This window comes from Gordonia sp. 852002-50816_SCH5313054-c, from assembly GCF_001665925.1.
Classification (GTDB): domain Bacteria; phylum Actinomycetota; class Actinomycetes; order Mycobacteriales; family Mycobacteriaceae; genus Gordonia; species Gordonia jacobaea.
The window spans coordinates 1-57671 of the sequence record NZ_LZTE01000089.1; the positions used below are offsets into that span (position 1 = coordinate 1).

Genomic DNA, 57671 nt, shown 5'->3' on the forward strand with positions numbered 1-57671 from the left:
TTTTTTTTCCACGCCCACCAGGCCCCCCCCGATACTGATCGGTCTCGTGGGCTCGGAGATGTGTATAAGAGACAGCCCCCGGCCCCCTACCCCATCGGGTCGGCGACGAGTGGCTCGTCGACGAGTTCGAACGGGGCGCGGGTGGCGCCCCAGCGGTGCGGGACCCACAGGCCGTCGGTGTACTCCAATTCGACGGAGCCGGTGTTGGGCAAATGTGTTGCGGCCGCGAACCTTCCGTCGATACCCGCGAGGTGCGCGGCGACGAGCCTGATCGCCGCGCCGTGGCTGACAAGGTAGACGTCGCGGGCGTCGGGTCCGCTGAGATAGCGCTGCGCGAGATCGGTGACGGCCGGCAGATACCGCTCGAACACCATCGTGAGCGATTCGCCGCCGGGGATCGGGGCGTCGGGGTCGCCGGAGTACCAGCGGTCGATGATTTCGCGGAAGACACCGTGAGCCTCGTCGTCGGTGCGGTCTTCGAGCTCGCCGGCCTGCACCTCGTGCACCCCCGGCACGATATCGGCATCGGCGCCCCAGACCGACGCGATGACCTCCGCGGTCTGCTGGGCGCGGGTCGCCTGCGAACTCAGGAGCACCGGGGCGTCGGCGTCATCGGTGCGCGTGATCGGATTCTCCAAGCCGTACCGAACCGCTTGTCGCACACCGAAATCGGTGAGCGAGGCGCCCGGTAGTGCGGTGTCGAGTCGACGCATCACATTCGACGTCGTCTCGCCGTGGCGGACCAGATACAGACGGGCCATCAGTCATCACCATCCTTGACGTCGTCGCCATCTCCCAGTCCTCGACGCATCGCCGAGACCCACTCCTTGCCCGGCCGATGGTCCGGTGGCGGCGAGCCGATCACCCCGCGCGCCGTCCACGACCCCAGATACACAATGTGTTCGGCTTCGCGGTAGAGCGCTTGGAGCGCTTCGGCAACCGCGTCGTCGTCGATATGCCCGACGGCGTCGAGGAAGAATCGGTACTGCCCGGGATTGGATTCGCCGGTTTCCGGGTCGCGCCGCGGTCGAGATTCGATTCTGGTGAGATCGATTCCGCGCGAAGCGAATTGATTCATCGCCGACATGAGGCTACCGGGCTCGTTCGGCAGTTCGAGGATCACGGCGGTGCGGTCGGCGCCGGTCGGCGGCGGAGGCGACACCGGTCTGCCGACGAGAAGGAATCGCGTCGTGGCGTCGACAGCATCCGAAACTTCGTCGGCGATCACGGTCAGCTCCGACAGTTCCGCTGCCAGACGCGTGGTCACCGCGGCGTCGGCCTTACCGGCCGCGACATCTTGTGCCGCACCGGCATTCGACGACGCCACGACGAATTCAGCTCCCGGATACAGCTTTTCGACGGAGGATCGAACCTGTGCCGATGCAACGGGGTATGCGGCGATCCGCCTCACCTGCGACGCATCGATGGCCGTTGGGGCGGCGATGGCGAATGCGACGTCGAGCACGGTTTCGGCGACGACCTGCACGCGCTTGGAGCCGTCGGGGACGAGCGCGTCCATCGTCGCCGGTACCGATCCCTCGAGTGAACTCTCGATGGGCACGCACGCGAAGTCGGCGTCGCCGGAGCGGACCAACGCGATCGCAGCGGCCGGACTGGCCGCCGCAACCTTGGTCACCTCGTCGTGATCGTCGCGGCGCGGGACCCCTGCGGCACCCGTTTCGGTCGCGAGGATCTTGTCCAACGCCATCTCGGTGAAGGTCCCTGCCGGACCGAAGTACGCGAACACTGACACGACCCGAGCTTAGTCGACACAAGGTGAACATCTCCCTGACCTGCGCAGACAATCCGTCGGCCACGAAGAAACGGTCGTCCGACGCCGAGCGCAGAGAAGCCCGTCGGCCGCGCGCTCGTCAGATTCCGCGCGATCACAACCATTGACGGATCACCCGAAACGACTTTAGGTTAGGGTTACCTACTATGAGCTGGACAGCACATCAGCCGACCGGGAGTGAGCACCGCATGACACGAGCCGTCACCGACAGACCGACGGACGCCGAGGTCATCGCCACCGCATGTCGAAGGGCGGGAAGCGCGATGCTGGCCGTCGAATCGCCCGTCGAGCCTTCGCAGAGTGCACTGCACAGCCACGAAGCCGACCTCGCCACCCCGACCCAGGTCGACCTGGTCCACCTCTTCGACACACAGGCATTCGTCCTGGTCCCCACTGCGGGACCGGCGATGCGTGCGGCCGCCGAGAGTCCCGACGGCCTACCCGCGATGGTCGAGGTCACCGACTGCGCACCCATCGACCTGCGCGAACGGGTTCGCTCCCTGATCTGGCTCAATGGACGGCTGCATCACATCCCGGCCAATCTCGAACGCGACCTCGCCGTCGAGATCGCCACGGAACACCCCGACGAAGGACTCCTCGACATCGGCCACGGACGGTCGATGATGCGGCTGCAGATCGAGACCGCCGTCGTCGCGAGCGGTGCCGGCGCCGCGTCGGTTCCCGCGCACGAACTCGCTCGCGCAGAGCCGGACCCGTTCTGGGAGTACGAGAACGACTGGATCAGCCACCTCGACGCCGCGCACGCCGACATCGTCGGACAACTCGCACGTCGACTTCCGCGCCACCTCCGACAGGGCCGGGTGCGCCCACTCGGACTCGACCGCTTCGGACTGCGCTTCCGCGTCGAGGGTTCGGCAGGCGACTCCGACGTCCGACTTCCCTTCCCCCATCCGGTGAACGACGTCACCGAGCTATCGCGGGCGCTACGCAACCTGGCTGGCTGTCCGTTTATGAACAGCCTGCCGGATTAATCGAAGACCACCCCCGCCCAGTCGAATCGGAAGACCCCTCGTCTGACATCGACTGGACTGCCAGGGCGCGCGGTCGGGAGGGCTGCCCGACCGCGCGCCCGACTCTTCCCCTGGTTCCGGACCGGCCGCGCGACTCTTCCCCGGGTTCCAGCGCGTCGGCGCGACTCTTCCCCGGGTCCCGTTCCCTTCCTCGAGAAACAACGCGAGCAAAGGCACACAAGTCGAGGAAAGAATCCTTCCCCTAGTTTCTGCACGACGGCCCACACCCACCGCGGTGCTCAGCCCGACCGCGCTGGCCTCTGCTCCCGCGCCGCCTCGCCCCAGCCGGCGCCGTAGGCTGTCGGCCATGGTCGACGTGACGCGTGGGATCGCAGCGATCGTCCGACCGGCCCCGCAGCGAGTCGTTGACGTGGTCGACGACCCCCGCGAGCGACGGGCGCTGATCGTCGAACTCGTCATCGTCGGTGTGTTGACCTTCGGTTTCTCTGCGATCTCGGCCATCCTCTCGCTGATCGAGCTGCAGCTGACCAGCGGAGTCGGCAACGCTACGGTCGCGCTCAATCCGAGCCGCTCGTCCGTCGGACTGATCGATTTCCTGCGACAACTCATGAGCGTGCTCCGACTGTTCGCGATCGCCGGCCTGGGCGTCTATCTCCTGTGGCGATCCGGCCTGCGCCTGCGCGGCGTGGGACTCGCCCGCCTGAGCGGCCGCGACGTTCCACCGGGACTTGTCCTCGCTGCCGCGATCGGACTGCCCGGGTTGGCACTCGTCGCCGCAGCGCGAGCTCTCGGCATGAACGCTCATCTCGTCCCCAGCGAAGTCGACGGTCCGTGGTGGCGCTGGCCGGTGCTGATTGCCATCGCAATCGGCAACGCGGCCGCGGAGGAGATCATCGTCGTCGCCTACTTCATCACCCGCCTACGACAGCTCGGAGCGTCGGAGAACATGTCGTTGGCCGCGAGCGCTCTCCTGCGTGGGGGTTATCACCTGTACCAGGGTGTGGGCGCGGGCGTCGGGAACGTCGTGATGGGTCTCGTCTTCGGGCGCTACTACCAGCTCACCAACCGGGTGTGGCCGCTGGTCATAGCGCACGCGGTCATCGACGTCGTCGCGTTCATCGGCTACGCACTGCTCCACGATCACCTCGGTTGGGTCGGGTGAGCACTCGACGCCATCGGCCCGTGCGCTGCGTGAATGACGCTTGAGGCCTGAGCGCCCGCGTACATTTGATCTGATGAATGAGCCAGATCCGCGCTACATGCGGCGCCGCGGTGGTCCGTCGCCGCACGAGCAGCAGCCGCGGAATCCGGCGCCCACGCCACCTGGAAGAGACCGCGCTCCCGCAGGTCAGCGCCGAAATCCAGCACCTCAGCCACCCGCTGACCGCCGACCGCGCAATCCCGTGCCGCATCCGGTTCGTCAGGCCGACCCGCAGCACCACGCCCCTCGACGCGCCGCACCACCGAACGCCGCACCCCCGAACGCCGCGCCCAAAAACGCCTACGACCCCACCCGACAGGTGCCGGGTGCAGGCGGAAACGATCGAGGTCGTCGTGTCGCGGAGTACCAACCTCCGCTGGCATGGTCGGCAGCACCCGACCATGCCCAACCCCCGCAGCCGGGTCCTCGACGCCCCGCGCCTCCCGCACCCTCACGACAGCCCGCTCCACGCGGCGCTGACCACGCCAAACCCGCCGACGCAACACCCTCGCACGCGGCAGCGGGTGCAGCCGCGGGTGCCGGGGCCGCTCGCGCGTACGCGCCGACGCAGAAGCCCGAGCCGGTGTCTCCCGACGACCGCCGGTCGCGCGGCGGGTCGTCTGCTCCCCCTCGACGCCCGGATCGGGGTCAGACCGCACCCCCTGCGTCGCCACCTCGACGTGGAAAGCCACGCTTTCGTCGACCACAGCTCGGCCGACCCAGACGCATCGGCAGGATCATCCTGATCATCCTGCTCGTGATCGTCCTCGGGTCGCTGGGACTGTTCTTCTACTACGACAGCAAACTGCACCGCGTCGACGCTCTGCCCGGTTACGCCGGGCGTCCCTCCGACACCCCCGGCACCACCTGGCTGATCGTCGGCAGCGACTCCCGCGAGGGCTTGACCCAACAGCAGAAGGACGATCTCGCGACCGGAGACAGCGACGGGTCGCGGACCGACACCATCATGCTCGCGTACAAGCCCCCCAGCGGTAAGGCCACGCTGATCAGCATCCCGCGCGACCTCTACGTCGCGATCCCCGGTCAGGGCAGCTACAAGATCAACGCGGCGTACAACTTCGGCGGTCCGCAACTGCTGGCCAAAACCATCGAGCAACTCACCGGCATCCGCATCGACCACTACGCCGAGATCGGCTTCGGCGGTTTCGACACCCTCGTCGACGCTGTCGGCGGTGTGAACATCTGCATCGACCAATCGCTCCGCGACCCCAAGGCAGGACTCAACCTGACGAAGGGTTGTCACGATCTCAACGGTCAACAGGCACTCGGCCTGGTCCGCACCCGAGCATTCCCCAACGCCGACCTCGAGCGCGTGGTCAATCAACGAAAGTTCTTGTCGGCCCTGATGTCGAAGGCCACCAGCCCCGGCGTGCTTCTCAACCCGTTCCGTCTGTTCCCGTTCATCAGCGGTGCGGTCGACGGCTTGACCGTCGACAACAGCACACATCTGTGGAACCTCGGCATGCTCGGGTGGTGGCTGAGCGACGACCCGATCACCACGACCACACCGACCGGTGGGTCTGAGCTGACCGACGACGGCGACTCACTTGCCGTGGGAGACAACACCAAACAGTTCTTCGACGCAATCCGGTCTGGCAAGCAGATACCGAAGGATCTGCTGTCCGATCAGGGCGGCGCAATCGGGTGAATGACGACTACCGCGATTTCAGACTTGCGATTCCGCACCGCCACCCGCCCCGTTGTAACGTCATGGCCGAACTTCGACATTGCGAGGATGTACCGTGACGGCCGACAACCACCGAGCACCACACGTTCCGCCGTGGCTGGCGGGCCCGCCTGCCCCAGCCGGCGGCGATTCGCTGCGCGCACCCGCCGCTCCTCGGGAAACCACCGCCGCTCCGGAGGTTCGTGGATCTTCTGAGGCCACTGGGTCGTCTGAGGTCGCTGGGCCCTCTGGGGTCGCTGCATCGCCTGAAGGCCATGCTTCTGCTGAAAGCGGCACTGCCCGGCCGGATGTCGCCCCGCAAGAGCACCCACAGTCTCAAGGTGCCCACTCCGAAGCTGCACAATCTGCAGCGCCACAGTCGGAAGCTGGACCGCCGGCGCCACTGCCGAGCTGGGTTCCTGCCGCCGAGAATGAGTGGGCCGGCGACCCCGTAGCGGCACCGCAACACCCCGACGCGCCCCACTTCGCGCCGCCGCCTCGCGGCACCGTGCCACCGCACGCCGCACCAAACCACGGAGTGCCGCCTCAATCACTGCCACCGCACGCCGGACCCCCTTTCGGGGCACCCCAGCAAGGCCCACCGCAACAAGTCCCACCCCAGCAAGTCCCGCCGCAAGGTGGCGCACCCCAACAGTTCAGTGCGCCCACAGGATTCAGTGCGCCCAAAGGATTCGGTGCCCCCGCAGGATTCGGGGCGCCGCCACAGTTCGGTGCACCCGTTGCGCCGCAGGAGTACAACGCACCCGGCCTCGACTCCGGAATGCTCCTCCGAAAGGCGCGTCGACCACCACGGTCGGGCTGGCGTCGCACGGTGCACCGCATCTCCGGAGGCACCATCAGCCCCAGTGAGTCGCGAGCGACCGTGTACCACGACGAACTGGTCAGGCAGCTCAATGCGCCGGTCCACGGCGACTTCCGCATCGCGGTGCTGTCACTGAAGGGTGGCGTCGGAAAGACAACCACCACAGTGGGTCTCGGCTCGACCTTCGCCAGTCTGCGCGGCGATCGCGTGATCGCCGTCGACGCCAACCCCGACCTCGGGACGTTGTCGCAGCGGGTTCCCCAGCAGACCTCGTCGACGGTGCAGGACGTCCTCCTCGACGATCAGATCCACCGCTACTCAGATGTCCGACGACACACCTCACAGTCTGTCAGTCGACTCGAAGTCCTTGCCTCCGAACGTGATCCGGCTACGGCAGAGACTTTCGACGAGCAGGACTACCGCACGGTGATCCAGGTTCTCGAGCGCTTCTACAACATCATCCTCACCGACTGCGGTACGGGACTGTCGCATTCGGCGATGGACGGTGTCCTCGATCTCGCGCACTCGTTGATCATCGTGTCGACGGCCGCCCTCGACGGCGCACGCAGTGCCAGCGCGACCCTCGACTGGCTCGAAGCGCATGGCTACGGCCACCTGGTGTCACGGGCTGTTGTCGTCCTGAGCGGACCCCGACGTGGCAGCGCCAGCATCGATCTCACCCAACTGGCGCAACACTTCCTGGCACGGACCCGTGCCGTACAGGTGATCCCGTTCGACGAACACCTCTCCGAGGGAGCAGAAGTCGACCTCGATCTCCTCGCCAAGTCGACGCGGCGCGCGTTCGTCGAATTGGCCGCAACTGTCGCTGAGGATTTCGCCCTTGTCGGCGATCACCGCCGTCGTGACAACGTCGATCCGCGGTCGGCACAAACCTGGCAGCCGTGACGAAATCCGTACGCGCGCTATGACTCGACCGTCGTGTGCGCGCGAAGATATTGTGCGAGCTGTGTGCGCCCGCGGTTGAGTCTCGATTTCACCGTCTGCACGCCGACGCCCTGATGCTCGGCGATGTCGGCGTAGCTGAAGTCGCCGAACTCACGCAGCACAACCGCTTCGCGGATGTCGTCCGAGAGTTGTTGCAGTGCTTCGCGTAATTGATCGCGCAGCGCTATCTGCTCATCGAATCGGGGTGCCGAATCGTCGGCGTCGAGGGTCACCGGCGCCTCGGGGTCGCTGAAGTCGGTGAGGGTGGTGTTCGCCTTGCGCTTGCGGATCAGTGCGAGCGCATTGTTGGCGGCGATCCGGTGCATCCAGGTGGAGAATCTCGCCTCGCCGCGGAACTTGTCGAGGTTGCGCCACGCGGCGAGCAACGTTGCCTGGAGCGCGTCCTCGGCGTCGTGCTGATTGCCGCAGATCTGTAGGCAGACGGCCCAGATCTGGTTGCGATGGCCATTGACCAGATCCGCGAAGGCGCGTTGGTCGCCGTCGCGTGCCTGCATCACGAGTACCGCTTCGTCCACAGATGCTCCCGATCAATCAAACGCCTCCGCACCGGTGACAGATATGCCACCGGTGCGAAGACGTGTGCGGTCTTCGAAATTCAGCTCATCGAGCATTGTGCTCATGCGGCGCTCACAGGTGGTAGTCGCCCCCGTCGTGATGTCCACTACCACCGTCGTGATCGCCGTAATCGCCCTCGGCGAGGTCGACGTCGTGCCCGGTTGAATCGTCGTGCTGCAACGTCGGATCGTCGTCGCCATGCAGGACCGCGGGGTCTGCCGACACAGCACCACCGTCGTCGTGGCCGCCCTGATGTTGGTCGTCACCGTCTTGACCGTTTTCGTGATACACGCCGTCTTCGACGACGACGTCGTCGTCAGCGGGCACGTTGGGCTCGTCGTCCATGTCGGGGACGGTGCTGTCGTCTGCGGGAGCATCCGACTCGAATGCAGCGGACAGCGCGTGCTCGAACACCCCGGGCGGAGGGGCCTGCACGTCGTCGGGCGAGATGCCCAGCGCAGTCAGGATGGAGTCGTCATCAGCGCTCATCCGTATCTCCTTCGTTCGTAGCAGGCGGCTGTCGGTTCCACTGCGCGCCGGCTTTCTCGGTTAGATGCTGCCAGGTGTGTGTCAGCCTTGGTACGCCGACATCGATGACACCGCCGATGCGATCACCACGACGTAGAGCACGATCGTGAGTACGAACCCCACCCCGAACATGATCAGGGCGTACTTTCCGAGCTTCTTTGCCTGGTCGGACGCGTGCTGCGCACCGACGCGGTCGCCCGAGATCCACAGCGTCGAGACCCTGCCCGCGTGCCCGAAGGCCGCGAAGGCCAGCGGCCAGAAGAAGATCAGCGCCGCGGCGGCCCAACCCATGTTCGACGACGGGCACGCCGTCGAAGGGCTCTCCTGCACCGGCGGACGCTGCACACCGGAGGCATTCATGTCACGACCCGACGGCCTCATCACGGTGGTGCGGTCATCGAGTCCGACCTGGGCAGCGGCACGGTAAGCGGGCATCGGCTGGTTCTGGTTGGGGTACATCGGATCTCCTCGGCTCGTTCGGTGCGCTTCTCGCACCGTCAGAGATTGGATGCGCCGAGACCCTCCGAATGTGCCGCGCGGCGTCGAAGAATCTCTGTGACATGGGTCACTCTGGTGTTCATCGTTTCAACTGGAGCTTGGACGCCGTGTACGCGATCAGGAGTACGCCGAGTAGCGTGAGCGCACTTGCGGTCAGAAGCGCGTTGCCGAATGCGGGCTCCCAGAGGTGCGCCCCGCGCGTCTGTGGGGCCAGCGGCGCGATCGATGGCAGGTCCACCGCCATCGCCGACGCGGCGTACCCCCAGTACGACGGGAAGAGCCACGCGAGCTGCGACAGTCCCGGTGCGCTGAGTCGAAAGAGCCCGCCGCAGAACACCAATTGTGAGATGACGAGGATGACCAGGGGCGGCATTGTTTGTTCGTTGGACTTCACGGTGGCCGAGATAGCAAGTCCGACAACCGTACTCACGCATGCGATGGCCGCGACCGCACCGAGCAACTCGACAGGCGCCGCCCCCACGACACCTCCGGACGGCAGTCCCTTGCCCAGATAGCAGATCACCACCATCGTCGTCGACTGCGCGATCGCCACGCCGAAGTAGACCCCGACCTTGGCGGTCAGGTACGAGCCGGGGCGAAGTCCTACTGCGCGTTCGCGTTCGAAGATGTCGCGTTCACCGACGAGGTCGCGGACCGTCAGCGCCGTGCCCATGAAACAGGCTCCGATCACCATGATGACGAGAACCTGAAGCGATTCTCCCGCGGTGTTCTGAGCCGTGTTGACGCCGAAACCGGCACTGCCGGGGATCACCAACGTCAGCAGCCCCAAGACGAGCGGCATCACCACGAGAAAGGCAAGGTATCCGGGATCGGCGAGAATCAGTCGCAGCTGGCGGCGGGCAATGGTGCTCGCCTGGCGCTGAGCACTGGTCTGGGGAGACGTCCGCACAACCCGTGTGCTCGGCGTCGATTGGTGCCGATGCGAGGCGTGCCCGTTGGTTCGCGCGAGATGCCTGCGATAGGCATCGTCGGGATGGCTTGCCACGTAGGAGAATATCTCGGCCCAATCGCTGTTTCCCATCGCGGGAGCCACCTCGTCGGGGCGGCCGCGGAAGGCCGTCTTGCCGCCGGGTGCGAGCAACAGCACCTGATCGCACATGGCGAGGTGCGTCAGCGAATGCGTGACAACGATGACCGTGCGCCCCGCGTCGGCGAGTCGACGCAGCGTCGTCATGACCTGCCTGTCGAGTGCCGGATCGAGGCCGGACGTCGGCTCATCGAGGATGAGAAGTGAAGGGCCGGTGAGCAATTCCATCGCCACCGAGGCTCGTTTGCGTTGACCGCCGGATAGCGCGTCGACTCGGGTGTCGAGGTGCTCGGACAGTTGGAGCTCATCGAGCACCCCCGCGATCACGCGGTCGCGCTCGGATTCGGGCAGGTCCTCCGGGAGCCGAAGCTCGGCTGCGAACCGAAGTGCCTGCCGCAGAGTCAGTTTGCGGTGCAGCACGTCGTGCTGGGGCACCATGCCGATGCGCGTGCGCAGCGACTCGTACTCCGCGTGGACGTCGTGACCGTCGAACAACACCCGCCCCGACGTGGGAGCGGTCAGGCCGGCGACAATCTTCGACAGGGTCGACTTGCCTGCACCGGATGGGCCGACGAGTGCTGTCAGCGTTCCCGGCCCGGCGACCAGATCGACGTCGTGGAGGAGTTCTTTGGTGCGGTCGACGACGAGCCCGATGCCCTCGACCTGCAACCCTCCCCAGGCAGTGTTGGACCCGACTGCACTGATCCCCGCTGCGAGGAGATCGCCGCCTCGAACGATGAGGTCGGTGTTGCCGACGGTGACCAGGTCGCCGTCGGTGACCGCGGCTCGCCCAAATATCCTGTGTCCGTTGACGAAAGTGCCGTTGACACTGCCGAGATCCTCGAGATGCCGTTCGCCGGGTCCGACGACCAGGCGAGCATGTCGTCGAGACACGAGCACGTCGTCGACGGCGAGATCGTTGGTCGGGCCACGTCCGATGAGCGTCACCGACGGGTTGTCGGAGGGTGAACCGTGCTCGACCTCTTCGGTCGCGAGCGCGACGACGAGAATCGGCGCCGATGCCGGCGGTCCGAGGTGCACCGACGTCGTCGAGGTGATCGGAAAGTCGACGACCAATGCACCCGACACGACCAGCGTCGCCCCGTCGACACTCACGAGATGCCATGTGTCATCACGCCATTCGATCGCGAGGTGGTGTTCGCGTACATCCCGGTGATCGACGACGATGTCGTTGTCGAGCGCCGCTCCCACTGTCAACCGCGTCGTGTCACCGAGCGCGTACACACACGATTCGACACTCACGCTTCCGGGCATGGGAACAGTGGTTGTCATGGAAGGTCCGCCTTCTCGATGGGTGAACGACGCTCAGGCGCCGCGACCGACACCGGGCGGCAGCCCCGCGATCTGCGATGGGGCTGCCGCCCGGTGCGGCCCGAATGTGTGGTGTCCGGCGACTGGACGACAGGTCGAACTCCGCCTCGACCAGACGACCTGCCGATCAGACGGAAACGTCTCCGTGGTGATCGTCGTGCGCACCGTGGTCGTCGTAGGTATCCGAATCGGTGCCGTACGTCTCGTGCGAGTCGTCGTGTGCCGACGGATCGGACGCGCCGTCGGGGCCACCGTAGACGTAGCTCACGGTGTCGGCGTTGCCGTCACCATCGGCGTCGGTGAGCACGGTGTCGGCAACGCCGTCGTTGTCGACGTCGAGAACGGTGGTGTCGAACTTGCCGTCGTGATCACTGTCGATGAGCTTCACGTCGGCGGTGCCATCCCCGTCGACGTCAATGGTCGCGCTGTCGACTTTGCCCTGCTCGTCGAACGTATCGACCTCGCGGACCTGGCCGTGCTCGTCGGTGATCGTGCGAAGGTCCGCGACCCCGTCGCCATCGGTATCCGATTCGAAGACGGTTGTGCCGTTCTCGCCCGCATACGCAACCGTGTCCATCTTGCCGTCGCCATCGGTATCTCCCTCGAGGAGAGTGACGTTGCCCTCGCTGTCGAGGTAGGCGTTCACCTGATTGCCGTCGTCGTCGCTGAGGTGCACGACGTCGACGTTGCCGTCGCCATCGACGTCAACAGTCGAATCAGCGTGCAGCCCGGTCTGCGACTCCACCGCGGACTTCTCGGACTCCTGCGGCGCAGCATCCTTCGTCGGCGCCTCGGCTTCGGTCGGCGCGGCAGCGTCGGTCGGTGCGGCATCCTCGGCCGGTGCCTCAGCTTCGGTCGGTGCAGCAGCGTCAGTCGGGGCTGCAGCGTCAGTCGGGGCAGCGGACTCTGTCGGTGCAGCAGCATCATCGGCCGGTGCCTCCGCATCCTCAGCCGGTGCAGCAGGCTCGCTCGGTGCAGCAGCGTCCTCAGCCGGTGCAGCATCCTCGGCCGGTGCAGCATCCTCAGCCGGTGCAGCATCCTCAGCCGGTGCAGCGTCCTCGGCCGGTGCAGCAGCATCCTCGGCCGGTGCAGCAGCGTCATCAGTCGGTGCAGCGTCATCAGCCGGCGCGGCATCCTCGGCCGGCGCGGCGTCCTCGGCCGGCGCCTCCGCGTCCTCGGCCGGTGCCGGGTCCGAGGGCGATGAGTTCTCGGACTGGGCGTCGGCAGGGCTTGCCTGGGCGTCCGGGGCGGACTTCTCGTCGTAGGGCTCGTCCGGACTGATACTCGGCTTTGCGTCCTGCTCGGACGTCGAGGCAGTGGCCTCAGTGGGCTCAGTGCTGGAATCCTCAGTGCTCGAATCCTCGGCGCTCGGGGCCTCGGTGCTCGAATCCTCGGCAGTCGGGGCCTCCGTGCTCGGAGGCTCGGTGCTCGAATCCTCGCTCGGAGCCTCAGTGCTCGAATTGTCAGCGTTCGAGTACTCCCCGTTGGCGGATAGCGTTCCCGCGGGCTCGCCGTTCCGCGTGTAGCTGATGTCGCCGTTGTCCTCGAAGGTTGCGACGATCTTGTTTCCGGCGTCGTCTTGCATCTCGACCTTCTCGGGAGTCCCGTCCTTGTCGGCGTCTTCGACGGAGACGACGGTCAAGTTGCCTTCGACCTCGATGTTGTCGGCGATGTTGCCGGGATCTCGGGTCTCGCTCATGTCCGACTTCTTTCTCTCGAGCCCGTCATCTCGAGCGGGCTTACTGATGCGTGCAGGGTTTGGACGCTTTCAGGGATTGGATGCGACCGGATGCGTGGAATGTTCCGCGGATCAGGAAATCAATCCGGCGCGACTCAGATACGTCTTGCCGTCGGCGACCGATTCGAGTCCGAACGTGGTCACCTGGAGGTTGGTCGACGTGTTCGCGTAGGTCGCGATGTACGACTTGGTGCCGCCGTCCGGCTTGATCTCCGCTGCCGACACGCGAGCGGAATCCTCGACCAGCGTGCCCTTCCCGTCGCTCTGGGTTCCGTTGCGGAGCGAGGTGATCGAGCTCTGCGCTCCCGTGGAGTCAGACGAAAAGCTGACGAACCCGTCGATTCCCCCGTAGGACTTCTTCTCGAAGAACGACCCCAACGGTCCGTCCTCCTTGATGTTGCACATCATGGAGAGCGCGCCATTGGTGGTGAAGTCGCTCTTGCGGCAATCTTCGACGCCGTCCTGCAACGCCGAGGGCAGGAGGCTGTAGAGCTGCTTCTCATCTGTGACGATCGCACTACCATTCGCCGCCGTCTGCGTGGCGGCCGTCGAGCTTTGCGCCGCTTGGTTCGGATTGTCATCTCCGCCACCACGATTCGCGAGCGCAATACCACCGACCACGATGCCGGCCACCGCGACGACCGCGACACCGACGAGCGCGACCCGACCCCACTTTCGTCCGCCCGACGACGGCGGTGTCGGCGACGGCGTCGCCGCAGCGCGCTGCCCGGCGGGCGCCTGCGATGCACCGGCGGGATATCGGCCGTCTGCAGCCTGCTGCGCGGTCGGCGCCATCAGGTCGGCTGCGGCCGGGGCGGCCGGACGCTCACGGGTGTCGGCAGCACGATCGCCGACCGCTGTCACCAAAGCGCCCTGTGCAACAACGGTTTTCGGGTCGTCGAGCGTGGCGACGGGACCGATTTCACCGAGCCGCTGCTGGATGAGCGGAATCCTCGACGACCCGCCCGTCAGGTACAGGGCTGTCAACTGTTCCGGATGCGTGATCCCGGCGTCGAGCAGCGTTGCCCTGGTCAGACGCAACGCCTGCTCGGCTGCCGGCGCGATCAGTTCGTCGAATTCGTCGCGGGTGATCTGTAGGGTTTGCCGACCCTGCGGTGTGTTGTTGATCGTGATGGTCGCCGAGGGCGCTTCGGACAGCAGCTCTTTGGCGCTGCGGATGGACTCCTGCAGGCTCTGCATGACGTCGACCGGCGCACGTCGACGCAGCCACTCGACCAGTTCAGGGTCGCGGTCGGCGAGCCGTTGCTCCACCCATCGCTGGATCAGCGCATCGATGTTCTTGCCACCAAGGCCGTTGTCACCGCGCGCAGCGATCACCTGGAACGCGTTCGGCCCGGTCACTGTGAGTACCGCGATGTCGAGGGTGCCGCCGCCGAAGTCGAAGACGGCGATCCGCGCTCCGGGCTGCATGGCGTGTGATCGGCTGTAATGCGCTGCGGCAGCGCGTGGTTCGGAGATGGTCGTGATGCGCGAGCCGTCGATGCCCGCACGCATCGCCGCCTCGGCGAGTACGCCGACCTGCTGTGGCGCCCACGCCTCGGGATGGGTCAGGACGACCTGCGCCGGCAATTGCCCCGCGTGCGCTGCTTTGCCGCGGGAGATGATCGCCGACATCACCGCGGCCACCGGCAGCGCCGACGGCATCGTGTAGCCGGCGATCACCGTCGTGGGGGCACCCGTGATCAGTCGCTTGGGAGAGGCGACGAAACCGACCGGATTCTGCTGCGCGAGGTTGCGCGCGGGCTCACCGACGGAAATCCGTTCGGGGGACGCGACATACACGCTCGACGGCATCAGATTGCTCGTATGCGAGAGCGACAGCGTCTCGATACTTCCGCTTGTCGCACCCGAATGCGCGGCAGCGGAATTCGACGTACCGAAGTCGATGGCGAGAATCCAGGTCGGTGACATATGCGTGTGGGTGTCCTGTGTGTTGCTCGGTGAGCGGTTGCTCATCTGGTGGCGGTCGGTGTGGTCAACGGGGTGTAGCTGCGGATCAGGGTGACGATGGCGGCATCCTCTGCCGCTGAGCTCGTGGCGAGTGAACGCTGGTGCGCGATCGCCAGACGACGCTGTGCCTCTGCGGCGACGGCATGCGACGGTGCGGATGGGGGTAGCCCGACGCGCCCGGCCGCTGAAGTTGCACGGAGGATGGTGTGCAGTTCCTCGGTGACCGCCGCGTTGGGGTCGGTACGGAGCATGCGCTGGTAGTCCTCGAGGACGGTGACCAGATGCAACTCCGGCTTGTTGCGAAGTTCCATCGTGAGCGTCCGAATGTGATCGCGCGCCGGATGGGTGAAAGCCAACTGATCGAGTCGGGCAAGAATACGGTGTGCCCGATGCAGAACGGCATACCGGGCTATCGACGTGGTCAATTCGCCACGCAACTGACCGATACCCGACAGCGACATCAGCCAGGCATTGAGCTCCGACGCTCCGCGCGCGGCGATCTGGCGACCGTTGAGCACGCCGTATTCCCCGAGTAGGCCGAGCAAGCGCGCGCGTACCTGCGGCGACAGTTCACTGCGGACGTCGTCGTTGTCGAATGTGCGCACCACGTCGAGCCTGGACAACGGCGCGAGCCGCGCCAACGCCGCCGCTAGATCCTCGGTCAGCATGCCGGTGTGGCTGGTTTGGGCCATGAGTCCGGAAATCGCCACGACGTCGCTGACCGTCTCCGACAACTGCTTGGCCAGAACGCGCGCGTGGTCGGCGGCGTACGGAATCGGGTCGCGTCGTCCGAGTGCGCCCTCGCCGAACGAATCGGCTCGCGACAACACTCCGAGCATGTTGAGCGGAGTGAATGGGAGCTGGGAGAGGAACTCGATCTCGTCGGTGCGCGGCGCGGCGTCGAACAGAAAGACCGCGGCGTCGGCGTCGATGGACGCCGTGCGCGTCTGCTCGAACCCGTCGATCACGGCGCGCCTCGTCGCCGAGTCGTTTTCGGTTGTCAGCGTCGACAATCCGGGCGTGTCGATCAGCGTGAGCTGGCGCAACGACGCCGACGGCATCCACCGCTCGACAAACTGGATCTCCGACGACGGCAGCGGTAGGTCGACCGGCTGATGAGCCGCGACGGCGACGCGATGGCGTCGGCCGTCGATTCCGACGATCTCGGCACGCGACGGGCTGCCATCGGAGTAGACGGTGACGACGTTGGTGGCCTCGAGCGCAGCGGTTTCGGCGACCGGCGCCCCGATCAGCGCGTTGACCAGCGTCGACTTACCGGCCTTCAGCCGTCCGACGATGACCACGCGGGGCGGCGACCACAGGATGGTGCCGATCGAGTTGGCGTGCTCGACGAGGTCGCCACCGAGACCGGCGAGTTGTCGCAGACCGCGATCGAGAGCGGCGTGCACCGGATCGTTGCCGGAGGACGTGGTCATCGTTTCACCTGAGCCAGGTACTTCTCGGCCGAGGCGATCCGCTTGTCGACAACCTCGAGGTTCGACGTCAGACGAGTGACGGTCTTGTCGCGCGACGCGGAGTCGGACTGCGCCGCCTTCTGAACCTCGTTGATCGTGTTCTGCAGGGTCTCGATGTTCTCACGCAGATAGTTTCGATAGCGGATGACGATCTCGGGCCGCGCCTGCGCGACGGCACTCTCGAGGAGGCGACCGGTTGCTGCCTTCGTCGCTCCGATGGTCTCCCGCAGCCAGGTCAGCAGGTTCGCTTTGCCTGCTCGGATCGCGCGGAAACCCAGATTCACGCCGACCCACACCGTGCCGACCACGACGCCGACACCCATCAGAGCGCTCAGTCCGAGTATTCCGCCGAGCGTCGATGATCCGACGACACCCATCGTCAGCAGCGTCGGATCGAGCAGACCGTGCCGCTTGCTCGCGACCTGATGTGTCTCGATTCGCTTGTCCTGCATGGATTCGACGATCTGCGAGCGCAACTCTTCCCACACGGTGGGGTCGTCGGTGAATCGTGGCGCGACCACGGTGTCGTGAAGTCGCTGCAGGAACTCGGCGAGAGTCTGCGCCATCGCCAACTGGAGGTCGGCGTGCATGTCGGCGGTGAACTTCTGTTCGCTGCGGCGCAGCACCTGCATGCCGTGCTTGTTGACGTACAGCGTCCACTTGTCGCGCACGTCGTCGAGGCGTCGTTCGAGACCATCGACCGCCTGCTGCCGCAGCAACGTGAGGTCACGGGCGAGGTACTGCTCCCACTCGCGTGCCTGCTCCTGCAATTCGGTGAGCCTGTCCCGCTCAGCAGTGAGGTCGGGCAGCGCCTTCGCGCCGGCCTGCACGGCGTCGAGTTCACGAGAGATCTTGGAGCGCAACACCTTCAGACCTTCGAGGCAGGTGCGCACCGCGTCGGCCTCCGGGAGCTCGGCCGCGGCGTCGAGTCGTCGGGTGAGTTCGGAACGCAACGTCGCGATGCCGCTCTCGTGCTCCAGCCGCTCCTGCTCTGCGGGGTCGGCGAGTTCGGTCGAGAGCGACGCGAGAAGGCTCGACACCCCGAAAACCGGGAATGGACGTCCGATCTCGCGGGTCAGCAGGCGCTCGTTCTCACCGACGATCTCTCGCCAGCGTCGAAGATTCTTGTCGGTTTTCGTCACCACCACGATGACCGAATCGACTGTCGACGACGCCTCGCGGACGAACTCCATCTCCGGGGCAGTCAACGGCGACGACGCGTCGCACACCAGAACCAGCACACACGCCTGCTGGGCCGACTGCGTAGCCAGTTTGGCCAACCCGACGTCGAGCCCGCCAACCCCCGGGGTGTCGACCATCGTCATGTCGGAGACGCGTGCAGTCCGCACCGCGACCGCGGCCGACGTCGGAAGCTCCTCGGCCTGTGGATCGCGGACATGTGCACCGTCGGTGGTCACCCACTGCGCGAGTTCGTCGACGGGCGTGGTCCGCGACGTCCCGGACGGAAAGAACAGCTCGGCCGTCTCGTCGACGTCGAGGGCGGAGTCGACGGTGACCGACACCGCGGTCGACGAGGTCACCTCGACACCGACGGGGCACAGATCCCGTTGCCCGACGAGGGCGTTGACCAGCGAACTCTTGCCCCGCTGCACCTCTCCGACGACCACAACCGTGCGGGCTTGCCGGTCGCGGGCGAGTTTGGCGGCGGCAACGTCGGCAAGGGTGTCCATCTTGTAGGCGCGGAGCACCGTCGAAGCGGCATCGACAATGGCCGACGCGTCGCCGGCAGCGGATTTCCGCTCCGTCGCACCCTGCGCCTGTGCAGCCATTCTCTCGCCCCGTACCCGATCGTTTATGCCTCGACGTCGCTGATGCCCGGACGTCATTCATGCCCCGACGGATTCGCCGCGGCGCCGCGTTGCCGGTACACCGCTTCCGACCGAAACCCCATCCGCGGCCCGACAGGGCGTGAGTCTAACGTCCTGCCGTTGGCACTGTGCCATCTAGATGACGTGAATGACACGGGCAGCGGTCATCGGGGCGTCGTGTACTAGCCTGCTGAGCGAAGTGAACAATTCGGTCAGTGGCCGGAACCGACCGATTGCGCAGCACCGGAGGGGGTGAACAACGTGATGGCTGGCATGCGCCCTGGAACGCGTGCGGCGATGACCAGCGCACTTGCTGCGCTGATCTTGCTCAGCGCCTGTTCTGTCGACGGGCATGCCGTGAACGACTCCGACCCTGCCGCGAGCGCAGCAATCGACGTCAAGTCGCTCGACACCGGTAAGTACCCCACCGAGCCACGCAAGCCGTTCGGCAAGCCGACCGTCGAGAATGTCCTCCAATACGAGGGGCAGCGGATGGCGCAGTTCATCGTCGCGCCCTTCGAAATCGACCGGGATCTCACTCAGATGGGCTTGCCGACACAGATGCTCTTCAGTCGGTCGAGCAACGTCAAGGCTGTTGTCGGCGAGGACGTCGGCGGAGTTCCCGCCAACGAGAACGTCTTCTACGGCTATGTCGCCTCGGCGTCGACTCCTGACAGCATGTTGCGCACCGGGACCAAGCGCTCACTGAACAATATGGTGGCGCGATACCTGACCGCGGCCGACGCCACCGCGGCCGCGAACCAGATGGCAGATGTGTACGGCAAGCGACCGAAGACCACGCCGGTTCGCCCGGCCGGATTGTCGGGAAGCCGTGTCCTGACATCCCCCGGCGGCGAGCCGGGCAACACCTCGATGGCGTCGTTCACCGCCCACAACACCTACGTGCTCGTCACCTCATACACGGTCGACGACGCTCAGAAGGACATGCTCGAGCCCGCGATCAGCAAAGCGGTCAATCTGCAGAGTGCACTGATCGATCAGTTCCCGGCGGCGCCGACCAAGGAGGAAGCGGCCGCACACACGCGGCCTTCCCAGAAGCTCCTCATGGACCAGAGCCGCGTTCTGATCTATGCGCTGCCCTACAGCGACAAGGAACTCGAAGAAGGCGATATCGCCGACACGAATATGGGCAACGTGCGAGCCGTTTACGGCCCTCGGGCGATGTCGTTCAGAAGTGACGATCCGCCCGGCACCTTCGCGCTCTTGAACGAAACCGGCTCGACGGCCAACGCGGTCGAGCGGTCGACCGTGTACCGGGCCAAGACCGCCGATGGCGCCAAGAAGATCATGGACACCCTCGCCACAGGCAACAAAACCCGCGGGCGCAAGTCGCAGCCGGCACCACCCAACCTCCCCGGCGCGCGATGCGCTCAAGAGATCGCGCGCAATCTCACCCAATACTGGTGCGAGGTTCGGGTAGGCCGCTACGTCGGCGAGGTCTTCGGCGAAGACCTCAAGGACGTACAGCAGCAGGCCTCCGCTCAGTACGTGATTCTCACCAAGGCCGATCAGAATGCGAACTAACAACATGAAGAGAGCACCGATGCGTCGTAAACACGTTGTCGCGCAGACAGTTTCACTGTTCGCCGTTGCCGCCGCACTCGCGGGGTGCACCGTCGACGGCAACGCTGTCAACGACTCCGACCCGGCAGCGAACGCGGTCGTCGACGTCAAGTCCCTCGACACCGGCAAGTACCCGACCGAACCTCGGAAACCATTCGGTGAGGCAACCGGAGACGAGGTCGTCACCTACGACGCGCAGCGGATGGCGCAGTACATCGTCGCGCCGTTCGAGATCGACGCCGACCTGACCAACATGGGTTTGCCGATGCAGGTTCTCTACAGCACGACCAATGTCCGAGCGGTCGTCGGCGACGACGTCGCAAATGTGAAGGCCAACGACGCGATCCTCTACGGCTACGTCGTTTCGGCCTCTACGCCTGACGAGACGATTCGGGCGGGCACCAAGCGGGAACTGAACAACTTCGTGACCCGCTACATCACCCCTGCCGACGCCACCGCCGCGGCGAATCAGATGGCCGACGCCTATCTCAAGCGCCCCAAGGCCACCACGGTTCGCGTCGACGGGATGTCGGGGAGCCGGGTGATCTCGGTCCCCGGGAACACCAACGGAACCACCGCCCTCGTCTCCATCACCGCGCACAACACCTACGTGCTCTTCACCTACTACCAGACGACAGACGCGCAGAAGGACCAGCTACAGCCTGCCATCAAGAAGGCCGTCGACCTGCAGACCGCACTGATCGATCAGTTCCCGGCCACGCCGACCAAGGCCGAACGGGAGGCACGCAATCAGCCCAAGAAGCAGCTGATCATGGACCAGAACCACATCCTGATCTATGCGTTGCCCTACACCGACCAGGAGATCAAGGACGCGAAGGTCAAGACGCCCAATCCGGGTAACGTCCGAGCCGTATACGGGCCGCGATCGATGTCGTTCTTCTCGTCGGATCCGCCGGCAGACTTCCGCCTGCTGAACGAGGTCGGATCGACCGCCAACGCGATGGACAGGGCAACCGTCTACCGGGCGAAGACCCCCGAGGGCGCGAAGAAGATCATGGACACCTTCGAGAATTCCAACCGTGCGCGCGGAATGAAGCCCGTGCCCGCACCCCCCAATCTTCCTGCGGCGCGCTGCCTCTCCGAGGTCACCCAGAATGTCACGGGCTATTGGTGCGAGGTCAGCTATGGCCGGTACGTGGCCGAGCTGGTCGGCACCGACCCCAAGGACGTGTACCAGCAGACCTCTGCCCAGTACGTCATCTTCACCAAAGCCGACCAGAAGGCAAACTGAGCGGTCAGCGAATCGTCACCTGGCGGGTACGCAGCCCATCTCGTGAGCTGCGCTCGTCGATGGTCAGATCGCTTGTGGCGGTGAGCGCTTCGGCGAGCCAGGCGTCGAATTGATCGAGGCCGGGATACCACTCTTCGTGGTGCATCTCGTTGTCGAGATCGAAGACGGGCACCAAGAGACCATGCGTGCGGAACGAACCGGCGAACCGCGAGCCCTCACCGAGCGTGAGGTGCCCGGCCGCGTGTAACCGCGCCAGCGCGTTCATCAGTACGTCCTCGGCTTCTGGTCGTACCCACCGAAGGTGTGCGCGATCGCCTGCGTCGACCCACCACGGAGCGCCGACGCCGCTCTTGGGGTGCAGCCTCGCTGTCGGCAGCACGGTGTCGCTCGCGCGCTCGACCATCGGAGCGATCTCGGCGGGCACCTCGGCACCGTCGGGGAACCACCACGAGAAGTCGTCGTGGACGATGATGTCCAGTGGCGCATCGGCTTTCAGAACGTCGGCGAGCGTACCGTCGTACTCCGCCGCCGGACCCGCGTACTCGTCGCCGATCTTCGCGTGCGCAGCCCATGAAATCGACTGGGCGAGAGCAGAGTTGACGTCATCCGGATCGGGATCGGTTTGCGTTGCCGCGACGCCCTGTGGCGCGGTGCGGAATTCGCGCACGACGGCGGGGACGGCACCGGGCAGGATGGTTGCCAGCAGCACCTTGTTGCGCTCGCCCGGTTTGGGGGCGGGACGGGGCGCGTTGTCGGGCATCACCGACGTAGGTTCGGGCAGCGTGGGCCCCGGCTCGATGAGGTCGAGTACCGCTGTCGCGGAACTGACGAACGACCGCAGTGCCACCAGGTCGCACTCGGCCGCAAGGCCCGCGAACGGACGGGGTGAGGGCTCGAGTGTCGCTGCAGCGCGGGCCTTTCGCGCGGCGACGCGCTCGGCTCGGTTACTCCCGGGACGCGGACCGGATCCTCGTTTGCTCTTCTTGGCCATGGGTCCACCCTCTCACGTTGGGGATCAGTCGACGGTCACCAGCCAGTCACGGACCTTGGCCGGTCGATTGGTGGCAACCCAACGCACACCGAGGTCTGCGCAGAGTTGGACGTCGGCCTGCTCGTCGACCGTCCAGCAGTACGTGACGCGTCCGGCTGCCGCGGCCTTGTCGACGATCTCGGGGTGCATGCGGAGCGTCTCGACCGAGGGTCCGATTCCGGTCGCACCGACCGCGGTCGCCGCCGAACCGCCAAGGACCCGGGCCGTGTCGCCGAGCAGGATCGTCGGCAACATCGGCGCGTGACGTCGAATCCGCCACACGCCCGCCGACGAGAACGAGATGACCACGGCGCGGCTGTGATCGGCCGACGGCGGTGTGGCAACGCCGAATTCGTGCAGCGCCTCGAGCAGTTTCTGCTCGACGAGACTTCCGAAACGGACGGGGTGCTTGGTCTCGATGAACAGCCGCACGGGGCGTCGCCAGTCGAGAGTCAGCGTGAGCAGGTCGCGCAGCGTGAGCACCGAAGCGGGCGCGTCTGCGTCGTGCCAACTGCCGAAGTCGAGCTCACGGAGCTCCGCGAGAGTCATCTCGCTGACCACACCGGAGCCATTCGACGTGCGGTCGACGGTTCGGTCGTGGATGCAGACGAGTTCGTGGTCGGCGGTGAGCCTGACGTCGCATTCGAGGCCGTCGGCACCCTGGTCGAGCGCAAGTTCGTATGCGGCGAGGGTGTGTTCCGGCGCCTGCGACGACGCGCCCCGATGCGCCACGACGGCGGGTTTTCCCGACCGCGACACCTTCTCGACGGTGCTCACGCGACCGCCACCCACCGCTTCTTGACGACGGGGTCATCGGCGACGAGGACGTTCGGCAGGTGGCGCGACGCCCAGAATGCGAACGCTGCGGACACCGCTGCGCTGATGGTGATCAAGGCGAGGGCGTCGGCGCCGGTCTGGATCGAGCCCGAGGCCAGCGAGACCGCCCAGGTGATTGCCGCCCAGATGGCCAGTGCGTTGACGAGCGCCCACGCGACCCAGAGTCGGTCGAGTGCCGCGCGCGTCATGCCGTCGACGCCTCGTTCGCGCCAGTCGTCGGCCGCCGCGTTGGCTGCCTCATGCAGCAGCAGCGGAGCCCCGATCACGTTGACCACCGGGATACCGGCCAGGACGATGATCTGCCACCGCGGGCGCGGATCGCGGCGTCCGCGGTGTCGATAAGCGTGTTCGCGCACCGCGATCAACCAGCGCACAGTGGCGACGAGGGTACTGATGACGGCGACCAGGGCGACGAGTCCAGCGAGGATGACCAGGGCGCCGCTCACGACGATCAGCCACGCCGGCAGCGGGGTGCCCCGATTGATCACCAGCAGGATGTAGCGGAGGAGATGCACCACGGCCGACGCGGCGAGGGCTCCTGCGCTGATCACGAGCGCGCTTCGCAGCGTCTCGGACGCGCGCTCAGCGGGAGCGTCGAGCCGATGTTCGTCGATGGGATCGTCGCGCAGTCCCCAGCGCGGCAGGTAGGTGTAGCGAGGGATCAGTCGTGGACCGCGATACACCTGGGGTCGACGCTGCGGAAACGATTCGGGTGGTCGCCTGGCCACCCAGCGCACGTTGCGGCTGCGGTACATGCGAGGCGCTTGGGTCTGTTGTGGACGCTGCTGGGGCGCGGGCCGCGGCGCGGCGCGGCGGTTGACCGGCGGCCCGGCGGGAGGTGCGGGGGGCCCGGCGGGACGTGTGGGAGGCCCGGCGGTGGGCGGCCCCGACTGGCGCGGGACCCGCGCGGCCGCCTGAGCGGACTCGACCACCACGAGGTTGCCGCCGCAGCGCGGACAGTGCTCGCGCCCGTCCCGGTGCGGTGCCTGGATGCGGCACCGCGGACACATGTCGTACATCGTGCCGCCGCTAGTTCGCGTCCGGAGAGTTGCCGGAACCCGTGTCTCCCGGTCCCGTCTGCACCGGCTTGTTGTTCTCGATCCACGCGATCATGCCGCCGCGCACACACGAACCGTCGATTCCCGCCTGCTCGAGGTACTGCAGGACACGCATCGAGCGTCCGCTGGAATGGCAAATGACGAGGAGTTCTGAGTCCAGGTCGATCTCGTCCAGTCGGCCGGGAATCTCGCCGAGGGGTATATGCACTGCGCCTCGGACGTGCCCCGCGTTCCATTCGTCGTCCTCGCGCACGTCGAGGAGAACGCGGCCGGGCTCGTCGGTGAAGTCGTCCGGCAACTCGGTCACCGGTACCTGTGGAATGTCGCCCATGCTCACGTTTCCATGTTGGCACATCGCGCAGGGGCGGAACTGCCACCTCGCCTGAACCCGACGGTCACGGTCTCGTCGAGGCTCGCTGATGCTTCGAGCGTGTCCGTCGTGCGCGGGACGCGCAATTTGACAGCGTGCGGACGCGCGAACGCCATCCACATCCCGCTATGTATGTCTGCATAATGCTATCCACATGCCGGTTTGACAAGCGTCGCTTTAGACAACTCGGACGAGTGTCAACCTGTGAATGAGGCTGTGGATTTGTGGACAACTCGAGCTCGGGTGTCCACAACGTGTGATGCCGGTCACTAATCAGCAGGTCAGCCAGCATATTCTCTTCACATCAGTGAAATTGTCGGCGCCGTCGTAAACGATCTGGTCAAGATCACAAGCCCTGTGGATAACGTGGGGACAACTGTGGATGGTTTGCTCAGCGAAACTCGATCCGCTGAGTTTTCTCCACAGCGGATAGAACTCCCGAGACGACAGCATCGGTCAGCGCAGCTGCACCCGACGGGCCGCTGAGCAGCCGAGCGAGGATCGGCTTCGGGGCGGAAATCACCGTGATCTCGACGTCGGGGTAGCGTTCTGCCACCACCGACCGCATCACTCCGATGCCGTCGACGAGCCCGACGTCGCGGGCCTTCGCGCCGATCCAGATGTCGCCGTTGAACAACTCCTCGTCGGTACCGGCGAGCTTCTTTCCACGCCGCTGCTTGACCCACGCGATGAACGCTTGGTGCAGCTCGGACTGCATTCCCTTGAGCCATTCGACGTCGTCGGCGTTCTCGGGAGAGAAGGCATCGAGCCTGGCCTTGTTGTCGCCCGCGGTGTAGAGCCGACGCTGCACCCCGAGCCGGTCGATCACCTCGTTGAAGCCGAAGCCGGACGAGACAACGCCGATCGACCCGACGAGTGAGGTGTGCGCGGCGAAGATCTCATCGGCCGCGCACGCGATCCAGTAGCCACCGGACGCCGCGATGTCTTCACAGAACGCCAGAACCGGCACGCCCTTCTCGGATGAGAGCTGTCGGATTCGCTCGGCGATGTACTCCGACTGCGCGGGCGAACCCCCCGGCGAGTTGATGACGATCACGACGGCCTTGACGCGCTCGGTCTCGAAGGCGCGTTTGAACATCGGCTCGACCGAGTCGATGGTCATCCCGCGACCCGCCCCGACATGTCCGATGACGCCATCGAGGCGCACCACCGCAACCTTGTCTGCGCGGGACTTCTGGAACTTCTTGACGATCTCGCCGAGTGGCCCATTCATTGGATCGAGTCTAGTGCGCGAGTCCGACACCCCCCGACGCGACGCTCGAGCCGACCGTAGACTCTGGAGCCGTGGACATCCGGTGGCTCACGGCGTTTCTGGATTTTCCTGCCGACCAGTTCGGCGACGAGGTCACGTTCTGGCGTGCGATCGCCGGCAGTACGGTGTCACCGCCACGCGGCGACCACCGCGAATTCGCAACCCTCGAACCGTTCAACGGTGACCCGCACCTGCGTGTGCAGCGGGTCGGGTCCGGCCCGGGCGGCGTGCACCTCGACCTCCATGTCGACGACCCGAGGACATCTGCGCTCGAGGCCGTCGAACTCGGCGCTCACATTCGCGACGACCTCGGCGAGCTCCTCGTGCTCGAATCGCCCGCGGGGTTCATCTTCTGCCTCGTCGACTGGGCCGGCGAGTCGTCGAGGTCACGACCCATCCGATGGCCCGACGACACGATCAGCATCATCGACCAGGTGTGCATCGACGTGCCCGCGAGTCTGTTCGACCGTGAACTCACCTTCTGGGCGCGGCTCACCGGCAGGCCGACGCAGCCCGTCTCACGGCCCGAATTCGTTCGGCTACAACGCGATCCGCACCTGGCCGTCGGAATCCTGCTTCAGCGAGTCAACCCCGACGGCCAGATGTCGGCCACCGGGCACGTCGATCTTGCAACGAACTCGGTGCAGCAGGAGGTGGCTCGCCACGAGGACTGGGGTGCGCGGGTCGTCGAACGTTTCGACAATTGGACGGTCATGGCCGATCCAGTCGGGCGGCCGTACTGCATCACGTCCCGCAATCCGCGTACCGGCGACTAGCACGACTCGAGCCGGCCGAGCGGTGTCAGCGGCTCGCTCTGAACTCACGCAGGCGCTCGACCTCGGCGTCGAGTTCTGCGCGCTGCGCCCGGGTCAGTTCGGAGAACAGCTCTACGTCGACGTCGGGTCCGTCGCCCGGGCGCCACGTCCCGGCGAGCCGGCCGTCGACAAGCACGAACCCCGGCGAGCGGCCGTTGGGTGTGACGGTGCGTCGGTAGGCGGCGTCGTCGGCGATCCGGTAGCGGTCGGCCTGTGCGACGAGGATGTGGTCGAAGGGTGCGATCAACCGCACCGGCGCCGGTTCGTCCGGGTCGGCGAGTGCGAGGCCGTCGAGGTCGAAGAGGACCTCACCCGCGGGTCCCTCCAGTTCCACGAGTTCCCAATCGGCGGCCATCTCGTCGAGCAGTGGGCGCAGGCGCGTGAGCCCCGACCACGTCGCGATCGCCTTGGCCGAGGCAGGACCGAAGCCGCGAAGATACAGGCGTATCAACTCTTTTCGAGCGTCGTCGCCGACGAGGGCCGGCTCACCGGGACCGATCCAGTCGTCGAGGAGTTGATAGGTGGGCGCGCCGCTGCCCTTCCACAATCCCCGCGGAGGCACTTGGACGAGCGGCAGTCCACACCGCGCATGGGCGGAGAGCGCAGCCGGATCTTCGTCCGGATGCCGTTGCGCCAATAGGCTTTTCAACTCGGCACCGCCGAGTGCTCGACCGCGGAGTAGCTCCGCGGCGTCGGCGTGAACCGCCTCGGGCGTCGACGAGACGAGCGCGTGGCTTCGGTTGGAGCGCACTCCGGCGTCGATCGTGTCTTGTGCCAGCGCACGAATCCATCGTGCGTCGAGACCGTCGAGCAAGAAGACGGTGCTTCGCAGTAGCGCGATCCTGACCACTTCGCGGTCGGTGAGCAGAGCGTCGAGCTCGTCGGGCTGAAATTCGTCGATCCGCGACGCGAGCGCATAGAAAGCGCTCGACGGATCCTGCGATTGGATACCGACGATGCGGTCGATGACCTCGATGGCGTCGTCGTCGACTCTGGTCAACAGATGCTGCCGCGAGAGCAGGGTCCGGTTGGCCTGCCTCGGCGTGATTTGAGTCATAGCGTGAAGTGTGTCTACTATTCTGGCTAATCGCACATCGCTGTGATGCCAGTCACTATTCTTGGTTCTGGCGTCGCACCGGCAACGCGCAGCCGCACACGATCGACAACTCGGGACGAGGTTCTCCATGGCCGTTAACGCTTCGGGACAATCACGGGTGACGCGATCGCGTCGCGGTGTTCCGAGCGCGGCCTACAACGTCCGACAGTCGTGCATCACCATTGGACTCAGCGTCGTCGCGTTACTGGTGCTCCTCTTCGCGCTGATTCTCTACTGACATCAATCCCATTGGGGCGCAGCCCTTCTCGTTGGCGTCCGGCTCACATAGGCCTTCTGATACTTCAACCCGACTTGAAGTTAGTTGGGTCGTGTTTGTTGCATTCCCCCACTGTCTGCGGAAGGCTGGAACTACCCGCGCGAGCGTCCACAACACTCAGTGAAGGCCCCGCGCGAGCCCAAGAGCAGTAGCCGAAGCAGTGCCCGACGGTATGAACGCTCGCAGGTTGAGCACAGACTCGAAGGTTTGAGCAGAGAGAGGAAACCCGTGGCTGAATACACCTTGCCGGATCTTCCATACGACTACGCGGCACTCGAGCCGCACATCTCCGGCAGGATCATGGAGCTCCACCACGACAAGCACCACGCGACCTATGTGAAGGGCGCCAACGACACCCTCGCCAAGCTGGCCGAGGCTCGTGAGGACGGCAGCATCGCCGGAAAGGTCTACGGACTCTCGGCGACCCTCGCCTTCCACCTCGGCGGTCACACCAACCACTCCATCTTCTGGAAGAACCTGTCGCCCAACGGTGGCGACAAGCCGGAAGGCGACCTCGCCGCCGCGATCGATCAGCAGTTCGGCAGCTTCGACAAGTTCCAGGCGCACTTCACCGCCGCTGCCACCACGCTGCAGGGTTCGGGCTGGGCGATCCTGGGCTACGACACCATCGCAGGCAACCTGGTGATCCTGCAGCTCACCGATCAGAGCGGCAACATCCCCGCCGCGATCATCCCGATCGTTCTGCTCGACATGTGGGAGCACGCCTTCTACCTCGACTACCAGAACGTCAAGCCCGACTACGTCAAGGCATGGTGGAACGTCGTGAACTGGGCCGACGCCGCTGAGCGTTTCGCCACCGCGACGAAGCAGGGCCCCGGCCTGGTCGTCCCGGCCTGATTTAGCAGGTAAACACACGCGAACCACACGCGGCGGCCACCTTCGGGTGGCCGCCGCGTTGCGTTGCGGGCGTTTGGCGGCCGAGCTGATCTCTCGCTGGTCAAGCGGCTCCGCCGGTCGAGCTTGTCGAGACCACCCACTCGTCGAGCTCCCACCGCTGGTCGAGCTCCCACCGCTGGTCGAGCCTGTCGAGACCACCCACTCGTCGAGCACGTCCCCGCTGGTCGAGCTTGTCGAGACCACCGCCCCGCAGTCGACTGTGCCCGCGAAGGTGGTTTCGACTCGGGTGCTCGCTGCGCTCGCGCCCGCTCAACCAGCGGAAACAGGGCCCACCCCGCGGAAGTGACCTCGACAGGCCAGGCCGCTGAACCCGGGTCGACGCCGCCGATCAGTATGACGCGCAGCCCGAAAACCGCGGCCCAATGTCATACGGATCGGGCGTGGGGCTGGTCGAGTTCCCGTCCGCTCAACCAGCGGGAGTGATCTCGACAGTCGAGGCCACCTACAGCACGACGGAGAGCGTGATCGCCACGGCGCAGACGAGCGCCAGCAGCACGAGCGCGATCACGTCGCGCCGGTGCGGGCCGGCCGTCGTCGCGGTGAGTCGGCCGGTGCCGCCGCGGGCGGTGATCGCCTCCGACATCTCCGAACTCCGACGCAGCGCCGACGACATCGCCGCGGTCACCATGTCCATGATCCCCATCTCGGCCGACGGGTGATCCGACCGCCCCGATGTCGGGCGAAGGCGGTGGACCGCGACGAGTAGTCGGATCTCATCGATCAGCAGCGGCAGGCCACGTAGACAGAGGGCAATGCACACGGCCCATTCGTCGACCGGCATCTTCAGCTTTCGCAGCGGCCACATCAGCCGTGAGAGAGCAGGGGCGACCTCGGCCATCGGGGTCGTCCAGATGACCAGGATCGAACTCGCGACCAGCACCAGCCCCAATGCGGTGGCACGGAGGAAGAGGATGATCGCCTCGAGACCGAACGACGCATTGACCCCGGCGCCGACGGCGATCAGTCCCCAGAACCACCAGGGCGGTCGGGGAAGCGCACCGACGGGGATTCCGGCGATGATGGCGGTGACCAGCATGACCCCGGCGACGAGCCCCAACGACGGCCAGGTCGGCAGCACCACGGTCATCAGCCCCAGCACGAACACGCCGATCAGCTTGGTGCCCGCCCAAAGTCGGTGAATCGGAGAGTCGCCGGGCACCTGCCGCAGCGGGATGGTCCGCATGCTCATGGCATCCTCCATTGCGTCGGGCTATCTGCGCCAGCGGGGCTTCCTGGGCCTGCCGGGTTCTCTGGCCCTGTGTAGTGATCTGGGCCCGCCGGGTCGTATCCGGGCGCCGGGTCGGGCACCAGTGTTCCGTCGGCCAGGCGCACGCGTCGGGTACACAGTTGGCCCAGTGAGGCGAAGTCGTGCGAGATGATCACAATGGTCATCCCGCCGGCGCGAAGTCTCGCCAGCAGTGCCACGACGTCGTCGCGCGCCACGGGGTCGAGACCTGCGAGCGGTTCGTCGAGGATCATCACCTGGGGCGCTCGCGCGATCAGTCCGGCGAGCACGACACGTCGCATCTGCCCGCCGCTGAGCGCGTCGACCCGACGGATCGCCATGGTCCGTGGGAGGCCGACGGATTCGAGCGTGTGCGCCACCTCGGTCGTGCCGATCTTGAGACCGCCCACCGCCATGATGTCGTCGCCGACGTTCTGCTTCTGCAACTGCAGCCGCGCGTGTTGGAACGCCAGCCCGACCTCGCCGACGTGCTTGCTCACCGGCTCACCCTGCCCAGGTCGTTCCGGGAGGTAGAGCAGGCAACTGCCCTCGGTCGGCTCGATGAGTCCTGCCATGATCCACGCGAGAGTTGTTTTGCCGGAACCGTTTCCGCCGACAATCAACAGTCCCTCGCCCCGATGCACCGTGAGGTTCACATCGTGGAGTGCGTTCACTTCCCACGGCGATCCGCGCAGATACGTGTGTCCGACGCCGCTCAACGACAGCACAGGTTCGCTCGTCGGCTCCGGCCCCGAGACCACGTCCCCGCTCGACGCCTCGTGCCACGACGCGTCGAGTTCGAACCTCTTGGCGGCTCCCGCCTCGACCTCGTGCAACTCCGACAACCAATTCGGGCGATACGGCACGATGCGACCCGCCACGAGATGCACGACCCGGTCGGCGGCGACCGCCTCGATCGCCCTGTGGGTGATCATGACGACGGCGATACCGCGAGTGCGCGGAAGATCGCTGAGTACCTCGAGGAGTTCGGCGCGACCGGCAGGGTCGACCATTGACGTCACCTCGTCGGCGATGAGCAGCGCAGGATCGCGAGCGAGAGCAGCCGCGATGGACAGCCGCTGCTGCTGACCGCCGGAGAGGTCGGACGTCTCGCGGTCGCCGAGCCCCGCCAGTCCCACCTCGGCCAGCAGACCGTCGACGTCGACCTCGGTTCCCTCCGGCAGTCCCCATACGACGTCGTCGGCAGCGCGCGCGCCGAGCATCTGCGTCTCGGGACGCTGCAGCACCATCGCCGTTCCGCGGTGCATACCGAGCCCCGCGGCGCCGGGCCTGTGCACCGCTCCGCTCGTCGGGCGCCGACCCGCCAGGATCTTCGAGAGCGTCGACTTGCCCGACCCGTTTGCTCCCACGACAGCGATGAACTCGCCCGGTTCGATCCGGAGCTCGATGTCGGCGAGGACTTCGGGTCCACCCGGCTGGTAGGAGAACCCGACGCGGTCGAGCTCGAGTGGCAGGGGTACCACCGGCCGATCGTCGTCAACGGCGTCGTCGAGGGTGTCTTCGCTGGGGATGTCGGCGAGCCGATCGATCACCGCACCCAGAATCCACCAGGCCACCACCATCGTGATGAAGGTTCCCACGCCGCCCATTACCCAGATCCAGACCCACCAGTACTGCTCGATGCTGTGGCGTAGCCCGTTGATGCCGTCGGCCAACGGCTGCGCCGACGGCACCTTCTCGACCCACTTGGCGAGTCCGCCGATGGTGTTCGTCGTCGCTTTGATCACCAACTCGCGCAGCGGCACCAGCACCAGCAAGACGACGACCGACACACCGCCGATCAGAGGAGCCGCTAGCGCCGACACCCCCAAAAGCGTCGGCCAACCGTGTCCGCGTCGTTTGATCTCGCCGACGATGCCTCCGACGACTGCAGCGGCGAGCAGTGCGGTCGCCGCCCTGGTTCCGGCCATCGCGAAACTCACGGCCGCGGTGGATACGGTCGCCGCGACCATCGCGCGGGGCCGAGTACGGGCCCCGATCAACGCGAGCGGAACAGGCGCGAGCACACGAACAGCGCTGGCCAGCGGGATGACCGATCCGATGACGACCGCCGCGACAGCAAGGCCACCGAAGATCGCGATCCAGGCGATCTCGAGCGGACGCAACGCGCCGCGAGTCTTTGCGTCGGGCATTTCGGACGGTGAGTGCACGTATCCATAGTGCCTGGTGACCCCGACCACGCCTGGGCCGCGTCTGCCGTTACTTCGTGTAAACGAAGCGTCACAACACGGCGCTTCGACTGGACGACGCCGCGCAGTGGGTGGATTCTCATCTCACGAACAGGGAGGTCAGAACATGCAGTCCTCTGTCCCGATCGGACTCACACCGGTTCAACAACACGGGCATCTCAACGGAATCCTCATCTCCGGACGCTGGCCGGAATCGACCCTCGAGTGGACCCAGACGCTCGTCGCCTCGGTGCGGATCGCGTGCCGCCCCGGCTTCCTACCCACCACGACGATCTTTCGAGTCGTCGAAGAACACCCCGACGACCTCGACGAACCCGCCGTGGGCATGATGGTCGCGATCGGAAACGTCGTCGACGACAGCTTTGTCGAAGCAGGCCGGCTCGACAGCAATCCACCCGCGTTGGTGATGCTGCATCCGCCGTCGCGCACCCGTCCCTCGCTTCCCGAATGCGCCGACGTCGCGTCGGGTTGTGTGTTGCTTCCCGGACTGCCGGAACTCGGACTCGAACACCGTGCCGGGTGGGCCGAAGCCGAAGCCGACGGCACGGTGGTCAACCTGCGCAACAAAGTCGGGATCGACCCCAACGCCGACCCCGACACCGCTGTCCTGGCGATGCTGCTCGTCGCCTGAGAGAGTCCGAACGGCCGTTTGACGGGTACCCGAACTTCGGATTTTGTGCCCCCTACCTGCACAAATGCGGGTTTGCGATCTGTTGCAATCGCAGTTGAGGTCTGGCTAACCTCGACTTCATGATTGCTGCCCTCCTGTTGAGCTTCGGCGTGATCTTTGTCGCCGAGCTGGGCGACAAGTCGCAGCTGATGGCCATGACGTACGCCCTGCGTTACAAGTGGTGGATCGTCCTGCTCGCGATCACCGTTGCCACGACCGCCGTCCACGCGGTCTCCGTGTTCTTCGGCCATTTCCTCGGCCTGTCGATCCCGACGAACGTCATGTCGATCGTCGCGGGTATCGCAATGTTGATCTTCGGCCTCTGGACGCTTCGCGGCGACAGCCTCGACGACTCCGAGCAAGGCAAAGCCGATCGCGTCGGCAAGTCGGTGTTCTTCGCGGTGATGTCGTCGTTCTTCCTCGCCGAACTCGGCGACAAGACGATGCTCGCCACCATCACACTCTCAGCCCACAGCGACTGGCTCGGCGTGTGGATCGGTTCGACGATCGGCATGGTCGCCGCCGACGCGCTGGCCATCGCTGTTGGCGCACTCCTCGGCAAGCACCTGCCCGAGCGAACCATTGCGATCGGCGCGTCCGTGCTCTTCTTCGGGTTTGCCGCATGGCTTCTCTTCGAGGGTCTGCGCGATTCGTCGTCTGTCACGGTCATCGCAACGCTGTCGGCTGTGGTTGCCATCGTTGGAATCGGTTCGTACTACATCCACCGGGTCCACCGCGCGGCGGCGCTGGCCGCAACGGCACCCGCAGCAGAACCCGCACATAGCGGGCATGCATCTGACCAGGAGTGATACCGCAAAGCCTGTAGTTTCCCGAGCGATCGGTCGGTTTTAGTAGGGGTTCCTACTAACTGTGCTGAGCCCACCATTTATGGTGAGGCAGATCAGCTACCGAACGAAGGGAAACCCCGATGGATATCTCCGGCTCTTCTGTACTCGTCACCGGCGCCGCATCCGGACTCGGAGCCGCGACGGCCGCCCGGTTCGCTGCCGCGGGCGCACAGGTCTTCGGCCTTGATCTGCAGCCGTCGATCGACAAGGCCGAGCCGACCGATGGCATCACCCTGATCCCCACCGACGTCACCGACGAGGCGCAGGTGCAGTCGGCCATCGACACCATCGCCGCGGCCGGTGCTCCACTTCGTGTTGCGGTCAACTGCGCGGGGGTCGGCTGGGCGTCGCGCATCCTGACCAAGGATGGTCCGCACGATCTGGACCTGTTTCGCAAGATCATCGATATCAACCTCGTCGGCACGTTCAACGTCATGCGGCTCGCTGCCAACCAGATGAAGGACGAATCGACCGTGGATGACGACGGCGCACGCGGCGTCATCGTCAACACCGCATCGGTGGCGGCATTCGAGGGCCAGATCGGTCAGATCGCGTACGCGGCGTCGAAGGGCGGCGTTCACGCAATGACGATCTCGGCGGCGCGCGACCTCGCACGCGTCGGCATTCGCGTCTGCACCATCGCGCCGGGAACGATCAGCACGCCGATGCTCGCGGGCATCACCCCGGAGTTCCAGAAGACGCTGGCCGAGGCCATTCCGTTCCCGCACCGCCTCGGCGAGCCGGCAGAGTACGCCCAGCTCGCGGAGTTCATCGTCGAGCACAACTACCTCAACGGCGAGACCATCCGAATGGACGGCGCACTCCGGATGGCGCCTCGCTGAGCTGCACCGACCGTCTTGTGCGGGGTCAGTCGCGAGCCTCGACCCCGCGCACGGCTGGCGGCCGCGGCCCATGGCCAGGATCGCCGGACCCTTCGAAGTAGTCGGCAGGATCGTCGTCGGCGGGATCGTCGCGCCCGGAATCCTCGACGACGAACCGTGACAGTCGGATGAGGGGTGCGGCCTCGGCGTCGAGTCCGGTTCCGTCAGCGGGCACCATGGGGCGCACCGGCCCCGACGCTCCGCCTTCGTCGCGGTAGGCCTCGACGGCGTCGCGCAGCATCGCGACCTTCACCTCGTCGTCGACGTCGTCGAATTCCTCGGGAACCAGCGGGCTCAACTGCGTGAGCGAGTCGCGAATCTCGATGACCTGACGGTGCAGGCGTCGCGTCGGCGATTTGCCCGCCTCAGGCAGCACGACCTCGGGGATCGCGCTCGTCACAAGGCTCCACAACGGTTCGAGAGCTGCGACGGCACGCCGATGACGACGCCGTGCGGCCAACTCGGTCCACCGCGAATGCAGCATCGGAAAGCTGATGCCCAGCAGGAATGCGACGATCCCGACGATGTCGAGCGTCCGCACCGCGATCAGCGAATTGACCGCTCCGACGAGACCGCTCGCACTTCCGACGACCGCGAGTACCTGCAGGACGGACGCAAAAGCGAGCAAACCGAAACCCGTGAGGAGCAGCGCGAGCGAGAACCGGAGGTACCCCTGCGACACTCGATAGAACTTGAACACATTGCGCACGCACGCACCGAATCCGTACGCGAGATACGCGCTGGCAATGATGTAGAAGAGCGCAAATCCCCAGTTCTTGAAGCTCCACTCGCTGACCGACGACGTGCGCAACGAGTCCGGGGTGAACACCAACGCAACCTGCAGGCCGATCAGTGCGACGACAAGTGGGAAGGCTTCGTGACCGGCACGCCGCTCGCGACTGGCGCGAGCGGTGGGGAAGAAGAACACGATGACCAATGCCGCCACACCGAGTGCGAGCAGGGCGTAGTACAACCAGCGCGAACTACCCGCATAGACGTGTTCGTCGAGGAAGTGCGCGCTCGTCCTGGTGCTGACCACGAACGCCAGCGTCAGCGCAGCAATCGCCACCGTCATCGCGATGGCCTGCAGGCCGCCGCTACCCCGCCTGATCTTGTCCAGACGCCAACACAGCGCAAGCACGAAGGCGACGAGCGCGACGAGATTGATCACGTCGGTCATCTGAAGTCACCTCACAGCCAGCCTTTATGACCCCCGAGGAGCCGCTGTAGGCCCCGCACTTCCTTGTTGTCGGCCGTCGTCCCGACGCTGTTACCCGCCGACTGTGCCCACGTCAGAATCATAGAAGCCAACGTCTCGGCTTCCCACTCGCGGTCGTCGGAATAGCACGTTCGACGCAGCGCGGCGTCGGATTCGTCGCCGGAAGCCGCCAATGGCCCGGTCAGTGACGCCTCGCCGAGCATCTGGTGACCTGCGATGAGATGACCGAACTCGTGCACGATGATCTGATCTCGGTGCAACGACGACGTGTTCTCCTGATAGAAGAAGTAGTCGGCGTCTTTGGCCGCCAACCAGACACCGTTTGGCATTCCCGCGGGTAGCGCGTACGGGAGTGGCCGGATCGGACGTCCCCGCCGCTCGCCGTACCGCTCGCAGAGCTGGCCGACGTCGAGCGGAAGGTCGAGGTCGAGGCCGTCGAGCGACCGGCGAACCAGTGCCCACAGCGCCCGCTGACTGCGGCGGGAACCCTCATCGACCGACTTGTTCGACGTCACGATGCCGCGGGGACGTCAGTACTAGTCGTCGTTGGACAAGCCGACGACGCGAAGGCGCGCCTCGATGGCGTCTACCTCGTCGTCGGTCAAACCGGCAGCGACGACGTCTGGCGGATCCTTCGGCAGCCCCTGCTGCTCGCGCAGAACCTTGATCAGCTCGTTGACCACTGTCACCGAATCACTCGACAGTCCGGCCAGTCGGAACGCCGCGAGCTGGACGTCGGTGTCGGCCTGAAGCCGCATCAAATCGATCTCGTCGCGAGTACGTTGCGCTGCGCGATCTTCGAGGAAGTAGTGGACATCCACCCCGAAAGCTGCAGCAATTCCCTCGACCGTCCTGAACGACGGCGACTTGGCCTTACCCGAACGAAGCTGACTGAGGTACGACTCGCCCAGCCTGAATCCGCGCTCCGTACTCCTGGCTGCGATCGCCTTGGCGCTGTACGCGCGTCCGTTGGGTCCTGGCACCGTACGAAACAGCTCTTCGAGCCGTCGAGCAAATAAACCCGGATCGACGGACGTGGAGCGTTCGTCGGACCCACCCCTACCGGCGTCACCCATGGGGTTATCCGTCCCTTGTGACGTCATTCAACTCTCCGAAAGCCGACATTTGAACTTGCAAACATTAAAGCCCGACACGCATCCCCAATGCAACGATGGGCATGCTAGACGCACAACGTCCCCCCGTGTGCGAGCTGGCAACCAGCCACAACACCATTACCTTAACGCCCTGTGGCATTATTCACAGTTTGATCACGAACACCTCCCCGCGGGTGAACATTTCATCTCGATCTGATCACAGGATCCGCCGTTATGTGGACCACGGTACCGTTTACTCGGCCGATCACGACGTGAAACCGACAGGAGCGCAGTATGACGCATCGCGTCAGCAGCAACCGCCGCCCGAGGCGGCCGCGCACCCCTGCGTTGATTCTCGCACTGTCCGCAGCACTTCTCTTGGCCATCGGCAGCGGCATCGGCTGGGCCGACGGACCCGACACCGACTCGGGTTCCCGACACGGCGGCTCCGACCACTCCAGCTCGCACGGCGGCGGTAATCACGGCGGCGGCAATCAAGGCGGCGGCCACGGCCACCATCACACCCACACGCCGAAACCGACGGCCACAGTCGACCCCACGACCGGCGAGAACTCGACTACCGCGAATCCGACGACGACCGACGGGTCGTCGACAACGCCGTCCATCCCCGGCACCACCACGGACCCGAGCACCACCACGGACCCGAGCACAACCACGGACCCGAGCACCTCAACCGACCCCGGCGCCCCAACCAAGCCCGGCACCACAACGAGCACCAAGACCTCGCCGACCACCGCGACAACCCACGCCGGCTCGGGTGCGGGCCCGGGCGGCAACCCACCGCCCAGCCCACCCGGAGGTTCCGGACCGTCGAATCCCGGTCCCGGCCGCAGCGCACCCGGACCGGCCGCGCAACCTCCCGCAGCCGCGTTCGCGGTCCCGATGGCCGCGCCGCCCGCCGCTGCGCCCGCGCAGCCCCAGAGTCCCTCGACCGGCGGCGGATCGTCGGCGAACAGCTCGCAGCCGGGCAGCACCTCGAGCACACAGGGTGGTGGTTCGGCGTCGACCAACGGCAGCGGCTCCGGCCCGGCCGCCGCGCAGGCATCACCGGCGCCGGCGACGTCGGGTGGCATCAGCCTGAGCAGCTTCACGGGCTTCATCGCCGATATCGCGCCGGGCGCACTGCTGCTTCTCGGCGCTGTCGCGCTACTCGGAAGCGGTTCGTTCCTCGACGCCCTCCGCTCGACTCGCGCCTGAGCGTCGGAAAGCGAGTAGGTCGTCGGCGAACGGGAGCTCGTCGACGGCCGAGCCGTCCATCCACTCGCGTAGGACCTTCGTGGCGAGCACGTCGTCCTCGTTGTATTCGAGCAGGCGGGAACGCTGACTCAGGTCGACGTCGACGCCCCCGATCCCGACCGCCCGTCGGTACCAGTCCATCGACGCCTCGCCCCCGGCCTCAGCATCGCGCCACCCGAAACCGGCAACGGGCGCAACACGTTTGAGCCCCTTGCCGTTCGGTGCGACAAAGTTGCGTCCCACCGCCTCGAAGATGTCGACCCACTCGTCGGACGCGATGAACTGCTCGACCTCGTTCGGCGTCGGCACACCCGGCTGATCACTGAACCTCTCGGCAGACGCGCGCAGCCACCTGTTCTCGGCCTGCTGCGAGTAGCAGTACGCGGCGAAGGTCTTGCCTGCCGCGTGGGCGTCGGCGCGCTCGGCCATCAACCACGTCCAGAACTCGGCGAACGCCCGGCCCTCGTCGGCCGTCGGCAGCGGTGTCCAGGTGGCGAATCCGCGATAGACGACGTCCCGACCAGGGTCGGTGTTGTCGGTCAGCAGCGTGCCCCACAGATACGCGCCGTCCTCGCCGAAGCTCTCCATGTCGACGTCGACCTCGACGTCGGCCCGCGCGACAGTCGGCTCCTCGACGCGACGGACGAGCGGAATGTCGGCGAGCCACGCAATCGCGCAGATCACCGCGTCGTCGAAGCTCTGGTTGGCGGGCCAGTCTGCCGGCGGGTCGCCGTCGAAGCGGGCGAGTTGATCGATGGTCGTGATCCCGACTGCGCGCAACGCGTCGCCCTGGTTGCCGTTGGCGACGAGGCTGACATCCCGACGTTCCTCCAGCTCAGGGCCACACCGACCCCACCACGGGCACCCGCGGCACTCACCGATCCGACGCGGCGTGGTCGCGATCTCCCCCGCCGCGACGCGCTGCCTACGGTCGAATACCTCGCGATAGTCGGGCAGCGACGTCCCTACCCTGTGCACGACGATGCAGTCGGCGTCGAGTCCGATGACCCCCGCGCGCAACTCGTCTTCTTCGACGTCGGGCGAGAGTCCCTCGTCGAGGAGCATCTGCGTCAAATGCGCCAGTCGTAGCTGGTCGCGGCGGTTGCTTCGGGGTGATCGGAACGGGTCGGGCGCCGGAATCCACCCCCACAGCGGACTGGTGACGAGGGTCGGTACCTCGGCGGTGTGCAGACGCGGGTTCTTCGCCGGATACGTCACGCGATGGTTCACCACGATGATCGGGATGTAGCCCGACGCCGCGTCGTCGGCCTCGCCGACGCGCAGCAGGAGCTCTGAATGCCCTCGTCTGCCGTGTTCGCGGTCTGTCGGCAGCGTCGCATTCCAGATCCACCGCGCACCCGACGAGCAAGCCTCTCGGGTGGCAGCAACGCGCTCTGAGTGTGGCCCGTCGCCGACGACAACAAACGTGTTCGACGGTTCGCCGCTGTGGAGTCCGAGGAGAAAGTCGCGGATACGCTCACGCCGTAGCTGCGCGGACTCCTTGCGACGGGCGGCCTCGGGGGTGTCTGCACGGCCGCGGACGAGGTCGGGATGGCTGAAGTCCAGGGCGACCCGATGCTCGCATCCCGCCAGGTCGCGCGGATGCAACACGGCCGCGGCCACACCCCACCTCGATTCTCACCGGCTCATCAGACATCTGGGCTGTCGATCACACCGCCGGTGCGACGGATGTGATCGGTCTGTATCGAGCCTATGCAATGCTTGTAGCAAACTGGCGCAGGGAAAGGTGCCCGCATGGGATTGTTCTCGTCCGACGGTAAGACTCGTGCTCAACGACGCGCAGAAACCAAGGCACTCAAGGCCAAGGCGAAGCTCGACGCGAAGCTGGCCGCGAAGGACAGGCGCAGGGCGTCCAAGGAACTGCGCAAGTCACGCAAGAAGATCGTCGAGAAGGAACTCAAGGCACAGCGCAAGACCTTGAAGGCCGAGGCAAAGGCGGCTCAGAAGGTGGCCAAGGCCGAGGCGAAAACCGTTGCCGCGAAAGCGAAAGCCACTGCCGACGCCAAGCCGTTCAGCCCCGCGAGCGTCAAGCGGTTCCTCACCGTCACACGCCTCGTCGCGCCCATCGCAGTGCCCGTGATCTACCGCCTCGCCGTCGCCGGCCGCGGCAAAATCACCGAACTCCAAGCCAAGCGCATCGGCGTGTCGCCGGCACAGTTGGTCAAGTACTCGGGCAGCGGCGCGCCCCTACTGGCCCGCATCGAGGCCCTGCGCACGTCACTGCAGAAGGTATCCGCGCAGGACACGTCGTCGGACACCAAGCAGTTCGTCGACGCCATGACCGCTCGCCTCGACAATCTCGCCATCGCCGTCGACGCCGCCGAGCCGATGCCGGCGCAGCAGCGCAAGACCGCACACAGGGCGGTCGAGAACGAGTTGAGCGCCATCGACGCCGACATCATGGCCCGACTCGGCGTCCGCACGTAGCAACACCGCACGCAACCCTCGCGCGGCGTCGAACATCACCAACGGCTCGAACATCTCCAACTGCTTCGACGCCGCGCTTACGATGAGGACCATCCAGACCGACCCCAGGGGGCGTCCCGACATGACAGACCCGACTTCCGGCGAAACACCGTCCGACGACGCGTCGCGCACACCTGCCGCCGACGAGACGAACGACGCCGCCAAGAAGGCCGCGCCCGCGCAAGCGTCGCCCGCCGAGAAGTCGACTGCGGATACGTCTCCTGCCGAGAAGTCCCCTGCTGATGAGTCCTCCCCGGCCTCTCCCGCGGCGAAGAAAGCAGCGCCCGCCAAGAAGAGCACTCCTGCGAAGAAGGCGCCTGCAGCCAAGAAGAGCGCGCCGGTAAAAAAGGCGACCACAGCGAAGAAGACCACCGCGGCAAAGAAGAGCGCCCCGGCGAAGGGCGCCGCGACTCCGTCTGCGGCAAAGAACGCAGCAAAGAAGGCACCGCCGACCAAGGCCGCGGAGAAGAAGGCTCCCCCGAAGACAACTCCTCCCGCGGCTGCTGCGGCGGACGAACCGACCTTGTTCGAGGCGGATGCGCAATCGACTCCGGCTTCCGAGCCCCCGGGTGTCCAGGAGTCTGCGCCGGCCCCAGCGCCTGCGGCACCGGCACCGGCACCGGCACCGGCGACATCCGATCCCGTTGCCGAATCCGACGCCGCGAGAGCGGGTTTCGCGCGCATCAGCTCGGGGCGGACAGAGGTTCCCGCGACGAACCCGGCGATGCCGATCGCATTCGGGGCGATCCGCGGAGCACTCGCGGCGCTCGCGATCGCACTACTGGTCGTGCTGCGCTGGCGACGGCACCGCCAGTAGCTTCTCAGTCCGTCAGCAGAGTCTCAGTCCTGCAGGGACTCCACCCGCGCGGTGATCGCGTCGGCGATCGCCTCGGGAGCACGCTGCGGCATCCAATGGTCGACGCCTGGCAAGACCACGAATTCGTATGGGGCGTCGATGAATTCAGAGCACGCGCGCGCCCCCGCCTTACTCAAGAAGCGATCCTTGTCGCCGTAGAGGTAGGTGGTGGGCACCCGCACCTTGTCTCCTGCCAACGAACCGATCGACGAGAACCGCATTGCGCGATACCAGTTGATCCCTCCGGTGAGTGCGCCGTAGTCGACGATCTCGCGTGAGAGTCGTTCGGAGAAGCCGGGATACATCTCCAGTCGCCCACCCGCGCCGCCGCCGTGCTTCGCGCCGTACGCAATCAACTTCTCGGGCACCTTGGGCAGTTGGAAGAACCCCATGTACCACGATTTCAACGCCTGGCCGCGGGGCATTGCACGCAAGAAGGCACCGGTGTGTGGAACGGCCAACGTCGTCAACGTGGCCACCCGATCAGGGTGACGGGTTGCGACCGCATACGAGACCGCCGCGCCCCAGTCGTGCCCGACAAGGTGGAAACGTGGCGCGTCGAGCGCATCCGCCAACGCGATGACGTCGTCGACGAGTTCGTCAATTCTGTAGTCGCGCACCGACTGTGGCCGCGCGCCAGGCGAATAGCCACGCTGATCGGGTGCGACGGTGCGCAATCCGCGCTCATTGAGCAGCGGTGTCACGTCCTCCCAACACGACGCCCGCTCCGGAAAGCCGTGCAGCAGTATCACCGGAATGTCCGACGCCGCACCGGGTATCGGACCGGAATCGACGACGTCGAAGGTCCATCCGTCTCGGCTGAACTCGGTGATCTTCTCGGTCATGGCTCTCCAAATGCTCGGTCGGCTTCTGCTCGGCGTGTGTCCGCATCGCCTGACGACATCGGCGACCCACCCCCGCGCTCGGCGCGAAAGGTGGGCCGCCGATGGTGCTTTGACCCTACGTCAACTCGTGGCGTGTCACGTCAGCTTGTAGACCGTGGTGCCTCCGACCGTTGTGGCAGTGAAGTTCTGGGCCACCCAGGTGGAGATCGCGGAGTTGCCTCCGGGGCCACCCTGACCACCGCCGATGTAGTACGCGATCTTGCCTTCCTTCACGTACTGCTTGAACTCGTCGAGCGTCGGTGCGGGATCGCCGCTCCACCCGCCGATCGCCATGACGGACTTCCCCGTCGCGATCTCGATGTTCGCCGCCGACTGCGAGCCGTTGGTCGCCGCCGCCCAGGTGCTGTTGGTGTTCTGGAGCAGTTTCACCAGTTCGGCATTGGTCGACGACTCGCCGCCCGGACCGCCCGTACCCATGCCGCCACCGAACGAGCGCGTGCTCTGGGTTCCGCCGTTGGACTGATTCCCGCTGTTCGACTGAGTTCCGTTGGGAGGCTGACCCATTCCCGGCTGTCCCGAACCCGACTGCGCGGTGCCGTTCTGCGCTGTGCCATTCTGCGCGCCGCCGTTCTGTGCGCTGCCGCCTCGCGAGCCGCTCGGACCGCCCCCGCCCGGTCCGCCCATGCCACCCTGAACGCCGCTCGTCTGTACTGCTGTCGGGATCGACCCGTGGTGTGCCGTCGCGGCCGTGGCGATCGAGAATGCCGCTGTCCCTGCGAATCCCGCGATCGCTCCCGCGATCACCGAAGCCACGAACAGCTTCTTGAGTCCGAGCGCACCTCCGGCGAGCACGCCGATCACTGCGAGCACGGCCACAGCGCCGATAACCCACCTACACCAGACCGGACCCCATTCGTTGCGGTTGAGCAGGACGATCGACCACCATGCTGCCAGACCGATCATGGCGCTCAACGCGATTCGGCCGTCCCAGTTGGCTCGACGACGCCACGCGAATACTCCACCGAGCGCAACCATCGCGGCAACAGCAGGCGCCAGCGCCACCGTGTAGTAGGGATGGATGGTGCCGCTCATGTAGCTGAAGATCATCGCGGTGATCAGCAACCAGCCACCCCAGGCGACAACCGCGCCGGCCTCGGTGCGATGAATACCGTTGCGATAGTTGAAGATCGGGAAGCTGCGGATCATCAGGTACACGCAGAAGGCAATGGCGAAGAGCGCGACAGGGAGCAACCATGAGATCTCGTTGCCCATCTCCGAGCTGAAGAGCCGACTCAGGCCCGTCGATCCGCCGAACGAACCTCCTGCGCCACCACCGCCGCCGCCAGGGCCTCCGCCCGAACCGCCGCTGATGCGTCCGACGCCGTTGTAGCCCCAGACGAGATCCATGAACGTGTTGTTCGTCGAGCCGCCGATGTAGGGACGTGAGCTGGCAGGTGTCAGGATCGTCGCCACCACGAACCATCCGGCCGACACCACGAGAGCCACAGCCGCGACGACGAGTTGCCCGATTCGCTTGAGCCAACCGTTGTTTGCGAACAGCAGGTAGGCGAGACCGAACGCGGGCAGCACCAACAGGCCCTGCAACATCTTCGTCAGGAATGCGAAGCCGAGCGCGACACCCACCAGCGCCAGCCACCGGCCGGAGTTCGTCGCGATCGCCCGTGCCAGGCAGTACCCCGCGGCAACCATCAAGAGCACCAGCAGTGCGTCGGGGTTGTTGAAGCGGAACATCAACGCGGCCGCAGGGGTGAAGGCGAGCACCGCGCCCGCGATCAGTCCCGCAGCGGTCCCCTGCCTCGGATCGGTGATCACTCGACGCATCGTCGCGTACATCAGCGCCACCGCCGCGACGCCCATCAGCGCCTGCGGCACCAACACGGCCCAACTGTTCATCCCGAAGACGCGCACCGACAGTCCCGTCATCCAGAGCGACGCCGGGGGCTTGTCCACGGTGATGAAGTTCGACGGGTCGAGCGCTCCGAAGAACCAGGCCTTCCAGCTCTGCGAGCCCGCCCACGCCGCGGCCGCGTAGAAGGTGTTGCCGTATCCGCTGGCGGAGAGATTCCACAGGTAGAGCACCGCGGTCGATACGAGGAGTCCCGCGAGCGCGAACGGACTCCACCACAGCGGACGCCTTGCCAATCGGCGACGCCTTGGCGTCGGTGGTGAATCGTCGGCGGGCGGCGATACGTCGCGCCGCTCCAGAAGTGCGGTCATCATTCCTCCAGAATCTCGGTGTGAGGCAGAAGTCTCGGTTCGGGTTCGACTACCAGATTCCGAGACCTCGCTACCGCGACCCTGGACTCTCGCTGGGAGAAGTCTGTGAACGCGCGCGTCCGTCAGTCGACGAGTGCGAGCACCCTCGCCGGACCGCCGGTTCCACCAGCGAACCGAGGCGCACCCACGACGACGCGCGCCCCTGCGGGCGGAACGTCCGTCAGATTGGCCAGCGCCTCGACGGCGTACCGCCCGGCACCGAGAATCGCGGTATGCGCACCGACTGCTCCCCTGATGTCGACGCTCAACGTGTCGGTCCCGAGCGCCGACACTCCCCGTTCGGTCACCAGCATCTGCGCCGCAGTGGGATCGAACCCTGGCGCGTCGGCTCCGCCCGTCGCGGGTTGCCACCCCGAGTGCAGTGCCACCAACGCACGTGGCGGAATGCGACCGTGAACGCGTTCGTACTCCTCGACGTCGCGTTCGGTCAGAACCGCGCGTCGATTACCGCGCGCGGCGGCCGCGATGCTGATCACCACCAGCGGCACCACGAGATCGCGCGCCGGTATGGCGTCGACGGTTCGTCCACCTGCGATCTTGTGCGCAGGGGCGTCGACGTGGGTTCCCGAGTGCTCTGCAAACGACATCCACCTGGTGGCGAAGCCCGAGTTGCCGGGCCCTACTCGGGACGTCTGCACGCTGACCACCGGCGGGTTGCCGGGCCACATCGGAAAACCCGGTCCGAGCCGATGGGTCAGATCCACGACCCGGGTCGCGCCGGGTTGCGCGGACGCGCGCGCGGGTCGCGACGCAGCACCGACCCCCGCGGCCGCAACACCGGCCGCTGCGGTCATCCGCAACGCGGTTCGACGACTGACTCGTCTGGCTTCCTCGTGCGCGTGCCGCACCACGTCGTCGTCACACACGTTTGCCGTCACACACAAGTGCCGTCACCGACAGCGCACACAACACCTAGGCTCCCGGGCGGATTCGTAGGATCTGATCCTTACCGGTGTCGGTGCCGACGAGAAGCGAGCCGTCTCTGTCGACGGCCAGTGCGCGCAGTCGCCCGTACCGATCCGACAGTGCCTCTTCGACGTCGACGACCCGCGTCCCGCTGTCGTCGAGCTTCACCACGACCAACTTCTTGGCCTTCTGTGCGGCGATGACGACCGCCCCGTTCCACTCGCCCCAGCCGGTGGTCGGCAAGAACTGGAGTGCGGGCGTCGCAATCGTCGGCGCGCCCGATTTCCAGATCGGACCGACCGCACCCGGCACCCGCGTGGGGTCGGTCATCGGCACCGATTCGTCGTAGATCACCGGCGCGCGGTCGGGCCGGTAGCCGTAGTTGGCGCCCGGTCGGATGAGGTTGAGCTCGTCGTCGGCGCTCGTGCCCTGCTCGATCGAGTAGACCCGTCCGCTACCCGGTTGCAGCGCGATGCCCTGCACGTTGCGGTGGCCGAGCGTCGCTATCGGACTTGCGGGGTCGGGGTTACCGGCAGCGGGCCGGCCGGTTGCGGCATTGACGTGTAGGACCTTGCCGCCCAACGACTTTCGACTCTGCGAATACTCGGCCGTCGCATTGTCGCCGGTGCCGATCCACAGTGTCCCGTCCGACGCCGCCGCCAATCCGCATCCCGCATGCCTGCCGCCCGCGTTCAACGGGATACCCGCCAGCACCGTCCGTTCGCGCTGCATACTCGACCAGTCCTGCGACACCCGCCACGATGCCACCGTGACCTGCTGCCCGGTGTTCGGCCACGGCAGCGGCACGCTTCCGACACCCTGCGGAATCTTGGCGCCCTGCGCGACCGACGATCCGGTGCCGGCCTTCTCGGCCTGACACGAATAGATTCGACGATTCTGCGCGAATCCCGGATCAACCGCGAGACCCATGAGTCCGGCTTCGCGGTGCACCCAGAGCGCGCTCAGGTCGACCCGGATGGTCTTCGGCGCCTGCCCTGGTCTGATGGCCACGAAGCGGCCGGCACGCTCGGTGACGAGGGCCGTGCCGTCTGGCGCGGTGACGATATCCCAGGGGTGACTCAGCCCGGTCGCGATCGAACTGACCGCAAGGCGCGGCGCGGCCTCGGCTGACGGGGCACCCGCCACGGTTCCTGCGACACCGGCCGCGACCACACACGAGATCACACCGGTTTTGAGTACGCTGCGCTGCGGCGACATGAGGCCAACCGTAACGGCTCACATGCGTCCGGGGGTCGAGAACCCGACGAATCGCCCGTAGCGGGAGATCCCGACGTTTACCGGCCCGGCAGGAACTTCAGCGATCGCACAGCGAGCGGGGTGACTGCGCGGTAGACACTCTTCGGAACTCCGGGAGCCTTGTCGATGCCGATGAAGCGCTGTTCGGCGATCGTCTGCGGCTCGGTGTACTTGAGCAGCCCTTCTTCGCCGTGCCTGCGGCCGACGCCCGAGATTCCCATGCCGCCCATCGGGGCCGCGGTCGACGCCCACGCTGCCGCGTAGCCCTCGTTGATGTTGACGGTGCCGGCACGCAACTGCTCCGCGATCGCCTGCGCCTCGTCGCTGCTGCCCGCGAAGACACTCGCGTTGAGACCGTAGTCGGTGTCGTTGGCGAGCTTGATCGCCTCGTCCGTTGAGTCGACCGGATACACCGACACCACCGGGCCGAATGTCTCGTTACGGAAGCAGGTCATCTCGTCGGTCACGCCCGACAGGACCGTCGGCTCAAAGAAGAAGGGCCCGAGGTCGGCGCGGCGCTTGCCGCCCGCGACCACCGTCGCGCCCTTCGACACCGCATCGTCGACGTGCGCTTCTGCGGTCTCGACCTGCGCAGCCGAAGCCAGCGACCCCATGTCGACGTTGAAGTCGTAGTTGGCTCCGAGCTTCATGTTGCGGACAAAGGTGCCGAACTTCTCGGTGAACTCGTCGGCGATCGCCTTGTCGACGTACAGTCGCTCGATCGAGATGCACAACTGACCGGAGTTCGAATAGCACGCTCGCGCAGCACCTTCGACGGCGTGGTCGATCTTGGCGTTGGCCGTCACGATCATCGGGTTCTTGCCACCGAGTTCTGCAGAGAAGCCGATGAGTCGACGCCCCGCCTGCTCGGCGAGCGAGGCTCCGGTCTCCGACGATCCGGTGAACATCACGTAGTCGCAGGTCGCCATGATGGCCTGTCCCACAACACTTCCCGGGCCCGGGACCACCGCGAACAGCGCGGGCGGCAGACCTGCCTCGTAGAGCAGCTCGGCCAGCGCCAGCGCGCAGTAGGGGGTCTGGCTGTCGGGCTTGATCACCACGCCGTTGCCGGCGAGCAGGGCCGCGACCGCATCCGAAACAGCAAGTGTCAGTGGGTAATTCCACGGGCTGATCACTCCGACGACGCCCTTGGGCTGATACCGCACCCGCACCTTGGTGGCACCGGGCAGCATCCCCTGCACCTTGCGCTCGGCGAGCATCTTCGGGCCGTGCGTCGCGTAGTACCGCGCGGTGAGCGCGACGTCGACAACCTCTTCCTGCGCGTACGAGCGAGCCTTGCCCGTCTCGGCCTGCGCGATATCCATCAACGACGCCGCGTTGGCGAACACCAACTCGGAGAACTTCTTGAGCACCTTCGCGCGCTCCGCGGGTGACTGCTTGGCCCACCCCTGCTGAGCGGCCCGCGCCCGCGACACCGCGGTCTCGAGATCCTCGGCGGTGCCGACAGGGATGGTCGCCATTTCGACGCCGCTGAACGCTTCGAGAATCGATCGGGTCGGGCGTGCGGCAGCGTTGTCGATCGCGACCAATGCGCCGAGTCGTTCGAAGTAGTCGGGTGTTGGCTTGGGCATCGGAGCCTCCTGCTGCGTGAAAGTGATCGAGAGAGTGTCGATAGGCCGAGAAAGGTCAGGGCGCGACGAGGACGATGCCGTCGTCGTCGGAGTACACGGTGTCGCCGGGCGTGAAGGTGACTCCACCGAGCGTCACCGGTACGTCGCGCTCACCTTCTCCGGTCTTGGTGGATTTGCGGGGGTTGGTGCCGAGCGCCTTCACGCCGATCTCCATCCCGCCGATGGTCTTGGCGTCGCGGATCGCGCCGTTCGCGATGATCCCGACCCAGCCGTTCGACCGGCCCAGCTCCGCGATGATGTCGCCGACCAGCGCCGTGTGCACCGAGGCATCACCGTCGATCACCAGCACTCCGCCGGGATTCGACTCGCCGAGGATCGACTTGAGCAGCGCGTTGTCCTGGAAGCAGCGGACCGTTGTCACCGTTCCGACGAACTCACGGACCCCGCCGTACTGGGTGAACTGGAGATCACAGCTACGGACATCTGCACCGATCTCGTCGACGAGGTCGGCCGTGGGGGTGAAAGTCAGCTCTGCCATGACGTACAGCATAGGTGTGACGCGCGGTCATGGGTACCTCAGGTTACCGGGCGGTAAGAAACGCGCTGCCGATCAGCGCACCTGATCGATCGCGTCCGCGACTTCGTCGGGAATCTCCAGCACGACGAAGTGGCGCGCGGCGACCGGGATGAGCCGACCACCGAGCATCCGCGCATAGCGGGCCTGCTTCCACAGCCAGAAACGCTGCCACGGCTTCGGACCAGAGAGCGCGGCCACCACGATCACCGGAACCGGTGGCATCGGATGATTTTTGCGCATGCGACGCAGTGACGCGTTGATCGCGGGGAAGGCAGCGTTCTCCACCATCGTGGCGAGCAGCATCGGCCAGTTGCCGAAGACCTTTGCGGCCCAGTAGTGCTCGTGATCATAGAAGCCCTCCGGTGGCCTCGGCAGCACGACGGTCCGCACCCGCGAGAATCCACGCCGCGGAAGCCGAAACCGCTGCGTCACCCTCCTACCCGTGTCGATCATCCTGTGCGCGTTGTCGATTCGTACACCGAGCGGCACCACCCGCCACGGCAGCAGCACGTAAGAACCGTCGAGCATCACAACACCCGCAGTGCGCGTGGGATGGACTCGCGCAAACGCCTCGACATACAGCGAGGCAACCGAGTGTCCGACGACGGTCACGGGCTCTGCTATCCGCAGCGCATCCAGGACGCCCGCCATCCACGAGACTTCGAGCGACAGGGTCAGCACGCGGCCACGCGAAAGTTGTTCGGACAGTCCATATCCCGGGCGGTCGAACCGGACCACCCGCCAACCACGCTCGACGAGTCGTGCGGCGAGATGGTCGAGATCGAACCAGTTGCTTCCCATCGCAGCCATGAGCAACAGTGGCCGACCCGACCCTTCGTCGACGACGTGAATGCGTTGGCCGTCGACGTCGACGATCTGCCCCGGCGGCGGCCGATCGACCTCGCGCCGACCGTCGTCCACCGCTCAGTTCTCCTGTGGTTTGGCCAGCGGGAATGCCAACGATTCGCGAATCGACTGACCCGTGATCAACATGACCACACGGTCGACGCCGACGCCGAGACCACCGGTCGGCGGCATCGCGTATTCGAGCGCCTGCAGGAAGTCCTCGTCGAGCTCCATTGCCTCCGGATCACCGTCGGCAGCCAGAACCGATTGCGCGGTAAGCCTTTTGCGCTGTTCCACCGGATCGGTCAGCTCGGTGTAGGCGGTACCGAGTTCGACGCCCCACGCCACCAGATCCCATCGCTCGGCCACTCCCGGCTCGCTGCGATGCGCCCGCGTGAGCGGCGAGACCGACGTCGGGAAATCGGTGTAGAACGTCGGGAAGGTGGTGCGGTCTTCGCCGAGGTGCTCGTAGAGTTCCTGCACGATCGCGCCCGCGTCCCAGTCCGGACGGAACGCGATGTCGAGGCGCTTGCAGACCTCCCGCAGATGCTCCACCGACGTCTCCGGCGTGATCTCCTCGCCGGCGCCGTCGGACACCACCCCGTAGACGGTCTTCACCGGCCACTGTCCGGAGATGTCGATTCGCTGCTCGTTGCCCTCGTCGTCGTAGCGCACGATCACCGGCTCACCGTAGGCGGCGGTGGCCGCGAACTGGATCATCTCGCGCGTGAGATCGAGCATCTTCAGGTAATCACTGTGCGCTTCATAGGCTTCCAGGCTCGTGAACTCCGGATTGTGACTGAAGTCGACGCCCTCGTTGCGGAAGTTCCTGCCGATCTCGAACACCTTCTCCACGCCGCCGACGCACAACCGCTTGAGATACAACTCCGGCGCGATGCGCAGGTAGAGGTCGAGATTGTAGGCGTTGATGTGCGTTGTGAACGGCGTCGCGTTCGCGCCACCGTGGATCTGCTGCAGAATCGGGGTTTCGACTTCGAGATAGCCACGGGCAGAGAGGAAGTCACGCAGCGCCTTGACCACGACGCTCCGCGTGGCGAGCAACTGCCGCGAACGCGGATTGATCGCGAGGTCGACGTATCGTTGCCGCACACGGGCTTCCGGGTCTGTCAGGCCCGCCCACTTGTCGGGCAGCGGACGCAGCGACTTTCCGATCATCGCCCAGCGGTCCACGAGCACCGACACCTCGCCCTTGCGGCTCGTGCCCATCTCACCGTGCACCTCGACCAGATCACCGAGGTCGACGTCAGACGCGAAATCCCTTGAGCCGGAATCGAGTCGCGATGCCTCCACCAGGATCTGCACCTGCCCCGACCAGTCATGGACATCGGCGAAGACCACCTTGCCGAAGTCACGGAGCCGCGTGATGCGGCCGGCAATCGACACCGGCGTGCCCGCAGGCGCGGCGACGGCCTCCGCGATCGAGTGCGACGGCGGATCGGCTGGCGGATACGGGTCGACGCCGTCGTCGATCATCCTGTCCAGCTTGGCAAGCCGCACCCTGACCTGTTCCGGACGATGCGCCGCGACCGCGTTCTGCGCCTCCGCCTCGGCGTCGAGTTCAGCGATCAACGCGTCGACATCGATGCCTGCGGGAATCGACGACTGTCCCGCGGTGTACTGCTGCTTGCGACCGAACCTGGGGAGCCTGACGAAGCCCTCGGTGACGACGGCCGCCAGACCGGCCCGCGCCAGGATTCGGGTGTCCTCGAAGCACAGGAATCGCGGCTGCCAGTCGGGAAGGTATTTCGCGTTGGACCGGTAGAGCGACTCCATCTGGAAGAACTTGGAGCCGAACATCAGCACGGCATAGCTCCCGCGCATGACGGGGCCCGCGCCGATCTCCTGGCCCTTCTCGAACACGGCGCGGAACGTCGCGAAGTTCAGGGAGATGTCGGTGATCCCGAAGTTCTCCGAGTCGCGGCACAGGTCGCTGACCATTGTCTCGACGACACCGTTGATGCCGCTGCGGTCGCGGCGCATCAGGTCGAGCGAGACCCCGCGCCGACCCCACGGAACAAATGACAGCATCCCGACGACCTTCTCGTCGGGCTCACCCTCATTCAGGACCGCCTCCACCAGCAGGCAGTCGCCGTCTGCGGGATCGCCGATGCGGGAGAGCGCCATCGCGAAGCCGCGCTCCTCCTCGGTGTCGCGCCAGGCGTCGGCCCGCGCGACCACGTCGACCATCTCGGTCGGCGGAATGTCGCGGTGCCTGCGGATGCGGGTGGTGACGCCTGCACGTCGGGTTCGTGTGACCGCCTGGCGCACGCCCTTCATCGTCGGGCCGCTGATCGTGTACTGCCGTGTGTGCAGGATCGCCTCGTCGCCGATGTTCAGCGACGTGAATCCCGCGGCCTCGAATGCCGCCGCGCCCCGTTCGCTGGAACCCATCGCCGCGGGGTGCCACCCGTAGCGCTCGCACAGCACCAGGAACTCTGCGATCGCGTCGGGCCAGGACTCGGGGTCGCCGATCGGATCACCACCGGCAAGCCCGACACCGAGTTCGACGCGGTAGGTGATCGCGGCGCGGCCATCGCGCGAGAAGACGACTGCTTTGTCGCGTCGCGTCGAGAAGTAGGCCAGCGAGTCGTCGTCGTTGAATCGCGCGATCAGCGCACGGATCAGTCGTTCGTCGGTCGCGGTCATCAGCGACTTGAGCCGCTGCGATCGGAACAGCACCGACGCCGCGACGATCAGCGCGAGTGCGCCGAACAGGCCCAGAGCACCATTGACCGGCGGATAGGTGTGGTGGCCGTCGAAGGTCCGCTGGTCGATCGCGGCGAACGCGACGACCCGGTTGAACGCGTAGGGCAGACGCTCGGAGCGTTCGAGGCTGCCCGGGAACAGCCACACCAACGCGAACCCGATGCCGGTTGCCACCGCAAGTCCGACCACGAGCACCACGAGCGCGCGCAGCAGGGCGCCGCGTCGAACCCGGGTATAGAACTGCCGATACGTGACAAGCAGGAAGACCAGCGCCGCGAGATCGATACCGAGACCGATCACGATGTTCATCCGCTCGGTGTCGTCGACGTCGAAGTCGTCGGCGACCGGCTGCCACAGGAGCAGCGCGTTTCCTGCCATGAACAGCAGCAGGTAGATGACGCAGATCCACCACGCGATGCGTTTTCGGGCTGTCAGTGCGATGGCGACGAGCGCCAACACGAACGACCACGCGAAGCTCGTGTCGGGCATCGAGATGATGAAGTCGTCCACGTAGTCGCGCGGTACGTGAATCCAGTGCCGGAAGAACGGGAAGATGCTCGACAGCAACGCGATGGTCGCCATGATCCCGACGACGAGCCCTGCGATCTGTGGCGCGTGGCTTCCGAATCCGCGAGGGTGGCGGATGCGCTCGAGTAGATCGGCCGACCGGCGATCCGCCTCTGCGCGTTCCGACCGCTGCACCGCGACGTCGGGATCTGTGGGGGCACCCGGGTGTACGTGAGATGGGGACTCGACCGCCATGGATCAAAGGTAGTTCACCGGCGGTTCAACGGTGCGTACTGTTCGCCGGTCAGGCAGTATCTCAGACATGGACGACGACGCGTTCGATGTGCCAGTCCGGGAAGACGGAATCCGGCTCGGTCAGTTCCTGAAACTGGCCAATCTCATCGAGTCCGGGGCCGAGGCCAAGGAGGTCATCTCTGACGGTCTCGTCACCGTCAACGGAGATGTGGAAACACGACGAGGTAGGCAGTTGGCCGTCGGCGACGTGATCTCTCTGGGTGATGCATCGGCGCGGGTCACCGCAGAGTGACCAGCGTCCTGCTCACGCAGTCAGTCGCTTGAGTTCCGCCGCGGTGACGAGGCGCTCGGCCTCCGCGGGGAATCGCTGAGGTTCCCGACTGCGGCCGAGTCGGCCGCCGGAGATGGCACTCAGCATCGAGTGTCGACGGGGTGTTTGGAACGTTGCTGCCAGCTTCATGACGATACGTTTCCTGCGTCAGAATGGATACGATCTTTACTATCTTGTATTGCCGACTTCGTCGGCGCAACTCACCCTTACGTATCGATCGTCACACAGGATTCGTTACCAGCCAGAGACCGACGCGCCGTTCAGCCCAATCCGGCGAGGAACTGATGCGCCCAAGCCACGGCAGTCACGCCCGGCTTGACCTGGAAACTCCCGTAGTCGCCGTGTGAACCGGACTGCAGGAATCGATTGAACTCGATGATCTGCTGCCGTGCGCGAGCGTTGCTGAGCTCGTTGACGACGTTCCCCGGTCCGCCCCTGGTGAGCAACTCGTTGACGATCGCGCCCGCCTCTGCCTGGTACTGACCGACCTGGCTCGGCGTCGGATCACTGGTCTCTGCGAGGTAGCCGATCACGCGCGTCACGTAGTAATCACGTGGCACGTTGCAGTAGAGGTCTTTGGGCGCGCAGATGGTGAAGGCGTGCGGCAGCACGTAGCCCATGCCGTGGAGGCGCGGCCCTCCGCTCCCCTGTCCGGTGAGGGGCGGACCGACCAGATTGTCCTTCGACGAGCGGCGGGGGTCTGCGATCAGGACAACGCCTGCGACCTGCTGCGGACGGATCTTCTCACGGCCGGTACCGATCTCCGACGCGACATCGCCCGCGGCGTCGGCTCCCTGGCTGTACCCGGTGAGCGCGATCTTGGTGCCGGGACACCGCTTGAGCATGTCCAGGGCGAGCCCCTTGGTATTGGCTACGGCCTGCGCCTTCGACTTTCCGTAGATGGCGCTCTCCCACGGGAACGCCGTGGCGTCGTAGCCGACATAGGAGACCTTGGTGTCCGGCCCGAGATTCGACGTGACCGCACCGAGCAGACCCGGGCCGTCAGACCACGTCCCGGGGATCGCCAGCACATATACCTTGGGGCACGGTCCCGGCGCCGCCGACGCCGAACCCGCCGTTGCGACAACGACGCCACACGCCGCCAACACCACCGCCACTGCCATCCCGAGAAGCCTGCGCACCGACCTGTACCTCCGCAACCACGTGTCCACGGCGAATCAGCCGCGGCCCGACCAAGAGAGTGTAGGCAGGGATCCACCCATCCGGCAGCGTCGTCTCACCGAACTCTCATAGAACCTTTGTCTACGGAACAGAGCTACCCGCCACATGAAGGAGGCCACGGTGGTCGACGTCTCGCGCACTTTCACTGTCCGACAGCCGCGGGAGGTGATTGTCGCCTATCTGCGCGACTTCTCCCACGCGGAGCAGTGGGACCCGGGGACCGTCGAATGCACGCAGGAAGACGGCGCCCCGATCGCACTCGGCACCCGCTGGCACAACAAGTCGAAGCTGTACGGGATCTCGACGGAGCTGACCTACGAGCTGACCCGCGACGACCCCGACCACGTCGTGTTCTCCGGCTCGAACAAGACCGCTACGACGTCCGACGACCTCTCGTTCACCGACCTCGGCGATGGAACGACGAGCGTCACCTACCGTGCGCTCGTCGACTTCCACCGCTTCAAGCTGATCGGCGAACCGCTCTTCGGCTTCATCTTCGGCCGCCTCGCCGACTCGGTGCCCACCCAGATGACGAGCGTGCTCGAGAAGCTCTGACGGCCCCGCCCAAGGTCGAGCGCCCCACCGCTGGTCGAGCTGTCCCCGCTGGTCGAGCGCCCCACCCGCCGGTCGAGCGCCCCACCCGCCGGCCGAGCTGTCCCCGCTGGTCGAGCCTGTCGAGACCACCCCCAGCGGAGTCAGCAGGTCAGCGCTGCGCGACCTGTGTCGGCACGATCGGTGCGGGAAGATCCGACGCCCCCGCGAGGTATCGGTCCGCCGCAGCGGCCGCCGAGCGACCCTCCGCGATGGCCCACACGATCAGCGACTGTCCGCGCCCGGCATCGCCCGCGACGTACACGCCCTCCTGCCCGATGGCAGCGAAGTCGTTGTCGCGCTTGATGTTGCCGCGCTGGTCGTATTCGACGCCCAGCTTGTCGAGCAGGTCGGCGCGCTCGGGGCCGACGAAGCCCATGGCCAGCAGCACCAGATCGCATTCGAGCTCGAAGTCCGAGCCCTCGACCTTCTCGAACCGACCGTCGCGCATCGCAACCTCGTGGGCCTTGAGCGCGGTGACCTTGCCGTTCTCGCCGGTGAACTGCTCGGTGTTGACCGAGAACACACGCTCGCCACCCTCTTCGTGGGCAGATGACACGCGGTACATCAGCGGGTACGTCGGCCACGGGGTCTGCTCGGCGCGCTCGGTCGGCGGCTTGGGCATGATCTCGAACTGGTGCACAATCTCGGCACCCTGACGCAGCGACGTACCGAGGCAGTCGGCGCCGGTGTCGCCACCGCCGATGATGACGACCTTCTTGCCCTTGGCGCTGATCTGACCGTCGACGGTGTCGCCGAGCTGAATCCGGTTGGCCTGCGGCAAGAACTCCATCGCCTGGTGGATGCCGTCGAGCTCACGTCCGGGGATCGGCAGATCGCGACCGATCGTCGAACCCATCGCGAGCACGACGGCGTCGAAGTCCTCGCGAAGCTGTGCGACGGTGATGTCGACGCCCACGTTGACGCCTGGGCGGAAGACGGTGCCCTCGGCCCGCATCTGCTCGAGACGACGGTCGATGTGGCGCTTCTCCATCTTGAACTCGGGGATGCCGTAGCGCAGCAGTCCGCCGATGCGGTCGGCGCGCTCGTACACGTAGACCGTGTGGCCCGCGCGCGTGAGCTGTTGCGCCGCAGCGAGTCCCGCGGGACCCGAACCGACGACCGCAACCGATTTGCCGGTGCGCTCAGTCGGCAGCACCGGCTGCACCCAGCCGCTGTCGAAGGCGTTGTCGATCAACTCCACCTCGACCTGCTTGATGGTCACCGCGGGCTGGTTGATACCGAGCACGCACGACGCCTCGCACGGCGCCGGGCACAGACGACCCGTGAACTCCGGGAAGTTGTTGGTCGCGTGCAGGCGCTCGATGCCCTCTTTCCACTGATCCCGGTAGACGAGGTCGTTCCACTCCGGGATCAGATTGCCCAGCGGACAACCGTTGTGGCAGAACGGGATACCGCAGTCCATGCAGCGACTGGCCTGGGTCTGCAGCTCCGACTTGTCGAAGTCGTTGTAGACCTCTTTCCAGTCCATCAACCGCAGGTCGACCGGACGCCGCTCGGGCAGTTCACGCTCGGTGTGCTTGAGGAATCCTCTGGGGTCAGCCACGTGCGGCCTCCATGATCGCTTCGTTCACGTCTCGTCCGGACTTCTCTGCGGCGTCGATCGCGGCAAGCACGCGCTTGAAATCGCGCGGCATGACCTTGGCGAACGCCTGCTGGGTGTTCTCCCAATCGGCGAGAATCGCTGCGGCGACGGGCGACGCCGTCTCGCCACGATGCTCACCGATGATGCCGGACAAGAACTCGATGTCTTCGTCGTCGAGTGGTTCGAGGTCGACGAGTTCGGGGTTCAGGTTGGTGCCCAGCTTGTTCTCTGGGTCGTACACGTAGGCGATGCCGCCCGACATACCGGCCGCGAAGTTGCGCCCGGTGTCGCCGAGCACCACCACTCGTCCGCCGGTCATGTACTCGCAGCCGTGATCGCCGACGCCCTCGACCACCGCGGTGGCACCCGAGTTACGCACGCAGAAGCGCTCTCCGACTACGCCCCGCAGGAAGATCTTTCCCTTGGTGGCGCCGAAGCCGATCACGTTTCCGGCGATGA

51 protein-coding genes (1 of these 51 running past the window's edge) are annotated in these 57671 nt (G+C 66.0%); 17 read left to right on the forward strand and 34 right to left on the reverse strand.

The features are described 5' to 3' along the window. Positions 1-86 precede the first annotated feature (86 nt). Together A5788_RS22720 and pheA are read right to left on the reverse strand one after the other, a co-directional pair. Positions 87-761, reverse strand: a complete 675-nt coding sequence (locus tag A5788_RS22720) for a histidine phosphatase family protein (protein ID WP_049700219.1) — start codon at positions 759-761, stop codon at positions 87-89. After that, positions 761-1753: a prephenate dehydratase gene (pheA, locus tag A5788_RS22725; RefSeq protein ID WP_049700220.1), complete on the reverse strand. Its 993-nt coding sequence runs from the start codon at positions 1751-1753 to the stop codon at positions 761-763. Before pheA ends, A5788_RS22720 begins: the two co-directional genes overlap by 1 nt. A gap of 227 nt (positions 1754-1980) precedes the next feature. Between pheA and A5788_RS22730 the strand changes: the two genes are divergently transcribed. From A5788_RS22730 to A5788_RS24160, 4 genes are all read left to right on the forward strand, one after another. Then, on the forward strand, positions 1981-2784 hold the full coding sequence (locus A5788_RS22730; RefSeq protein ID WP_049700221.1) for a DUF2470 domain-containing protein: 804 nt from the start codon (positions 1981-1983) through the stop codon (positions 2782-2784). A 346-nt stretch (positions 2785-3130) separates the two neighbouring features. Continuing rightward, positions 3131-3946: a CPBP family intramembrane glutamic endopeptidase gene (locus tag A5788_RS22735; RefSeq protein WP_049700222.1), complete on the forward strand. Its 816-nt coding sequence runs from the start codon at positions 3131-3133 to the stop codon at positions 3944-3946. A gap of 622 nt (positions 3947-4568) precedes the next feature. After that, the gene (locus A5788_RS24525) at positions 4569-5654 is read left to right on the forward strand and encodes an LCP family protein (protein WP_420841312.1); all 1086 of its coding nucleotides are present in this window, start codon (positions 4569-4571) and stop codon (positions 5652-5654) included. Between the two features lie 79 nt (positions 5655-5733). Continuing rightward, positions 5734-7401: an AAA family ATPase gene (locus A5788_RS24160; protein ID WP_420841310.1), complete on the forward strand. Its 1668-nt coding sequence runs from the start codon at positions 5734-5736 to the stop codon at positions 7399-7401. Positions 7402-7418: 17 nt separating this feature from the next. Here the strand turns inward: A5788_RS24160 and A5788_RS22755 are convergent, their stop codons facing one another. From A5788_RS22755 to A5788_RS22790, 8 genes are all read right to left on the reverse strand, one after another. Beyond that, positions 7419-7976 carry an RNA polymerase sigma factor gene (locus A5788_RS22755; protein ID WP_049700224.1) on the reverse strand — a complete coding sequence of 186 codons (558 nt, stop codon included), beginning with the start codon at positions 7974-7976 and terminating at the stop codon, positions 7419-7421. Positions 7977-8088: 112 nt separating this feature from the next. Continuing rightward, positions 8089-8505 carry a hypothetical protein gene (locus tag A5788_RS22760; protein ID WP_049700225.1) on the reverse strand — a complete coding sequence of 139 codons (417 nt, stop codon included), beginning with the start codon at positions 8503-8505 and terminating at the stop codon, positions 8089-8091. 81 nt (positions 8506-8586) lie between these two features. Then, a complete protein-coding gene (locus A5788_RS22765; protein ID WP_049700226.1) occupies positions 8587-9003 on the reverse strand; it encodes a CD225/dispanin family protein in 417 nt (138 codons plus the stop codon). 118 nt (positions 9004-9121) lie between these two features. Continuing rightward, the gene (locus tag A5788_RS22770; RefSeq protein ID WP_049700227.1) at positions 9122-11383 is read right to left on the reverse strand and encodes an ATP-binding cassette domain-containing protein; all 2262 of its coding nucleotides are present in this window, start codon (positions 11381-11383) and stop codon (positions 9122-9124) included. 166 nt (positions 11384-11549) lie between these two features. Further along, positions 11550-13121, reverse strand: coding sequence for a hypothetical protein (locus A5788_RS24165; RefSeq protein WP_197494604.1), 1572 nt, complete (start codon positions 13119-13121; stop codon positions 11550-11552). A 111-nt stretch (positions 13122-13232) separates the two neighbouring features. After that, positions 13233-15137, reverse strand: coding sequence for an Hsp70 family protein (locus A5788_RS22780; protein ID WP_049700229.1), 1905 nt, complete (start codon positions 15135-15137; stop codon positions 13233-13235). Then, positions 15134-16567, reverse strand: coding sequence for a GTPase (locus A5788_RS22785; RefSeq protein WP_049700230.1), 1434 nt, complete (start codon positions 16565-16567; stop codon positions 15134-15136). Before A5788_RS22785 ends, A5788_RS22780 begins: the two co-directional genes overlap by 4 nt. Continuing rightward, positions 16564-18396, reverse strand: a complete 1833-nt coding sequence (locus A5788_RS22790; protein ID WP_049700231.1) for a dynamin family protein — start codon at positions 18394-18396, stop codon at positions 16564-16566. The genes A5788_RS22785 and A5788_RS22790 overlap by 4 nt, the downstream gene beginning before the upstream one ends. Positions 18397-18708: 312 nt before the next feature. Between A5788_RS22790 and A5788_RS22795 the strand changes: the two genes are divergently transcribed. Further along, positions 18709-19980 carry a DUF7373 family lipoprotein gene (locus A5788_RS22795; RefSeq protein ID WP_231894314.1) on the forward strand — a complete coding sequence of 424 codons (1272 nt, stop codon included), beginning with the start codon at positions 18709-18711 and terminating at the stop codon, positions 19978-19980. A 4-nt stretch (positions 19981-19984) separates the two neighbouring features. Then, positions 19985-21271: a DUF7373 family lipoprotein gene (locus A5788_RS22800; RefSeq protein WP_231894315.1), complete on the forward strand. Its 1287-nt coding sequence runs from the start codon at positions 19985-19987 to the stop codon at positions 21269-21271. 4 nt (positions 21272-21275) lie between these two features. Here the strand turns inward: A5788_RS22800 and A5788_RS22805 are convergent, their stop codons facing one another. The 5 genes from A5788_RS22805 to A5788_RS22825 form a co-directional block, all read right to left on the reverse strand. Further along, positions 21276-22262, reverse strand: a complete 987-nt coding sequence (locus tag A5788_RS22805) for a DUF5926 family protein (RefSeq protein ID WP_049700233.1) — start codon at positions 22260-22262, stop codon at positions 21276-21278. 24 nt (positions 22263-22286) lie between these two features. After that, positions 22287-23078, reverse strand: coding sequence for a glycerophosphodiester phosphodiesterase (locus tag A5788_RS22810; protein ID WP_049700315.1), 792 nt, complete (start codon positions 23076-23078; stop codon positions 22287-22289). Next, positions 23075-23866 carry a DUF4328 domain-containing protein gene (locus A5788_RS22815; protein ID WP_231894316.1) on the reverse strand — a complete coding sequence of 264 codons (792 nt, stop codon included), beginning with the start codon at positions 23864-23866 and terminating at the stop codon, positions 23075-23077. Before A5788_RS22815 ends, A5788_RS22810 begins: the two co-directional genes overlap by 4 nt. A 301-nt stretch (positions 23867-24167) precedes the next feature. After that, positions 24168-24527 carry a rhodanese-like domain-containing protein gene (locus A5788_RS22820; RefSeq protein ID WP_049700235.1) on the reverse strand — a complete coding sequence of 120 codons (360 nt, stop codon included), beginning with the start codon at positions 24525-24527 and terminating at the stop codon, positions 24168-24170. 430 nt (positions 24528-24957) lie between these two features. Next, positions 24958-25800, reverse strand: coding sequence for a S49 family peptidase (locus tag A5788_RS22825; RefSeq protein WP_049700236.1), 843 nt, complete (start codon positions 25798-25800; stop codon positions 24958-24960). 71 nt (positions 25801-25871) lie between these two features. Here A5788_RS22825 and A5788_RS22830 point away from each other — a divergent pair, with 71 nt between their 5' ends. Next, positions 25872-26615 (forward strand): VOC family protein, encoded by a 744-nt coding sequence (locus A5788_RS22830; protein WP_049700237.1) that lies wholly within the window; start codon positions 25872-25874, stop codon positions 26613-26615. 25 nt (positions 26616-26640) lie between these two features. Here A5788_RS22830 and A5788_RS22835 read toward each other — a convergent pair whose 3' ends face one another. Further along, the gene (locus A5788_RS22835; protein ID WP_049700238.1) at positions 26641-27711 is read right to left on the reverse strand and encodes a winged helix DNA-binding domain-containing protein; all 1071 of its coding nucleotides are present in this window, start codon (positions 27709-27711) and stop codon (positions 26641-26643) included. A gap of 127 nt (positions 27712-27838) precedes the next feature. Here A5788_RS22835 and A5788_RS24170 point away from each other — a divergent pair, with 127 nt between their 5' ends. Both A5788_RS24170 and A5788_RS22840 read left to right on the forward strand, forming a co-directional pair. Further along, the gene (locus A5788_RS24170) at positions 27839-27988 is read left to right on the forward strand and encodes a hypothetical protein (RefSeq protein WP_197494605.1); all 150 of its coding nucleotides are present in this window, start codon (positions 27839-27841) and stop codon (positions 27986-27988) included. 267 nt (positions 27989-28255) lie between these two features. Next, the gene (locus tag A5788_RS22840; protein WP_005206140.1) at positions 28256-28885 is read left to right on the forward strand and encodes a superoxide dismutase; all 630 of its coding nucleotides are present in this window, start codon (positions 28256-28258) and stop codon (positions 28883-28885) included. 502 nt (positions 28886-29387) lie between these two features. Here A5788_RS22840 and A5788_RS22845 read toward each other — a convergent pair. Both A5788_RS22845 and A5788_RS22850 read right to left on the reverse strand, forming a co-directional pair. After that, entirely contained in the window at positions 29388-30134 is a 747-nt protein-coding gene (locus A5788_RS22845) for an energy-coupling factor transporter transmembrane component T family protein (RefSeq protein WP_049700316.1), read from the reverse strand. Continuing rightward, a complete protein-coding gene (locus tag A5788_RS22850) occupies positions 30131-32323 on the reverse strand; it encodes an ABC transporter ATP-binding protein (RefSeq protein WP_231894318.1) in 2193 nt (730 codons plus the stop codon). The genes A5788_RS22845 and A5788_RS22850 overlap by 4 nt, the downstream gene beginning before the upstream one ends. Positions 32324-32486: 163 nt before the next feature. Between A5788_RS22850 and A5788_RS22855 the strand changes: the two genes are divergently transcribed. The 3 genes from A5788_RS22855 to A5788_RS22865 all read left to right on the forward strand — a co-directional run bounded on the left by A5788_RS22855 (position 32487) and on the right by A5788_RS22865 (position 34740). Further along, positions 32487-33011 (forward strand): hypothetical protein, encoded by a 525-nt coding sequence (locus A5788_RS22855; protein WP_049700317.1) that lies wholly within the window; start codon positions 32487-32489, stop codon positions 33009-33011. 119 nt (positions 33012-33130) lie between these two features. Further along, on the forward strand, positions 33131-33859 hold the full coding sequence (locus A5788_RS22860; protein ID WP_049700240.1) for a TMEM165/GDT1 family protein: 729 nt from the start codon (positions 33131-33133) through the stop codon (positions 33857-33859). Positions 33860-33978: 119 nt separating this feature from the next. Continuing rightward, positions 33979-34740, forward strand: coding sequence for an SDR family NAD(P)-dependent oxidoreductase (locus A5788_RS22865; RefSeq protein ID WP_049700241.1), 762 nt, complete (start codon positions 33979-33981; stop codon positions 34738-34740). A 25-nt stretch (positions 34741-34765) separates the two neighbouring features. On the opposite strand, the gene A5788_RS22870 is transcribed toward A5788_RS22865, so the two are convergent. From A5788_RS22870 to A5788_RS22880, 3 genes are read right to left on the reverse strand one after another with little or no spacing between them, the layout of a single operon-like run. Further along, positions 34766-35959, reverse strand: a complete 1194-nt coding sequence (locus A5788_RS22870) for an MAB_1171c family putative transporter (protein ID WP_049700242.1) — start codon at positions 35957-35959, stop codon at positions 34766-34768. Positions 35960-35970: 11 nt separating this feature from the next. After that, positions 35971-36513, reverse strand: a complete 543-nt coding sequence (locus A5788_RS22875; RefSeq protein WP_049700243.1) for a hypothetical protein — start codon at positions 36511-36513, stop codon at positions 35971-35973. 21 nt (positions 36514-36534) lie between these two features. Beyond that, positions 36535-37074, reverse strand: coding sequence for an XRE family transcriptional regulator (locus A5788_RS22880; protein ID WP_414651994.1), 540 nt, complete (start codon positions 37072-37074; stop codon positions 36535-36537). A gap of 312 nt (positions 37075-37386) precedes the next feature. Between A5788_RS22880 and A5788_RS22885 the strand changes: the two genes are divergently transcribed. After that, complete coding sequence (locus A5788_RS22885; RefSeq protein WP_049700245.1) at positions 37387-38310, forward strand: hypothetical protein; 924 nt, start codon at positions 37387-37389, stop codon at positions 38308-38310. Here the strand turns inward: A5788_RS22885 and A5788_RS22890 are convergent. After that, on the reverse strand, positions 38260-39972 hold the full coding sequence (locus A5788_RS22890) for a TM0106 family RecB-like putative nuclease (protein WP_049700246.1): 1713 nt from the start codon (positions 39970-39972) through the stop codon (positions 38260-38262). The genes A5788_RS22885 and A5788_RS22890 overlap by 51 nt on opposite strands. 132 nt (positions 39973-40104) lie before the next feature. On the opposite strand from A5788_RS22890, the gene A5788_RS22895 reads away from it, so the two are divergent. After that, the gene (locus tag A5788_RS22895) at positions 40105-40797 is read left to right on the forward strand and encodes a DUF6474 family protein (protein ID WP_049700247.1); all 693 of its coding nucleotides are present in this window, start codon (positions 40105-40107) and stop codon (positions 40795-40797) included. Positions 40798-40918: 121 nt separating this feature from the next. Then, positions 40919-41653 carry a hypothetical protein gene (locus A5788_RS22900; protein WP_231894317.1) on the forward strand — a complete coding sequence of 245 codons (735 nt, stop codon included), beginning with the start codon at positions 40919-40921 and terminating at the stop codon, positions 41651-41653. Between the two features lie 23 nt (positions 41654-41676). On the opposite strand, the gene A5788_RS22905 is transcribed toward A5788_RS22900, so the two are convergent. The 8 genes from A5788_RS22905 to lysX form a co-directional block, all read right to left on the reverse strand. Beyond that, positions 41677-42537: an alpha/beta fold hydrolase gene (locus A5788_RS22905; RefSeq protein ID WP_049700249.1), complete on the reverse strand. Its 861-nt coding sequence runs from the start codon at positions 42535-42537 to the stop codon at positions 41677-41679. 135 nt (positions 42538-42672) lie between these two features. Further along, positions 42673-44775: an ArnT family glycosyltransferase gene (locus tag A5788_RS22910; RefSeq protein WP_049700318.1), complete on the reverse strand. Its 2103-nt coding sequence runs from the start codon at positions 44773-44775 to the stop codon at positions 42673-42675. A gap of 122 nt (positions 44776-44897) precedes the next feature. Beyond that, on the reverse strand, positions 44898-45701 hold the full coding sequence (locus A5788_RS22915; RefSeq protein ID WP_049700319.1) for a cyclase family protein: 804 nt from the start codon (positions 45699-45701) through the stop codon (positions 44898-44900). 46 nt (positions 45702-45747) lie between these two features. Next, positions 45748-46959 carry a PQQ-dependent sugar dehydrogenase gene (locus A5788_RS22920; RefSeq protein ID WP_049700250.1) on the reverse strand — a complete coding sequence of 404 codons (1212 nt, stop codon included), beginning with the start codon at positions 46957-46959 and terminating at the stop codon, positions 45748-45750. A gap of 77 nt (positions 46960-47036) precedes the next feature. After that, positions 47037-48617 carry a succinic semialdehyde dehydrogenase gene (locus A5788_RS22925; protein WP_268760681.1) on the reverse strand — a complete coding sequence of 527 codons (1581 nt, stop codon included), beginning with the start codon at positions 48615-48617 and terminating at the stop codon, positions 47037-47039. 28 nt (positions 48618-48645) lie between these two features. After that, positions 48646-49140, reverse strand: coding sequence for a ribonuclease E activity regulator RraA (gene rraA, locus A5788_RS22930; RefSeq protein WP_049700252.1), 495 nt, complete (start codon positions 49138-49140; stop codon positions 48646-48648). 60 nt (positions 49141-49200) lie between these two features. Next, a complete protein-coding gene (locus A5788_RS22935) occupies positions 49201-50088 on the reverse strand; it encodes an alpha/beta fold hydrolase (protein ID WP_197494606.1) in 888 nt (295 codons plus the stop codon). A gap of 3 nt (positions 50089-50091) precedes the next feature. Further along, on the reverse strand, positions 50092-53502 hold the full coding sequence (gene lysX, locus A5788_RS22940) for a bifunctional lysylphosphatidylglycerol synthetase/lysine--tRNA ligase LysX (RefSeq protein WP_152930127.1): 3411 nt from the start codon (positions 53500-53502) through the stop codon (positions 50092-50094). Positions 53503-53569: 67 nt separating this feature from the next. Here lysX and A5788_RS22945 point away from each other — a divergent pair, with 67 nt between their 5' ends. Further along, positions 53570-53794 carry an RNA-binding S4 domain-containing protein gene (locus A5788_RS22945; protein ID WP_049700253.1) on the forward strand — a complete coding sequence of 75 codons (225 nt, stop codon included), beginning with the start codon at positions 53570-53572 and terminating at the stop codon, positions 53792-53794. 12 nt (positions 53795-53806) lie between these two features. On the opposite strand, the gene A5788_RS24175 is transcribed toward A5788_RS22945, so the two are convergent. Together A5788_RS24175 and A5788_RS22950 are read right to left on the reverse strand one after the other, a co-directional pair. Then, positions 53807-53962, reverse strand: a complete 156-nt coding sequence (locus tag A5788_RS24175) for a hypothetical protein (RefSeq protein ID WP_197494607.1) — start codon at positions 53960-53962, stop codon at positions 53807-53809. A gap of 131 nt (positions 53963-54093) precedes the next feature. Continuing rightward, the gene (locus A5788_RS22950; RefSeq protein ID WP_152930128.1) at positions 54094-54957 is read right to left on the reverse strand and encodes a cutinase family protein; all 864 of its coding nucleotides are present in this window, start codon (positions 54955-54957) and stop codon (positions 54094-54096) included. Between the two features lie 178 nt (positions 54958-55135). Here A5788_RS22950 and A5788_RS22955 point away from each other — a divergent pair, with 178 nt between their 5' ends. Beyond that, a complete protein-coding gene (locus A5788_RS22955; RefSeq protein WP_049700322.1) occupies positions 55136-55570 on the forward strand; it encodes an SRPBCC family protein in 435 nt (144 codons plus the stop codon). A gap of 148 nt (positions 55571-55718) precedes the next feature. Here A5788_RS22955 and A5788_RS22960 read toward each other — a convergent pair whose 3' ends face one another. Next, the gene (locus A5788_RS22960; protein ID WP_049700255.1) at positions 55719-57173 is read right to left on the reverse strand and encodes a glutamate synthase subunit beta; all 1455 of its coding nucleotides are present in this window, start codon (positions 57171-57173) and stop codon (positions 55719-55721) included. After that, on the reverse strand, positions 57166-57671 hold the 3' end of the coding sequence (gene gltB, locus A5788_RS22965; RefSeq protein WP_049700256.1) for a glutamate synthase large subunit. Its footprint extends 4078 nt past the window's final position; the window shows 506 of its 4584 coding nt (coding positions 4079-4584); its start codon lies off the right edge, out of view; the stop codon is at positions 57166-57168. Before gltB ends, A5788_RS22960 begins: the two co-directional genes overlap by 8 nt.

Excerpts from the sequence above, each read along its gene's own strand:
- A5788_RS22720 (WP_049700219.1), bottom strand. The coding sequence starts at position 761 with ATGGCCCGTCTGTATCTGGTCCGCCACGGCGAGACGACGTCGAATGTG.
- A5788_RS22730 (WP_049700221.1), top strand. The coding sequence starts at position 1,981 with ATGACACGAGCCGTCACCGACAGACCGACGGACGCCGAGGTCATCGCC.
- A5788_RS22735 (WP_049700222.1), top strand. The coding sequence starts at position 3,131 with ATGGTCGACGTGACGCGTGGGATCGCAGCGATCGTCCGACCGGCCCCG.
- A5788_RS22760 (WP_049700225.1), bottom strand. The coding sequence starts at position 8,505 with ATGAGCGCTGATGACGACTCCATCCTGACTGCGCTGGGCATCTCGCCC.
- A5788_RS22765 (WP_049700226.1), bottom strand. The coding sequence starts at position 9,003 with ATGTACCCCAACCAGAACCAGCCGATGCCCGCTTACCGTGCCGCTGCC.
- A5788_RS22770 (WP_049700227.1), bottom strand. The coding sequence starts at position 11,383 with ATGACAACCACTGTTCCCATGCCCGGAAGCGTGAGTGTCGAATCGTGT.
- A5788_RS24165 (WP_197494604.1), bottom strand. The coding sequence starts at position 13,121 with ATGAGCGAGACCCGAGATCCCGGCAACATCGCCGACAACATCGAGGTC.
- A5788_RS22780 (WP_049700229.1), bottom strand. The coding sequence starts at position 15,137 with ATGAGCAACCGCTCACCGAGCAACACACAGGACACCCACACGCATATG.
- A5788_RS22785 (WP_049700230.1), bottom strand. The coding sequence starts at position 16,567 with ATGACCACGTCCTCCGGCAACGATCCGGTGCACGCCGCTCTCGATCGC.
- A5788_RS22790 (WP_049700231.1), bottom strand. The coding sequence starts at position 18,396 with ATGGCTGCACAGGCGCAGGGTGCGACGGAGCGGAAATCCGCTGCCGGC.
- A5788_RS22795 (WP_231894314.1), top strand. The coding sequence starts at position 18,709 with ATGCGCCCTGGAACGCGTGCGGCGATGACCAGCGCACTTGCTGCGCTG.
- A5788_RS22800 (WP_231894315.1), top strand. The coding sequence starts at position 19,985 with ATGAAGAGAGCACCGATGCGTCGTAAACACGTTGTCGCGCAGACAGTT.
- A5788_RS22805 (WP_049700233.1), bottom strand. The coding sequence starts at position 22,262 with ATGGCCAAGAAGAGCAAACGAGGATCCGGTCCGCGTCCCGGGAGTAAC.
- A5788_RS22820 (WP_049700235.1), bottom strand. The coding sequence starts at position 24,527 with ATGGGCGACATTCCACAGGTACCGGTGACCGAGTTGCCGGACGACTTC.
- A5788_RS22825 (WP_049700236.1), bottom strand. The coding sequence starts at position 25,800 with ATGAATGGGCCACTCGGCGAGATCGTCAAGAAGTTCCAGAAGTCCCGC.
- A5788_RS22835 (WP_049700238.1), bottom strand. The coding sequence starts at position 27,711 with ATGACTCAAATCACGCCGAGGCAGGCCAACCGGACCCTGCTCTCGCGG.
- A5788_RS24170 (WP_197494605.1), top strand. The coding sequence starts at position 27,839 with ATGGCCGTTAACGCTTCGGGACAATCACGGGTGACGCGATCGCGTCGC.
- A5788_RS22845 (WP_049700316.1), bottom strand. The coding sequence starts at position 30,134 with ATGAGCATGCGGACCATCCCGCTGCGGCAGGTGCCCGGCGACTCTCCG.
- A5788_RS22850 (WP_231894318.1), bottom strand. The coding sequence starts at position 32,323 with ATGCCCGACGCAAAGACTCGCGGCGCGTTGCGTCCGCTCGAGATCGCC.
- A5788_RS22855 (WP_049700317.1), top strand. The coding sequence starts at position 32,487 with ATGCAGTCCTCTGTCCCGATCGGACTCACACCGGTTCAACAACACGGG.
- A5788_RS22860 (WP_049700240.1), top strand. The coding sequence starts at position 33,131 with ATGATTGCTGCCCTCCTGTTGAGCTTCGGCGTGATCTTTGTCGCCGAG.
- A5788_RS22865 (WP_049700241.1), top strand. The coding sequence starts at position 33,979 with ATGGATATCTCCGGCTCTTCTGTACTCGTCACCGGCGCCGCATCCGGA.
- A5788_RS22870 (WP_049700242.1), bottom strand. The coding sequence starts at position 35,959 with ATGACCGACGTGATCAATCTCGTCGCGCTCGTCGCCTTCGTGCTTGCG.
- A5788_RS22880 (WP_414651994.1), bottom strand. The coding sequence starts at position 37,074 with ATGGGTGACGCCGGTAGGGGTGGGTCCGACGAACGCTCCACGTCCGTC.
- A5788_RS22885 (WP_049700245.1), top strand. The coding sequence starts at position 37,387 with ATGACGCATCGCGTCAGCAGCAACCGCCGCCCGAGGCGGCCGCGCACC.
- A5788_RS22895 (WP_049700247.1), top strand. The coding sequence starts at position 40,105 with ATGGGATTGTTCTCGTCCGACGGTAAGACTCGTGCTCAACGACGCGCA.
- A5788_RS22900 (WP_231894317.1), top strand. The coding sequence starts at position 40,919 with ATGACAGACCCGACTTCCGGCGAAACACCGTCCGACGACGCGTCGCGC.
- A5788_RS22905 (WP_049700249.1), bottom strand. The coding sequence starts at position 42,537 with ATGACCGAGAAGATCACCGAGTTCAGCCGAGACGGATGGACCTTCGAC.
- A5788_RS22910 (WP_049700318.1), bottom strand. The coding sequence starts at position 44,775 with ATGACCGCACTTCTGGAGCGGCGCGACGTATCGCCGCCCGCCGACGAT.
- A5788_RS22920 (WP_049700250.1), bottom strand. The coding sequence starts at position 46,959 with ATGTCGCCGCAGCGCAGCGTACTCAAAACCGGTGTGATCTCGTGTGTG.
- rraA (WP_049700252.1), bottom strand. The coding sequence starts at position 49,140 with ATGCTGTACGTCATGGCAGAGCTGACTTTCACCCCCACGGCCGACCTC.
- lysX (WP_152930127.1), bottom strand. The coding sequence starts at position 53,502 with ATGGCGGTCGAGTCCCCATCTCACGTACACCCGGGTGCCCCCACAGAT.
- A5788_RS22945 (WP_049700253.1), top strand. The coding sequence starts at position 53,570 with ATGGACGACGACGCGTTCGATGTGCCAGTCCGGGAAGACGGAATCCGG.
- A5788_RS24175 (WP_197494607.1), bottom strand. The coding sequence starts at position 53,962 with ATGAAGCTGGCAGCAACGTTCCAAACACCCCGTCGACACTCGATGCTG.
- A5788_RS22950 (WP_152930128.1), bottom strand. The coding sequence starts at position 54,957 with ATGGCAGTGGCGGTGGTGTTGGCGGCGTGTGGCGTCGTTGTCGCAACG.